Source organism: Bacteroides sp. 1001136B_160425_E2, assembly GCF_015559655.1.
Lineage (GTDB): Bacteria > Bacteroidota > Bacteroidia > Bacteroidales > Bacteroidaceae > Bacteroides > Bacteroides luhongzhouii.
In genome coordinates this window covers 234,005-291,675 of the sequence record NZ_JADMQH010000005.1, presented here as the reverse complement: position 1 = coordinate 291,675, position 57,671 = coordinate 234,005, and the positions used below count along the sequence as shown (strand labels likewise).

The 57,671-nt window shown below is 37.9% G+C and carries 42 protein-coding genes and 1 tRNA gene (2 of these 43 running past the window's edge); 30 read left to right on the top strand and 13 right to left on the bottom strand.

Going from position 1 to position 57,671, the window contains the following annotated elements:
* The 8 genes from I2I04_RS07165 to I2I04_RS07130 form a co-directional block, all read right to left on the bottom strand.
* Window positions 1-1,303, bottom strand: the 5' portion of a protein-coding gene (locus I2I04_RS07165) for a zinc-dependent metalloprotease (protein WP_195654677.1). 1,241 nt of this gene lie to the left of the window's left edge; only the first 1,303 of its 2,544 coding nucleotides appear in the window; it begins with the start codon at window positions 1,301-1,303; its stop codon lies off the left edge, out of view.
* A gap of 14 nt (window positions 1,304-1,317) precedes the next feature.
* On the bottom strand, window positions 1,318-3,903 hold the full coding sequence (locus I2I04_RS07160; protein WP_195654676.1) for a zinc-dependent metalloprotease: 2,586 nt from the start codon (window positions 3,901-3,903) through the stop codon (window positions 1,318-1,320).
* A gap of 33 nt (window positions 3,904-3,936) precedes the next feature.
* Window positions 3,937-5,616 (bottom strand): PKD-like family lipoprotein, encoded by a 1,680-nt coding sequence (locus I2I04_RS07155; protein ID WP_195654675.1) that lies wholly within the window; start codon window positions 5,614-5,616, stop codon window positions 3,937-3,939.
* A 21-nt stretch (window positions 5,617-5,637) separates the two neighbouring features.
* Window positions 5,638-6,498, bottom strand: a complete 861-nt coding sequence (locus tag I2I04_RS07150; protein WP_195472574.1) for a DUF4843 domain-containing protein — start codon at window positions 6,496-6,498, stop codon at window positions 5,638-5,640.
* Between the two features lie 11 nt (window positions 6,499-6,509).
* Window positions 6,510-8,012: a RagB/SusD family nutrient uptake outer membrane protein gene (locus I2I04_RS07145; RefSeq protein WP_195654674.1), complete on the bottom strand. Its 1,503-nt coding sequence runs from the start codon at window positions 8,010-8,012 to the stop codon at window positions 6,510-6,512.
* 11 nt (window positions 8,013-8,023) lie between these two features.
* On the bottom strand, window positions 8,024-11,353 hold the full coding sequence (locus I2I04_RS07140; protein WP_195654673.1) for a SusC/RagA family TonB-linked outer membrane protein: 3,330 nt from the start codon (window positions 11,351-11,353) through the stop codon (window positions 8,024-8,026).
* Between the two features lie 24 nt (window positions 11,354-11,377).
* Complete coding sequence (locus tag I2I04_RS07135) at window positions 11,378-12,565, bottom strand: FecR family protein (RefSeq protein WP_195472577.1); 1,188 nt, start codon at window positions 12,563-12,565, stop codon at window positions 11,378-11,380.
* Window positions 12,566-12,647: 82 nt separating this feature from the next.
* Window positions 12,648-13,229, bottom strand: coding sequence for an RNA polymerase sigma-70 factor (locus I2I04_RS07130; RefSeq protein ID WP_117684968.1), 582 nt, complete (start codon window positions 13,227-13,229; stop codon window positions 12,648-12,650).
* Between the two features lie 284 nt (window positions 13,230-13,513).
* Between I2I04_RS07130 and guaA the strand changes: the two genes are divergently transcribed.
* From guaA to I2I04_RS07020, 22 genes are all read left to right on the top strand, one after another.
* Entirely contained in the window at window positions 13,514-14,821 is a 1,308-nt protein-coding gene (gene guaA, locus I2I04_RS07125) for a glutamine-hydrolyzing GMP synthase (RefSeq protein WP_195472578.1), read from the top strand.
* A 1,034-nt stretch (window positions 14,822-15,855) separates the two neighbouring features.
* Complete coding sequence (locus tag I2I04_RS07120; RefSeq protein ID WP_143260028.1) at window positions 15,856-16,404, top strand: RNA polymerase sigma-70 factor; 549 nt, start codon at window positions 15,856-15,858, stop codon at window positions 16,402-16,404.
* Window positions 16,405-16,419: 15 nt separating this feature from the next.
* A complete protein-coding gene (locus tag I2I04_RS07115; protein ID WP_195472580.1) occupies window positions 16,420-17,574 on the top strand; it encodes a FecR family protein in 1,155 nt (384 codons plus the stop codon).
* 193 nt (window positions 17,575-17,767) lie between these two features.
* Window positions 17,768-21,211 (top strand): SusC/RagA family TonB-linked outer membrane protein, encoded by a 3,444-nt coding sequence (locus I2I04_RS07110; protein ID WP_229126942.1) that lies wholly within the window; start codon window positions 17,768-17,770, stop codon window positions 21,209-21,211.
* Between the two features lie 14 nt (window positions 21,212-21,225).
* Window positions 21,226-22,611 (top strand): RagB/SusD family nutrient uptake outer membrane protein, encoded by a 1,386-nt coding sequence (locus I2I04_RS07105; protein WP_143260025.1) that lies wholly within the window; start codon window positions 21,226-21,228, stop codon window positions 22,609-22,611.
* A gap of 25 nt (window positions 22,612-22,636) precedes the next feature.
* Window positions 22,637-23,506, top strand: a complete 870-nt coding sequence (locus I2I04_RS07100; RefSeq protein ID WP_195654671.1) for a hypothetical protein — start codon at window positions 22,637-22,639, stop codon at window positions 23,504-23,506.
* Window positions 23,507-23,559: 53 nt separating this feature from the next.
* Window positions 23,560-24,480, top strand: a complete 921-nt coding sequence (locus I2I04_RS07095; protein WP_195654670.1) for an ABC transporter ATP-binding protein — start codon at window positions 23,560-23,562, stop codon at window positions 24,478-24,480.
* Window positions 24,481-24,499: 19 nt separating this feature from the next.
* Window positions 24,500-26,797 (top strand): Gldg family protein, encoded by a 2,298-nt coding sequence (locus I2I04_RS07090; RefSeq protein ID WP_195654669.1) that lies wholly within the window; start codon window positions 24,500-24,502, stop codon window positions 26,795-26,797.
* Window positions 26,798-26,821: 24 nt separating this feature from the next.
* Window positions 26,822-28,156, top strand: a complete 1,335-nt coding sequence (locus I2I04_RS07085; protein WP_195654668.1) for a MutS-related protein — start codon at window positions 26,822-26,824, stop codon at window positions 28,154-28,156.
* Window positions 28,149-29,504, top strand: a complete 1,356-nt coding sequence (locus I2I04_RS07080; protein ID WP_195654667.1) for a MutS-related protein — start codon at window positions 28,149-28,151, stop codon at window positions 29,502-29,504. Before I2I04_RS07085 ends, I2I04_RS07080 begins: the two co-directional genes overlap by 8 nt.
* Window positions 29,505-30,038: 534 nt before the next feature.
* The gene (locus I2I04_RS07075) at window positions 30,039-30,674 is read left to right on the top strand and encodes a recombinase family protein (RefSeq protein WP_195654666.1); all 636 of its coding nucleotides are present in this window, start codon (window positions 30,039-30,041) and stop codon (window positions 30,672-30,674) included.
* Window positions 30,675-31,252: 578 nt separating this feature from the next.
* Complete coding sequence (locus I2I04_RS07070; RefSeq protein ID WP_195654665.1) at window positions 31,253-31,657, top strand: lipocalin family protein; 405 nt, start codon at window positions 31,253-31,255, stop codon at window positions 31,655-31,657.
* Between the two features lie 72 nt (window positions 31,658-31,729).
* Window positions 31,730-33,409, top strand: a complete 1,680-nt coding sequence (locus I2I04_RS07065; RefSeq protein WP_195654664.1) for a leucine-rich repeat domain-containing protein — start codon at window positions 31,730-31,732, stop codon at window positions 33,407-33,409.
* A 253-nt stretch (window positions 33,410-33,662) separates the two neighbouring features.
* Window positions 33,663-34,985 (top strand): leucine-rich repeat domain-containing protein, encoded by a 1,323-nt coding sequence (locus I2I04_RS07060; RefSeq protein WP_195654663.1) that lies wholly within the window; start codon window positions 33,663-33,665, stop codon window positions 34,983-34,985.
* A 586-nt stretch (window positions 34,986-35,571) separates the two neighbouring features.
* On the top strand, window positions 35,572-36,984 hold the full coding sequence (locus I2I04_RS07055) for a tyrosine-type recombinase/integrase (protein ID WP_195654662.1): 1,413 nt from the start codon (window positions 35,572-35,574) through the stop codon (window positions 36,982-36,984).
* A gap of 2 nt (window positions 36,985-36,986) precedes the next feature.
* Window positions 36,987-37,904 (top strand): hypothetical protein, encoded by a 918-nt coding sequence (locus I2I04_RS07050; protein WP_195654661.1) that lies wholly within the window; start codon window positions 36,987-36,989, stop codon window positions 37,902-37,904.
* A gap of 77 nt (window positions 37,905-37,981) precedes the next feature.
* On the top strand, window positions 37,982-38,323 hold the full coding sequence (locus I2I04_RS07045) for a hypothetical protein (protein WP_195654660.1): 342 nt from the start codon (window positions 37,982-37,984) through the stop codon (window positions 38,321-38,323).
* On the top strand, window positions 38,320-39,714 hold the full coding sequence (locus tag I2I04_RS07040) for a DUF3987 domain-containing protein (RefSeq protein WP_195654659.1): 1,395 nt from the start codon (window positions 38,320-38,322) through the stop codon (window positions 39,712-39,714). The genes I2I04_RS07045 and I2I04_RS07040 overlap by 4 nt, the downstream gene beginning before the upstream one ends.
* A gap of 119 nt (window positions 39,715-39,833) precedes the next feature.
* Window positions 39,834-40,679 carry a toprim domain-containing protein gene (locus I2I04_RS07035; RefSeq protein WP_195654658.1) on the top strand — a complete coding sequence of 282 codons (846 nt, stop codon included), beginning with the start codon at window positions 39,834-39,836 and terminating at the stop codon, window positions 40,677-40,679.
* A gap of 361 nt (window positions 40,680-41,040) precedes the next feature.
* A complete protein-coding gene (locus I2I04_RS07030; RefSeq protein WP_195654657.1) occupies window positions 41,041-41,703 on the top strand; it encodes a hypothetical protein in 663 nt (220 codons plus the stop codon).
* Window positions 41,704-42,022: 319 nt separating this feature from the next.
* Window positions 42,023-42,580 carry a hypothetical protein gene (locus I2I04_RS07025; RefSeq protein WP_195654656.1) on the top strand — a complete coding sequence of 186 codons (558 nt, stop codon included), beginning with the start codon at window positions 42,023-42,025 and terminating at the stop codon, window positions 42,578-42,580.
* A 173-nt stretch (window positions 42,581-42,753) separates the two neighbouring features.
* A complete protein-coding gene (locus I2I04_RS07020) occupies window positions 42,754-43,380 on the top strand; it encodes a hypothetical protein (protein ID WP_195654655.1) in 627 nt (208 codons plus the stop codon).
* Window positions 43,381-43,964: 584 nt separating this feature from the next.
* Here I2I04_RS07020 and I2I04_RS07015 read toward each other — a convergent pair.
* Window positions 43,965-44,038 (bottom strand) — tRNA-Met (locus tag I2I04_RS07015).
* A 224-nt stretch (window positions 44,039-44,262) separates the two neighbouring features.
* Between I2I04_RS07015 and I2I04_RS07010 the strand changes: the two genes are divergently transcribed.
* The 4 genes from I2I04_RS07010 (at window position 44,263) to I2I04_RS06995 (ending at window position 49,123) form a co-directional block, all read left to right on the top strand.
* Entirely contained in the window at window positions 44,263-44,649 is a 387-nt protein-coding gene (locus I2I04_RS07010; protein ID WP_143260012.1) for an START-like domain-containing protein, read from the top strand.
* Window positions 44,650-44,725: 76 nt separating this feature from the next.
* Complete coding sequence (locus I2I04_RS07005; RefSeq protein ID WP_143260011.1) at window positions 44,726-46,624, top strand: LptF/LptG family permease; 1,899 nt, start codon at window positions 44,726-44,728, stop codon at window positions 46,622-46,624.
* A 5-nt stretch (window positions 46,625-46,629) separates the two neighbouring features.
* Window positions 46,630-47,847 carry a bifunctional 3,4-dihydroxy-2-butanone-4-phosphate synthase/GTP cyclohydrolase II gene (locus tag I2I04_RS07000; RefSeq protein WP_004309056.1) on the top strand — a complete coding sequence of 406 codons (1,218 nt, stop codon included), beginning with the start codon at window positions 46,630-46,632 and terminating at the stop codon, window positions 47,845-47,847.
* An 82-nt stretch (window positions 47,848-47,929) separates the two neighbouring features.
* Window positions 47,930-49,123, top strand: coding sequence for a pyridoxal phosphate-dependent aminotransferase (locus tag I2I04_RS06995; RefSeq protein ID WP_004306402.1), 1,194 nt, complete (start codon window positions 47,930-47,932; stop codon window positions 49,121-49,123).
* A 278-nt stretch (window positions 49,124-49,401) separates the two neighbouring features.
* Here the strand turns inward: I2I04_RS06995 and I2I04_RS06990 are convergent, their stop codons facing one another.
* Window positions 49,402-49,572, bottom strand: coding sequence for a DUF362 domain-containing protein (locus tag I2I04_RS06990; RefSeq protein ID WP_002559159.1), 171 nt, complete (start codon window positions 49,570-49,572; stop codon window positions 49,402-49,404).
* Between the two features lie 180 nt (window positions 49,573-49,752).
* On the opposite strand from I2I04_RS06990, the gene metA reads away from it, so the two are divergent.
* The 4 genes from metA to I2I04_RS06970 are packed head-to-tail and all read left to right on the top strand — an operon-like array spanning window position 49,753 to window position 53,992.
* Window positions 49,753-50,670, top strand: a complete 918-nt coding sequence (gene metA, locus I2I04_RS06985) for a homoserine O-succinyltransferase (RefSeq protein ID WP_143260009.1) — start codon at window positions 49,753-49,755, stop codon at window positions 50,668-50,670.
* Complete coding sequence (locus I2I04_RS06980) at window positions 50,667-52,496, top strand: peptidase U32 family protein (protein ID WP_195654654.1); 1,830 nt, start codon at window positions 50,667-50,669, stop codon at window positions 52,494-52,496. Before metA ends, I2I04_RS06980 begins: the two co-directional genes overlap by 4 nt.
* Window positions 52,493-53,449: a zinc ribbon domain-containing protein gene (locus I2I04_RS06975; RefSeq protein ID WP_195472591.1), complete on the top strand. Its 957-nt coding sequence runs from the start codon at window positions 52,493-52,495 to the stop codon at window positions 53,447-53,449. Before I2I04_RS06980 ends, I2I04_RS06975 begins: the two co-directional genes overlap by 4 nt.
* 33 nt (window positions 53,450-53,482) lie before the next feature.
* Window positions 53,483-53,992, top strand: a complete 510-nt coding sequence (locus I2I04_RS06970) for a GNAT family N-acetyltransferase (RefSeq protein ID WP_195654653.1) — start codon at window positions 53,483-53,485, stop codon at window positions 53,990-53,992.
* Between the two features lie 453 nt (window positions 53,993-54,445).
* On the opposite strand, the gene I2I04_RS06965 is transcribed toward I2I04_RS06970, so the two are convergent.
* From I2I04_RS06965 to I2I04_RS06955, 3 genes are all read right to left on the bottom strand, one after another.
* The gene (locus I2I04_RS06965) at window positions 54,446-56,908 is read right to left on the bottom strand and encodes a TonB-dependent receptor (RefSeq protein WP_185911550.1); all 2,463 of its coding nucleotides are present in this window, start codon (window positions 56,906-56,908) and stop codon (window positions 54,446-54,448) included.
* Between the two features lie 90 nt (window positions 56,909-56,998).
* Window positions 56,999-57,601, bottom strand: a complete 603-nt coding sequence (locus I2I04_RS06960) for a response regulator transcription factor (RefSeq protein WP_195654652.1) — start codon at window positions 57,599-57,601, stop codon at window positions 56,999-57,001.
* Between the two features lie 16 nt (window positions 57,602-57,617).
* A protein-coding gene (locus I2I04_RS06955; protein ID WP_143260004.1) for an NAD(P)/FAD-dependent oxidoreductase crosses the window boundary here: on the bottom strand, window positions 57,618-57,671 show its final stretch. Its footprint extends 1,599 nt past the window's final position; 54 of the gene's 1,653 nt are visible here — the last part of the coding sequence; its start codon lies off the right edge, out of view — the gene reads right to left on this strand; its stop codon occupies window positions 57,618-57,620.

Genomic DNA, 57,671 nt, shown 5'->3' with positions numbered 1-57,671 from the left:
CAAATGCTTTTAGCATACGTGCTGTCAGATTCTCACAGATCACCTCATCGGCAATGTAATAAGTCCGGAAGCGCGGATCAATCTCTGCCATTTGGTATACTCCATTACGACGTACGCTGACGGCAAGGTCGCGTGGTACTCCTATCTTGGTACTTAAGATTTCTCCAGTGCGTAAATCAGTGACATTGTATGCGGTAACTTCCGAGTTGTTGTTATTCAGGAAAGCAATCGTATTTATCATTGGGTTATTAGCACGGAAAGTTGAATCTTTCTCATACGGTTTTATTATGATTGGTTTTCCTATTCCTAAGTCTTCAAATATTATATTCCATTCATCTGCACTTTTTTGGATGGCTTTTACCCAGCTATCTTGAATCAGAGTGTCGATGTAGAAGACAACAGGTTGTTGTGTTGTTATATTACGGCGTGTTACATAGTATCCTTTCTTGAAACGTTTTTCATTACGATAGTCTGTGTATGATATATAACCTGTTCCTACACGTGGGTTGGCTTCGCGGGTATTCATCTTTTCTTTCGACAGTAGGGCTAATGTTGTTTGCACTGACATTGTTAATTCCGGTTGTTCTTTGGAGACGAATCCCATGATGCTGATGCTCAACTTTGCAGTACAGTTTTGAGTGATACTGATACAATTGTCGAATGCATCTGCAGAGTCCACAAAAGATGTTTTATTTTGAGGGGAAGCACTTACAATTGTGAGCATACCTCCATAACTGCGTCCGCTAAGATTGAGTACATCTTTATTGGAACAAGAGAAATAGGAAGTGGCATTAAACACAACAGCCGTTGAATCGCTGGTGTATCCTTCAATTGGAAATGCTTTGTAAATGGCATTACTACGAGATAATGCAAAAGCCGCTTCTTGATTATCGTCCTGTTCGTTGAGGCGAACATTGTATTTCGGATCTCGGAATAATATTAATGAATCGGTTTTATCAATAATCAGATACCTACTTTGAGCAGCTTTTGTGCCCGCCAGCGAAATGTCACTTGCAGTAGTGATGGCAGAGTTTACTAAAAAATCCCGTCCCATTAATTCAACCGGTAGTTCCAGATAAATCTTATCCTCGTACTGATGAACTGTGATTGTCCCTTTATTGACTGTATGTTTCTTCTTATCTTTGAAAAGCTTGTCGTAGACACTCTTTTTTTTCTTTTGAACACTGTCAGTCTGTTGTTCGGTTTTTGCTTTTCCTTTTTTCTTTTTGGAGCGGGCATTGGCTTCATTTGTTGATCCGATAATCAACAAAATTGCCATCAACCATAAAAATAGTTTTTTCATCTTTTGTCCCTCCTTTATTTTAAGTTGATGTCGAGCATCTTTAATAATAATTCATAGTGAGCTTTAGTTTTCCCTGATGCACCGGCTGCCTTCTGCTTCATCAGTTGTTTCGCTTTAGCTATATATGCGTATACATCTGCCTGGGTAACTTTGGCTGTCATAGAAAAACGATTCAACGGTCTCCATTCAAAACCTGCTACAGGGTTGTGTATAACATCCTCTTTGATAGCATGTCCCTGACAACAAGTGTATCCGAACTGGCGGTGATTGATGTCAAGTGGTTTTTCTCCGGTCAATGCTTTCCCGGCTCCTTTGATTGTGAAGCCGGCAGTTTGCATCATCATGTATATATATTGTTTCTGGAGATTCATTTGGGATTCTGTTAATGTACGTCCGGAAATGGTCGGTTTCCATACAAAATTGTATATCATGTTGAAAGCCTCGGCAGCAGTAAATGAATCTTTTTCTAATCCTTCGTATTGTGATACCTGGAAAGGTACAGGCAGTATATATCTCAACATGAAGTTTTGAATAGTTTGTTTAGGGGAACCGGAAACCGGGAATTTAGTTAACAAGTTTTTGTTGTCAAGCCAATCCAGATCGTTATAAATCTCGAATAGGTAATTCAGGGCTTCTTTTTGTTGTGCCTTCGGAATCTGTGCAAAACGTGGCATTGTGTCTCCTTCCTTAACTTCGTTGACAAAATAACCGCCTACATTGCCTGCTACATGGGTAACATACATTGCAAGTTGTTCTACGATACCAATAAATAAATCTTCACGGTATTCGTATGTATCGTCACCTTCAGAAATCCAACTTTCCAGATTATTCATGATATACTTAAGGTTCTTGATGCCATATCGAGTTGCTTTCACAGAGTTGTCACCAATATCTTCCGTTTGTGAACGGGGATCAACAACTCCATATACTTGTTGTTTTCCATATCGGTACACAGGATTTTCTTTAATGGCATCACTGATCCATTTGCCTGTTATAATTGCTTCTTCCTCTGCAGAATTAACATTGAATACCGGAGTATACGTCCATTTAATGAGGTATTTGTCGTATTCACCAAAGCGGGGAGGAGTCAATTTAACGCCACGTTCTTTATCGCCAGGTTGTGCTACATAGTTGAAGCGGGCATAGTCCATGATGGAAGGAGTGGTACCATACTTCTGCGTGAATTCCGGTGAACGTAAAGAATCTACCGGGAAGGTGGAAGAAGCTCCCATGTTATGCATAAATCCTAAACAGTGCCCGATTTCATGTGAAAGTACATAGCGCAACGCATCTCCAACCATTTCATCCGGAATATTGACTGTGCGTACATCTTTATCGGCTTGTGCTGTTTGCACGAACAACCAGTTGCTGATAAGTTTGATGACATTGTGATATAAATATACGGAGGCATTCAGGATTTCTCCGCTTCGTGGGTCTACCCATGATGGTCCCATTGCATTTTCAATGCTTGATGGAGCATAGCGGACACATGAATATTTGATATTGTCGGGATCGAATTCCGGATCATCTGTCGGGAAATCTTTGGCTGCTACAACATCTTTGAATCCAATCTGTTCAAATAATTCATTCCATTGGGTGACTCCTTCCCGCAGATATGGTTTCCATTTTTCCGGGAAAGTATTATCGATGTAGAAGACAATCTGTTTAGTGGGTTTCACTTTCTCTCCACGTAAGTAGGCGGCGGTGTCGGACGGTTGTATATCCCATCGATTGGCATAGTAAACGGGTGCGGTCGTTTTAGCTCCTTCGCCTAGTTGTTCGCGTCCGGTAAAAAATACACCGATCCGGTAATCTGCCATACGTGGACGATAAGGCTTTTCTTTTAACAGCATGATGGAACGTGTCATTTCTGCGGTGAATGGACGGTCTTTTATGAGTGATGTTCCTTGTGAATTGCTGACAGAGAATGTATATGACAGACAGCTTTTAATAGAAACATTATCTTTGAAAGCCTTGATTTGTGAAATGTACGAGCAGTCGGATTGATAATTCTCTGTACGATTGTACATTCCATAAATAGAATTTTTGTCGAAGGGACTCATCTTTTTATTGTCGCCCAGGAAGACGCTGCTCATATCAAAAACGATAGCAGTAGAGTCATTATTGTATGCTTGAATCTTTTGGTTGCTTAAAATTGCTCCCAGTGTACTTTTGCGTAAAGCTTCATCAATTTGTGTGTTACCAGTAATATAGTCAGTGTTTACCTGACGTAACTGTACATGTGTTTTATTGCGTGTGAATACTACGTGAAGAAGATCGGTCGGTTTAGAACCGACTACTGCATTGCCATTATCAGAGATACTGGTGACAGTGGAACCAATAAGCATATCTTTATTGATTAAATTCACAGGAAGTTCAAAATATACTTTTCCATCCAGCAGATGGAGAGTAATCAGTCCTTTGGCTATTTCATGCTTTTTCTTGAATAGTTTGTCATATTCACTTTCTTTTTTAGCAGGAGTTGTTTGTTCTGTTTTTGCCTTCTTTTTTTTCCAGAAGAATGGAAATTTACGCTGTGCGTCAATGGTGGTAGACGAAGCTACCACCATTGCTGCAAGTAAGAGGATTTTCTTTCTCATATCAGTTCTTTAATGTATTTTTATGAAATTAGATTAATATCCGGTTGTTGTTACATCCAGGATTTTACCAAAACCATCATAGATTAGGGCTTTAGAAATATCCAAGGTTCCTGCACCGGCCTGTTTCATCGGAACAATTGAGACTTTTCCGTTAAATTCTGCGGATTGGGTCACAATAATGAGGGCTTTGTTATTCCATGCATTTGGGGCAATAGTTGGTGGATTACCAGTCATTACATTAATTTGATTGGTATATTGCCCTTGTTGATATAACTTGGCTTTTGTAATTTTTTCTCCGTTACTGGGGGTAAACTGTGAGGTGGTGGAGACAGATACTTCATTTCCCATACCGTAAGTAAATGAGTATATAGCTGCATCTGTTACTACATATAATACATTATTTGTATGTCCGAAGAAAATAGATACAGCTTTGTCTAGTAAGGTTTTTCCTGTCGCTGGAATAATATATTTGTTTTTTGCAGCTGCTGGTTGTTCTGGTGAAGTCACAATCCATCCCTCCCAATTATCAGGATCTTCATAATGTCCTTCTTCTGCTTTATATTGGCTTAAAGTGTAAATAGCATAATTTCCACTATTATCGTCTTTAAGTAAGAAAGTGGCCAATGAGCCATCTTGAGAACTTGTTGCGGCAATAGCTGTTTGACTTCCCATGTCATTAGGATCGAAATCCGGATTTGAGATATACGGAGTACATGTGTTATAACTCGTGCCATTTAAGGAATAAAAGGCACCTTTGGGTTTATCTAACCATACTAAATGGTTGTCTCCAATACTATATGAAGAATTTGCTGCATATACATTGTTATTGATTTCAAATCCATTAAAAACAGAATTAGGCATAGAGAATTTGTTACCTGCTACGTTTAAGAATGAATATAGTCCATTATTTGTATAAGCGATGAAAAGTTGTGAAGAACGAATATAAGATTTTACTTGAAAATCGGTGGGGCAATATAAAAATATTTTTTCATCTTCCCATGTCCCGTTTATTGAATAGTCCTTACAGTTGAAACGAATGCTTTTTCCTGTGGAAGAAATAGCCCAAATCTGATTTAAGTGAGAACTACCAAGTATTGCTGTGTTCCCCATCACCTCATAGGTTAATGAAGTCAATAATTCATCATATGCTGCTCCATTAGCAGTTTCTAGTATGTGACGGAATATTCTTTCTTCTTTTGTATATTGATTTGTTATTTGAGAATTGTTAATCAAAGTAAAATCTGTTGTTGTTCCGTTTTCACTATCTGCGATCAACAATCCGTCTAGGAAGCTACTTTGTACATATAATTCCCAAGAATAAATATATTGTAAGTTATCATTTGCTACATCTGTTACAGTCAATTTTAACGTATAGGCTCCATTTGATATAGGACGATTTATAATACCATGAAAGTCTTTTTCTGTACCAATAATTTCATAAACAGGATTATTAGTTGAGGGTTCCTCGGTTACAGCCCATTCATAGCGCAAATTAGAACCATCAAAACCATCTTGGGTAATAGATGGTACAATATCGACAGGAGATTGATAACCTACGTATATTGAATTTTCTTGATTTTTATCGTTTATACTAATTTGTACTTCTGGAATAAGGTTTGTTACAAATGAACTTTTATCCTCATAACAAGAAGTAAACCAGAGAATATTAGGCAGCAGTAATATTATTAATTGAGTTATATTATTTTTCTTCATAATTTTATAGAATTATATAAATTAATATGTTCTGGCTTCTATAATTTGTCCTTTCAAATTACCTTCGTTATGAACTAGGGGGGTATCGGGATGTTCTTTCTGATACTTTTTTAGATAATCCGCTAATTTTGCAGCATAAGCTTCATATGATTTGTCTGTTACGAATAATCTATAATTGGCGAGATATTTATATGTAAAATATGTTGGTCTCTGTGGTTGGTCAGGATGCGCAGTCATATCGTCCCAATCATCCCAGTCTAAAGCTGTTACAATTGTTTTTAAAGCATTAGAACTATAAGCCGTTGTAGAATAAGAGGTTGGAGCTAGGGATGATTTTATTAGTGAATTATATGTCATCCATACATATCGTTCAGTCGCCGGAGGGGCAATGATATTGTTGTTCCAACTTACTGTTGCTGTGATATATTCTTTAGGGCCTAACCCTAGAGTTGATGACTCCTTTAGCTGGATATAAAGTTTATATGATGCTCCATTTTGTATTTCATCAGTATTAAACAGCCTTATTTTTATTGTTCCTTTTAAACTATTTGCGGGAATCACTGCAGCAGTTATTTCATAACTGTTTTCGGGGGCAGTGGTTTCCTCCACATTGATTACATAATTCACAGTACGGTCTTCTGCCGATACATTTCCGACCAAAACTAAAGGCAGTTCATATTCACCATATTCATCAAAGGGATTCTCCAGAAAAGAATAATTCCCTTTAAATATGTCGGTTTCTGCATCGTACTCATTCGTAGAATTGAATCTGACAGCATTATATTGACTGTCAAAATATGGTATTTCTTCCTTGCCGCAACTAATGAGGCATAAAGAGAAACAGCTTATCGCTAAGATTGATTTTATAACTATTTTTTTCATATTAATATTGTTTATTGTACACGACCGGATTGTATTTCGAAGGTAGGATAAGGTAATAAATATTGCGTATCTGTCATCTCTTCACTATAATTAGGAATGGATTTACACCCTGTTCGCTTATAGTAATAGAACATGACACCTTCGGAAATGAATTCTTTGTGATATTCTTTTTGTATTTCTTTTATGATTTGATCTGCATTTAGATTCTCAAGAGGGGTGCTGATACCTCTGTTTTCGCGAATCTTATTTAGCCTTTGTAATGCCATGTCAATATTTGGGGTTGCACTTGTTGCATAGCATTCTGCAGCAATATAGAATATTTCAGGCAAGCGTATTAGAGACAAGCGGTTCTTATTGAATCCGTCTAAACTTGCTTGATGAATTTTCATAGGGACATATCCTCTGGAATCACTTTGGGTTTGATCTAACATTTGTGTGAAACGAACATCTGAATTTATGCCTTCATATATATTTTCAACATCTGTTGGAGATATATACATAGCTGTATAGTCTGTGTTGACGAAGTTGGGTATTATATATGAGGTAATGTTGGACGTAACGTCTGAAACATTTAGGCTAAATAAAGCTTCGGATGCTAGAGAACGGTTAGATTGAGAAATTTCTGGTAACAGGTAGGAGTAAGTGTACATATCGTCCATAACAATTCCATTATCACCGATAGCTGTGATTATCTCTTCAGTAGCATTTAAAGCTTTGTCTATGCTTTCTTTACTGCCTTCCCATAAATATACACGTGCTTCCAGTGCTTTGACTGCATAATAATTGAGTCGTAAAGTTCTATCTTTGAAGAAACCATCTGCATCTATACTTGTGTAATAAGAAGCCGGATGTTTTTTTGTGATCGGGTCGTATTCCTTTAATAATTTTTCTGCGGCTTCCAAATCGTTGATAATCATTTGAAGTGTCTCCTTTCCTGTGCGTTGAGGAGTTGGGATCGACGATAAAGTTGTTACATATGGAATCGTTTTTTTAGAATTTAGTTCTGCGGAACGGTTTTTCCAATCACCATATCCATATAGGCGCAACAGATCAAAATGCATATATGCACGAATGGCAAGAAGTTCTCCTTTGATAACATGATAATAGACTTCGTTCAGACTTGACTCCTGTCCTTCCATATTAGTTAATGCTTCATTGGCATTGGCTATTACAGAATATGCTTTAGCCCAGATATTTTCGATTTCCGAGAATATTTGTGTGTGGTTGTAATTGAATTTTTCATATTCTTGCATTTCTCTACTATTACTTGAATTGGAAGTCACAGGATTAAATTGATGACCTAATATTTCAATTGCATACCAGGATAATTCTTTACCATAAAGGGTATTGTCTGTCATGCTAATATAACAACCTATTAAAGATTGTTGGAATCCGGCTAGAGTGCTATAATGATCTTTTTCTCGAATTTCAGACCCTGAAGTAACATCGAACCAGTCGCTGCAAGAGGATAATGTTACTACGGACGTTAATAGGATTAATATGTATTTTTTCATCTTTATAAAATTTAGAGAGTGGCTGTTAATGAGAACGACATATTTCTTGCGAAAGGATAATTTAAACCTCGTTCTATTTTTATAGAAGAGAACGTTGCAATATCATTTAAATAGAATGATAAACGCAGGCGTTGCATACTTAATTTCCTATAAATGGAACTGGGAAACTCATAATATGCACTGATGGAAGAGAGTGATAATTCACGCCGATCCTGTACAAAGCGAGTGGTAGCACGTGTGGTTGTTTCAGAATTAAATTTCTTGTATGGTGTTACTTGTCCGGGAGTAGTCCAACGACCAATTAGCAATCGGCGATCCACATTGTAAGCAATATTTGCATTTTCCACCCGACTGACGAGGGTTGAATTATACATTTGACAGCCAGCAAGATAACTTATAGTAGCGCTTAATCCGATACCTTTATACTCGGCTGTGAAACCGCCTGTACCACGATACTTAGGATCGGAGTTACCAGCAGCGACCATATCATTGGCTGAATAAGTATAAGTGTAGGTACCATCTTTTTTAATGTATATTTCTTGTCCGGTTTGCGGATCAATACCGGCTGAAGGGACTGCCCATATTGTTTTCATAGATAATCCGTCTTGATACATTAATACAGGTGCAGAGGTATTATTATCTTCTGCTTGTTTCATCATTTTTTCATTGTAAGCCCGCATACTCTCTGACAAACGAATTATTTTATTTCGGTTATAGGCAAATGTTCCATATACATTTACAAAACCTTCTTTTCCTTGCCATATTGTATAATTAGCTTTAGCTTCAACTCCAGAATTACGTACCAATCCTAAATTATCTTTTACTATTGCGAACCCTGTAGAAGTTGGGATTGTTACATCGGTTAACATATTCTTGGTATCTGCTGAGTAATAGTCAACAGAAAGGGATAATCCGGCAACTCTCATATCAATTCCTATATTATGATCCTTTTTCTGTTCCCATTTTAATTTGGAGTTAGGCATGGAAGCTAAATAAGCTCCTGTAAATTTGCCAGCTAAGCCTCCATATACGACGCCTGTGTAATAATTATATGTAGCAATTGCTGCGTTGGTATCAAAGTTTTGATTTCCAGTCAAACCAATCGAGGCCCGAAGTTTTAACTGTTTAATCCATCCAACACCTTTCAAGATGGCTTCATTGTGCAGGTTCCATCCAATACCAAAAGACCAGCTATTGGCCCAACGGTTATCTGAACCGTATAAGGAAGATGCACTTTCCCGCACAGTTGCATCGGCTAAATAACGATTGTCATAATCATACGAAGCGGCTAATAGGAAGCTGGCTTCACGGTTAATTGTGGAATAACCAGTAGGGGTACTGTTTTCTGCATATTGTTTTGCGAATGAAATATCTGCCTTCTGATTATTGGGGAAACCTTCTGCCGTGTGTCGATATGCCGATGATTTTTCTCCGGAGATAAATGCACCGGCATTTCCAAAGATAGTATGTTTACCAAATTGATTATTATAGTTTATATTCAAGTCTCCGGAAATAGAACTGGATTTACCATTTTCCATAATATATTTACCACGCTTAAGTATATCATTAACATTTGCAAAAATGGAATGTGAGGCGGGATAGAAATCATCCATATCATTTCGTTTTTCAGAGACTCCTATACGTGCTGTTGCTTTCCAATTTTTATCAACTTGCCATTCTGCATAAAAATTATTGGTGAATTGTAAATAACTGGAAGTAAAGCTGGTTCCGATAATAGAATTATACATAGGGTTAGCTACTTTGCTTGATGTTGAGCCAATTTGTTCTACCCATTGAACTATATTCCCATTTTCATCAGTTGCTTGCCAATATGGATTCATTCTGGAATATTCGCTAAATTCTCCACAAGGGGACTCATTACTTTTGTTAGATATGATTGATAGGATATTCTTTAGTAATAGTTTGTTATGTCTGTATGATAAATTTATATCACCCGATATATTGCGGCGGTCAGATCCCTTCATAACCCCAGTAATCTGATTATAAGTAAGGTCTAAGATTGCACGTAAATTTTGGGAATCGCCTAATTCTATATTTAGGTTATGTTTATGTCCTATGCCAGTGTGAAGTGGCTTGGATAACCAGTAGGTATCTAATCCTTCTAATGCAAGTTTTCGTCGTCCATTATATAATTGATCTAATTGGATTTGTGTATTGGCGCTACTACTTGTATATACTCCGTCTAAACGTTCTGCTTCCAATTTTTCAAATGCATTACAAAGGTCATAACTGGTTAAATCCGGCATTTCCAAAGAAATACTACCATTATACGTAATACGCTGTTGATTTCCGGTTAAACGTTTTGTTTCAATAACAATTACACCATTGGCTGCTTTAGAACCGTAGAGAGCTTTTGCTGAGGCGTCTTTTAAAATTGTAATGCTTTCAATTCGGTTCATGTCCATGTCCATTATTGTCTCAGCAGTTGTTTCAAAACCATCAAGAATGAATAAAGGTTGATTGGGTTGATTTTGATAGTTGCTGCGCAAAGAACTGCTTTCTGTTGTTGGAAAACTGGAAGTTCCACGCATTGACATATCCGGAACACTATTGGGATTGGAGCCCATATCAAAATTATCTGCAATGTATATTGTAGGATCCAGATTTTTCAAACTCTGGAACACATTCTGATTTCCGACACGCATCAGATCTTTGCTCGAAATAGTAGTTGCTGCTCCAGTAAAACTTTCCGCTTTACGAGTATAAATTCCAGTAACGATAACTTCATCTAATTTAGTATCACTTTTTAGAGTAATATTTTTTCGTACATCATTCCGACCACTATTAATCATTACTTGCTGAGTAGACATTCCGATATATGAAAAGGTGATAGTACATGCAGTATTAGCTGGAATCTCTATATTATATTTACCATTATTATCTGTTATGGCAAAGCGTTGAAGATCACTAATCACAACATTAACACCGGGCAAAGGATATCCTTCTTCATCCGAAACGATACCTGTTGCGATACGTTTGCTTCCTTGTTGTTCCACTTTAGAGATAGTGACAATATCTCTTTCCATGCTGTAAGTGAGACCCGTGCCATTGAGTACGGTACGTAGTACGTTATCCACAGTTTCATCTTTTACATGGATAGTGATGGGTTTCAGTGACTTTGTCTGTTCTGTATTGTAGACAAAGCTTAATCCGGTTTGTTGTCTTAAAGCATCGAAAAAATCTTTGACAGTGACAGATTCCAGATTTAAAGTTACTTTTTTGCCACTTTCTGGAATGGCAAACATCATTGTGGGTAATAGTAATAATACTACTACCAGAGAAAGTATTCGGATTCTTTCTCTACTTTTTGTCTTTCTCATTCTTTCTTCTTGTTTAATTAGTAATTAATTGTCTGTGATTAAAATCTCTCTTCCTTCTATTTTTATTTGTAAATTCGTAGTACGTGCTATTGCTTTTAATATCGGGCTGATTGTGGCATAACGATCCATATTACCAGTAAATCGCAGTTGTTTAAGCTCGGAAGTGCCAAAGGAAATATTAACATTATACCAATGTTCTAGAATTTCGACAATATTTTCTAAAGTACGATTTTCGAAAATAAGTCGTCCTTCATTCCATGCTATGTAGGGAGTGAGGTCTACATTATATATAGATATATTGTTACCTTTCTGTTCAATGTGTGCCAATTGGCCCGGCTCTATGAGTTGTTCCTGTGTACTTCCTTGAGGAATAATACTGATACTCCCTTTCACTAATGCGACTTCTGTTCGTCCAGAGGTGAATGTATTAACATTAAATTCTGTACCATACTGTTTGATTGTTCCTTGGTCAGTGATAACATAGAAAGGACGAGCATCTTTGGCTATTTTAAAATAGGCTTCCCCTTTTAGATAAACCGTGCGTTTAGTCTTACTAAACTTTACAGGATACCGTATTTCTGTATTATAATTGAGGTGTACGGTTGTTCCATCTTCAAAGGTTACTCTGAATTCGTTTCCCTGTTCAGTTGTTAATGTGTTTTTTTCTACTATTTCAGGCTGCTGTTTTTGAGATATATCTATATTTATATTGGGTGTTGATGGATAGATGAGCGCACCATTTTGAGCTATAGCAGTTGTGGAATGATTAACTTTAACTGGTGTTGGATATGTTGGAGTAAGCGATTGTTTGTCATTCCCGGCTAAAATTAATGTAGCTTTAGGAATTCCTGGCTGTATGGCATCTCCTAAGGCTAGATTGTCAGATATTTGTTTTTCGGAAGCAATATAAAAGTACCATCCTCCTGCTATTATTATAGGTAATATTAAAATAGCTGCATATTTCAAGAGAATTGATGTGACTGATACTTGGCAATATTTCTTTTTGAAATGTTTCCATGCCTGATGTGAGTTAATCTGTGTATATGCCTCGTAGCGCTTACGAAATGATGCGCTTGTTCGTAAACGATTGAAAAACTCTTCGTGTTGTGGAGAGGTCTTGATCCAATTGTCAAGTTGTTTTTTCTCGTGCTCTGTAATATCACCGAAGAGATATTTGGCTATTAATTCTTCTGTACCAGATTTTATTTTCATATATCTATTGTCTTATCATTTGTTAATAAGACAACATGAAGATTAAAAAGAGGTACAAACTTTCTAAAAAAGATTATTTTGGTTACGAAAAAAACTTGGAACTATACAAAATGTCACATAAGGGGAGCAAAAAATAGCATGTGCCCATCTGTTCTTTGATAGATTGTATAGCTCTTTTCTTTTGTGTTTTTACTGTTTCAATCGAAATTCCTAGTGCAGTAGCTATTTCTTCATTCTTTTTTCCATCCATATGCAATAAGAATATTTCCCGGCAGCGTGTTGGCAATTTATCGATAGCACGAAATAGTAGCCGGTATACTTCTTCTTCATTGGTATCTTCTTCTTCTGTGATTTCTCGATAAGTGCTTGCCAAGCGTTCAAGATAGAGAGATTCTACATTCTGATGTTTTAAATAATTAAGAGAGGCGTTTCGTATAGAATTATAAAGATAAGTCCGGAAAGAAGGTAATGATAAGAATCTCATTTTCTTTTCCCACATAGTCGCAAAAAGATCCTGTACAATATCTTCGGCAGCTTGTTGGGAAGAGAGAAAGTTGATGGCATACAACACCAATGCTTTATAATATTCATTATAAAGCTGATGATAAGCGGTTGGGCGTTGCTCATTTATACCTTTTATAAAGGAACTTTTCTCTTCGTTCATGGTGAAATATTATGTTTTATGCAGCAAATGTATAAAATATCTAGGATAAAAGAAGCCTTTCAAACTCTATAGTGTTTGTGAATGCTTCTTTTTTCTTTTTGCTTGTCTGTATAACTTCATTTTTTTCTTTGGAATAATGTAACAGCAAAAAAACGTGACTCTGTTCTGAAACTTTAGAGAATCAATGTATTATAGTCTCTCTAAAAATCTTTATATTTGCAGACCGTTTGGAAACGATAGTGAATAATAAACAATACAATAACTTAAAAAACAACCAAAATCAGATGAAGCAGGATATGATTGTTATCCTTGACTTGGGTAGTCATGAGAATACGGTATTGGCTCGCGCCATCCGTGCATTAGGAGTTTATAGTGAGATTTATCCTCACGATATCACAGTGGAAGAACTGAAAGCATTGCCCAATGTAAAGGGTATTATTATCAATGGTGGACCGAATAATGTAATTGATGGCGTTGCCATTGATGTAAATCCGGCTATCTATACTTTGGGGATTCCCGTCATGGCTGCAGGTCACGATAAAGCAACTTGTGAAGTGAAGTTGGCAGAATTTACAGATGATATTGAGGCTATAAAGGCAGCAGTGAAATCATTTGTTTTCGATGCTTGCAAAGCTGAAGCTAACTGGAACATGAAGAATTTTGTTTATGACCAGATTGAGTTGATTAGGCGTCAAGTAGGTGATAAGAAAGTTTTGCTGGCTTTGTCGGGCGGAGTTGACAGTTCTGTGGTAGCAGCTTTACTTCTGAAGGCAATTGGTAACAATCTGGTTTGCGTACATGTTAATCATGGTTTGATGCGTAAGGGAGAGTCTGAAGATGTGGTTGAGGTATTCAGCAACCAGTTGAAAGCAAATCTTATTTATGTAGATGTAACCGATCGTTTCCTGAATAAACTGGCAGGTGTGGAAGATCCGGAACAGAAACGTAAAATTATTGGTGGTGAGTTTATTCGTGTGTTCGAAGAAGAAGCACGTAAGCTGAATGGTATTGACTTCTTGGGTCAAGGTACTATTTATCCGGATATTGTGGAAAGTGGAACGAAAACAGCTAAAATGGTGAAGTCTCACCATAACGTAGGTGGTCTGCCTGAAGACCTTAAGTTCGAGCTTGTGGAGCCATTGCGCCAATTATTTAAAGATGAAGTTCGTGCTTGTGGCTTGGAGTTGGGATTGCCTTATGAGATGGTTTACCGTCAACCTTTCCCTGGTCCAGGTTTGGGCGTACGTTGTTTAGGTGCTATTACGCGTGACCGTTTGGAGGCTGTACGTGAGTCCGATGCTATTTTGCGTGAAGAGTTTCAGATTGCCGGATTGGATAAAAAGGTATGGCAATACTTTACAGTAGTACCCGATTTTAAATCTGTTGGTGTACGTGATAATGCCCGTTCTTTTGATTGGCCGGTGATTATTCGCGCTGTCAACACGGTAGATGCTATGACGGCTACTATCGAACCGATAGAATGGCCTATCCTGATGAAGATAACAGACCGTATCCTGAAAGAAGTGAAGAATGTAAATCGCGTTTGCTATGATATGTCACCGAAACCTAACGCGACTATAGAATGGGAATAAAGAGATTTTTTTAATGATATTTCGATAGCCTCAATTTATAGTAAGTTGAGGCTATTTTTATTGTTTAACATTGGCTTCTGACAGAAATGTAATTGAGCTTTTGTTGAACTATGTTATATTGGATTTGATTTCGGAACAACTTGGAAATTGTTTTATGTTATTTGAAGCTTATGCGCACCATTTAGTATCTTGTTTGGGCAGTTGAACGAATGGGAAAAACTGTAGATGAATATGTTTTGGAAAATCCTAAGTTTCAGCAATGGTTAGATGTAACGAAGCTTCCCACTTTTAAAAATATAGAATAGTTTACTCGTAAATTTTATGCACCACTGGGATATATGTTAAAAAAATCAAGAAACTTTTCCCATACCTTTTTGGGTAAAAAAGAAAACAGAGCCCATAACATCAATGTTTACGATATTATAATCGAGATGAAGGAACGTCAAGAGTGACTTTCTGAATATCTTCGTAGAATGGATTTTGGACAGATTGACTTTGTCGTCATCTTTAGTATCTTTTCAATTATATAATATTTGGAAAAATGAACCGAAAATAAAAAGAGATAATAATCAGGGCGGTAATTTTTATCCTTCTGCGATCAAAAAAAGTAGTTGCACTTTTCTAAGTCATGTAAATAATGCGTTAAATAGGAATATGTTGCTTCACATGGATGCTTATCGTCTGACGGGTTTGAAAGGCGATACATTTCACAAAATCTTGAATTCCTCTTTTTTTATCCAAGATTATGAAATATATAATAGATTCAAACAGCTTTATAACTCCTCACCGTACCTTTTGTCCAACAAATGTAGGGATAAGTTGTTGGAATTTAATCCTAAAAACAATATTTATATACAGATATTTATGAATAACCAGTCAAATCTCTCGAAGTCCATGCAGTCTATCCTATCTAGTGTTGTTGATAATATGAAGCATCTCAAAAGATTATTCAAAATTTGATGTGATTACCTTACACATAAATAGAAATAATTTCTTTATTTTGCAATAATTAAAGGTGCATTCATAATAGCAGAATGGATATAGAAAAAGAGAAAACATTCAAAATGTTATTTGAGAAACATTATCAGCAATTATATCAGCATGCTCTCAGTTTTATGAAAGATGAAGAGACTGCGAAAGATATAGTAAATGACGTATTTCTATTTTTTTGGGAAAACTTCGATCGTTTTTCCAACTCAACATTATACCTTTCTCTTCTTTATACGCTCGTACGTAACCACTGCATTGATCATCTTCGCCATTATGATGTGGAAGATAAATACATACAATATTTAAAGTTTGCATTTACAGAAGAAGATATTGATTACTATACACAATACCAGGAATTATTGGATGAAGCCTTCAAACGCCTTAATGCACTCCCCAAACAAGCCCGAGAAGTGGTTTATGCATGTTTAGTCGAAGGAAAAAACTATAAAGAAGTAGCGGAACAGATGGGAATCAGTCCGAATACGGTGAAGAATCATATCGTCCAATCTTTGAGTAAAATGCGAAAAGAAACAGAAAACTCGAAAAAAAAATCATTTTATATAGTCTTTTTTTATCCCTTCCTCGTCTTATAGATAAAAGACACTGTTATGGAAGAAAAAAGATATTTGGATGAAGATCTGGAATATGCTCTTCATTTATTAAATCAACCAGAATTATTATGCGTAAAAGAAGCGGTTCAATGGTTAGATAATCCAGATCATAAAGAACTTTATTATTCTCTTTTGGCCATGCGGGAATCTATCTTATCGAACGATAAAAATAAGATAGACGTAAAAGCTGAATGGAAACAATTTAATACCCGCCATAAAGTAATGCCTGCTAAAACGTCCCGCCATTCATTTTGGTGGGGAGCTGCGGCTGCCACTATTGCATTATTGATTGCTTTCTCTTTCTTATATATATACGATCAAGATTTAACAACAGAAAAAGTAGTTGTATATACTGCTATTCCAGAAAAGACTGACGTTGTTTTGCAGACAGCGAGTGGTCGTTCCCTGAATCTGTCCTCTCAAGCAGCTATGAAAGAATTGGAAAAAGCACAGACTATTGATATCAAAAAAGATGCAATTAGCTACTTGCCTGCTCCTTCAAATGATAAAACGGCTGAGATACACACATTAAGTACCCCGCAGGGAAAGAACTTCAAAGTGGTTTTAAGCGATGGTACCGAAGTATGGATGAATGCAGAGAGCCGTTTACGTTATCCAGATCAATTCTTTGGAAATGAGCGTATTGTAGAATTGGAAGGAGAAGCTTATTTCCATGTTACTAACAATAAAAAGCAACCATTTATTGTAAAGACTAAAACTGCAACGACGCGTGTCTTAGGTACTAAGTTCAACTTTAGAGCCTACGATTATGAGAACACCCATGTTACATTAATTAATGGTAGTGTTGTAGTAACTGAGTCCAACAGCCAACAGCAAGTTTTACTTCACCCGGGTGAAGATATACAAATAGACAAAGAACATAAGATAACAGTAAATTCTGTCGACATTCGCAGTTTTATAGCCTGGTGTGACGGATATTTCTATTTCAAAGATGTTGAACTGAGTGAAATCATGCGTTCTATAGGACGCTGGTATAATCTAACCGTCGAATTCAACGATAAAGATAAGACCCATTTACGTTTTAACTTTTGGGCGCGCCAAGACAACGGAGTTGAAGATGTATTACAATTGCTAAACCAAATAGGAAAGGTGAAGGCAGAGTTAAAAGATAATGTCATCATTGTAAAATAAACAAAGACCTCTACAACTATTAACTACATTTAAATACAAAACTATGCAAAAAGAACGAAAAATCTCTCCTTCAGGAAAGAAAGGAGTGCGACCTCTTAAACTACTTTTTTCTCTTTTTTTGCTATTTCTCCTTTTAGGGACATTGACTGTATCCGCACAGAATCGGGTTTCTCTAATGCTAAGAAATGAGCCTATGGGCAAAGCATTGGATAAGGTAGCAGATGCAGCCGGAATGAAGATTAATTTTAGCACAGAAGATGTAAAAGGTTATCAAGTCAGTCTAAATATTCAAAACGGACGGATAGAAGATGTCTTGAAAGAAGTTATCGGCGATAAACCTTTCAAATACAGTATAAACAGGGAGTTTATAACAATTATTCGTACAAGTGAGCCTATTGTTCCAGAGATAAGGACTGTGACAGGAAGAGTGACGGATTCGGAAGCCGTTCCTTTGTCCGGTGTCCATATAATTATCACCGATATGCAGGGAAAACAAGTTGAGATGCTTCCAACCGACATCAATGGAGAATATACCGTAAAACTCTCTGCCGGAAAATCCTACTTTGTGAAAACTCGCTACATAGGAATGAAAGAAAAAACGGTAAAAATAAAGCCAGATGTGGCCGAAATCCCTGTTATTGTCTTGGAAGAAGACAGCAAGGCTATAGGAGAAGTCGTAGTTACCGGTTATGGTAATGTCATTAAAGGGAATTATACGGGAGCTGCCACAACAATAAAGGTAGATGATATTTTAATGCCCAGTGTTTCATCTATTGACCAAATGTTACAAGGGGTAGTTCCGGGAATGCTAGTGATGAACAAAACAGGCATGAGCGGCGCTTCTCCTAAAATCAGGGTAAGAGGTACTTCCACACTACTGGGTAGCCAGGACCCTGTTTGGGTAGTAGACGGAGTAGTACAAATAGACCCGATGCCTTTCGACCCGGAAGATAACACTAAATTTTCAGTTGATGCTGATGACATACGCCAGCTGGCCGGAAATGCCATATCATGGCTGAACCCCAATGATATAGAAACGATTACCGTACTGAAAGACGCATCCGCAACAGCCATATACGGTTCGAAAGCCGCCAACGGAGTCATTGTTGTAACCACCAAAAAAGCCTCACAAGGAAGAATCTCTGTAAATTATAATAGTGACTTTTCCATAGGCATGCGTCCTAGATATGGTATGTACGACCAAATGAATTCAGCGGAATCCATGCAACTATCGAAAGATATATATGATGAAAGACGGTCATACACAACTCCGATCCTGCCTATCGGCTACGCAGGATTGGTACAGAAGATGCTTAACAAAGAAATCACATTTGAAGAGATGAATCGGGAATACCAGACAATGGCCGCACGGAACACGGATTGGTTCAAATTATTATTCCGCAATTCATTTAACCAATCGCATAATATCAGCATCAGTGGAGGAAACGAAAAAATAATGAATCGTACCTCTTTCGGCTATACAGGTGAAAAAGGAGAAGCAAAAGGAAATGATATGAACTTATTTACGGCTACTTCGAACACAACCATAAACTTCAGTTCTAAATTGATAGTCAATATGCTATTGAAAGCAAGCGTACGTGATGTAAACGGATTTGCCTACAATGTGAACCCGTTCGATTACGCATACAATACTTCACGCGCCATACCTGCTTATAATAACGACGGTACTTTATTTTACCATGAAAAGATCGGAGAATACAACCCGGAAAATGGTAAGAATATGTATAATTACAACATCTTGAATGAGATGAACCATACAGGAAGTGAAGGCAACACCCGCACATTTGGCTCAACGATTGATCTCAAATGGCGTATTCTGCCTTATTTGGAATATCAAGGTATCGTTTCCTACGCCAGTTCATCTTCGGACTCAAAGAAATATGCAAGCGAACGTTCTTTTTATATTACGCAACTTCGCGGATACGAATATGGTACCGCTTTAACAAACAGCCCGGAGATGAATGCTTCACGATTACCTTTCGGTGGTATTCTGGAAACGGATTTGGCTAATACGTCTACTGTGATGGTCCGCAATAGTCTTGTGTACGACCAATTGTTTAAGAACACACATAGATTTACCTTTCAGCTGGGTATTGAAACCAATTCGGTAAAGACAAAAGGCGATTCGAACAAACGCTACGGATATCTCCCTGACCGTGGTGAAACTTTTGCCACCCCACCGCTTGTCTATATATTTCAGGGTAATGAAACAATCAATAATGAGATTGCAAACGGAGCGGCCAGCGTTATTAACCGACGAAACAATTCGTTAAGCGAATATATGTCAGCCGTTTATACATACAATGATTTATATGTGTTTAATTTTAATGGCCGTGTAGACGCATCCAATCGTTTCGGACAGGATAAGAACAAGCGTTTTGAGCCCACATGGTCAGCCGGACTAAAATGGAGAATAGCCAACGAACGTTTTGCTAAAAAAACATGGTGGCTCAACAATTTGGATCTTTATGCCTCTTGGGGCTATCAAGGAAATGCCGTAACAGCGGTTTCTCCTTATCTGATTGCTTATGACGGTGGTTTGGACAATCGGTATAATGAATATATTCTGAAAATTAAATCATTACCTTATCCTGACTTGGGATGGGAAAAAACAAGAACCTATAACTTTGGTCTGGATGGTTCGCTTCTGAACGGACGCTTAAACTTTACAGTGAACTATTTTCAGAAAGTAAGCGACGTACTTTCTTCCCGCAACATTCCTTACGAGAATGGATTTGCCAACGGCATAGTATCAGGTTCCACCATGAAGAATTACGGCTATGATTTCGTGATAGACGTAATTCCTGTCCGTACAAAAAATGTTACCTGGCAGTTATCTTTGAATACGGCCGTTTCACGCAACAAGATAGACAAGAACGACCGTGTGAACACGCTGAACGATTTTCTATCGGGCGCAGCTATTGTAAACGGCAGACCTTATTCTACATTTTACTCGTATAAACTGACCGGTCTGAATCCGGAAAACGGTTTACCTATGTTCGATAAAATGGATTTAAAAGATGGAAAAAGCCCTATGGACTTCTTAGTCGAATCTGGAAAGTTCACACCTGATTTTTCCGGTGGATTGAACACCATGATTAAATATAAGAACATTTCACTATATGCATTGTTTGCCATTCAATGGGGCGGCCACGCACGCTTGCCTAAACTCTATTCCGGAGCCACCGACACGCAGTCGGGATTACCCCGTCCGGAACAAAATGTCTCAAAAAAATTGATTAACTGCTGGAAAAAGCCGGGAGACGAAGCATTTACCAACATTCCTTCCCTGCCAGGAGCCGGCAATGAGACCATTGAACTGCCAATCACAGCTACTTCACAAAAAATATCGACAAACTTATATCACATGTATAATATGTCGGACGCAAGAGTGGCAAACACAAACTTTATCCGTTGCCGTTCTATCTCTCTAGCTTATGAATTCATTCAGCAAGATTGGTTGAAACGTTTATTTATCAGACGTATGCAAGTGAAAGCGAGCATGACGAACCCATTTATGTGGGTATCAGATAAAAAGTGGGACGGATTGGATCCGGAAACCGGTAATTGGCCGGTTCGTAAAGTTATGTCTTTATCCTTACAAGTTTCTTTCTAAAAAACACAAGAACAATGATTGATATAAAAAAAATAATAATAGGTTTAATCGGAATGTTGACGCTGGGCGCTTGTTCCGATTTTCTGGAAGAACAATCACAAGACGAAGTGATTGTGCAAACAGTTGCAGACTACAGCCAGTTCTTATTAGGCTCTGCTTACGGAATGGGGTATTACGACCTGCTATACTTGCTTGATGATGATGTGGAGTTGGAAGAAAAGCAATATTACGGTGGCGACAACCTCAATGCCATCAATTATTACGGATATTTCACCTGGCAGCCGGACATGTGGGAAAGGTGGTTTAAATTAACCGATATATACATCGACATTTACAGCCAACTGAAAGGTGTGAATGCCACCTTGGACGGCATTGATGATGCTACCGGATCTGACATAGAGAGAGATTATGTGAAAGGTGAGGCTTACGGGTTGCGTGGGTTCTATTATTTCCTGTTAGTCAACCTGTATGGAGAGCCCTATCATTCCAACCGACAGGCGTTAGGCGTACCTTTGAAGTTAACGGCAGGACTGACTGAAAATGGAATTGAACGAAACACGGTGGAAGAAGTATATAAACAGATTGTAAATGACTTGAAAGTTTCTGCAGAATTGTTTGAGAGACATCCGAAACGCGGAAAGAATTTCCGGTTCAATTTGACTTCCGCTTATATCATGCTGTCACGCGTTTACTTATATATGGAACAGTGGGAAGATGCAGCCAAAGCAGCAAGCAGGGCTATTGAAACAGCGGAAGGCTTGACCAACTATACAACAATGACCAGTCTCACCATAGCCACCTACAAACATTCGGAAGTGGAATGGCGCTATGGCAGAGGGCAATTAAAAACAGGATATCGTCCTTCACAAACATTGCTTGACCTTTATGATGACAATGATTGCCGGAAAAAATTCTGGTTTAGTATTGGCGGTTTTACAGGAACTACTACGTCTAAAAAAAATCCCGATTATTCCGAAGGGGTTTCCGGACCGACAAACACCTTGCGCATTTCCGAAGCCTACCTGAACCGTGCAGAAGCATACGCACAAATGGAAGGTAAAACAGACAAAGCATTGGCGGACTTGAACACATTACGCCGATACCGTATTGTGGGATATGAAGACATCACGGATATATCCAACTTGTTGGATGAAATCAGAGTTGAACGCAGGCTGGAACTCTGTTTTGACGAACAGCGCTGGTTTGACTTGCGCCGCTACGGAATGCCAAGCATTACCCATAGATATAAAGCCAAAAAGGAAGATGTCTGGTTGACTTTCACACTGAAAGAAAAAGATCCGCTCTACACGATACCTCTTTCTACAATCGTAATGAACAATAACAACAGCTTGAAGCAGAATGCATCGGCTTATGAGCCAGCACGCAAAGGCAATGAATAAAAATAAACCTAAATAAACAGATATAATGAACAGAAAAAATATATACTTCACCTTATTACTGAGCATATCTCTATTGTCATGCTCTAAAGAAGATGATTTAGGAAAGATAGAGCCGCTTGAACCTGACTATGTTTTGCCGCAAGGCAAGTCTCCGGCCGACAACCGCATCGTTGATTTCTACAACCAATACGGAACTTATGTCCTGTACGAATTTACAGAAACCGATTTCAACTGGAGCCAGATGGAAGGTTCATCAAGCAATTATACATTTACGAAAGCCGACCCACAGTATGCAGGCGAAATGCTGGATTTGTTGGAGGATACTTGGGTTTCGCTTTATCCGGCAGATTTTCATAAAAAATATATGCCTTACAAAATATTCCTGACTAAAGAACTTTTTGAGGGCTCTTCTGCCAAACCTGTAGACGTATGGGTGTCGCAGGGGCAAATAGCAATCAGCCACTGTTCCGCCGCTTTGAAAGAGATGTCTGCGGAAGACAAGATGACTTTCAAACGCAGCATACAACAAGCTTTATGGAATAAATGGGCGGATAAGTTAGAGATACCTAATGGTTTCTTTACATTGAGCGACTATTCAAAAAATGGAAATAGCGACCCCAATTCTCCTGATTATCCAAGAACCCGGGGATTTGTGGCTAATAACGGCAAAGAATGGGCTATCCTTTCAGGTCATGAATGGTGGGTAGCTAAGTCATTGGATAAAATGAATGATCTGAAAGCTTATCTCGGCAGTATGGCAGGGCGGACATCAGAAGAATGGATATCCGATTTGGAATATCCTTTAGTAAAACAGAAATATGATATATTGAGGAATTATATTTCGGAAACTTATAGTTTCGATATCCAAAAGGTGGGCGACACCGTTTGCAAGTAACAGGTTAATAAAAAATCAGCCTGACTAGAATATATAAAATAGACAAATATAAAATGGAAGAAGTTATTGTTAAAGTCGAAAATTTATCTCATCGCTATAGCGTGCAATGGGCAATCAGAGACATCAATTTTGAGATCCTTAAAAATGGTGTTTATGGTTTGCTCGGCTCTAACGGAGCCGGCAAGTCAACTACAATGAACATCATGTGCGGTGTCTTGAAACCTACTCAAGGTAATGTTTTTATCAAAGGAATCAACACTCGTGAAAACCCGGTGGAAGCCAAACGGCATATTGGCTTCTTACCACAACAACCGCCTTTGCACATTGATTTAACTGTAGAAGAATATCTTGAATACAGTGCCAGCCTTCGCCAAATTCCTGCTAAACAGGTTCGCGCGGCCGTAGTAGAGGTAATGGGGAAATGCGGAATCTCTCATTTCCAAAAACGACTGATTCGCAATTTATCCGGAGGATACCAGCAAAGAGTGGGCATTGCACAAGCTATTATCCATAAACCGGACTTTGTAGTATTGGACGAGCCCACCAACGGATTGGATCCGAATCAAATTCTGGAAATTCGCCATTTGATAAAAGAAATAGCAGAAGAACGTACCGTTGTGCTTTCCACACATATTCTTTCGGAAGTGCAGGCCACCTGCAAACACATCCGTATGATCGAGCAAGGCAAACTGGTGTTTGTCGGAACTGTGGACGAATTTGATAATTACATTACGCCAAGTTCCGTATGCGTATCGTTATTGGCAAGACCTTCAACAGAAGAGCTTTCTGCCATACCGGGACTTGTCAAAGTGGAAGAGTTGGGTGGAACAAAATTCCGCCTTCATTTTACCAATGCCCAAGAAATGCTGGAAAAGGTAGTAGAAATCAGTTCCACACGAGGTTGGCGCTTGAACGAAATCTATTTAGAAAAAAGTTCACTAAATGACATATTCGCTAAATTATCCAAGAAATAAATCATTATCCAAAAAATTCATGAGAACGATATATAAAATAGCAAAAACAGAGCTGCAAACTCTGTTCTATTCACCTGTGGCCTGGCTTGTCATAGTCATATTCATATTTCAGACAGGCATGACTTTTACAAATATGATAGATGGGTTGGTACGCAATCAATCGTTGGGATACGAAGTGACTGCTGTTACAGCAAATACATTCGCTAATCCATGGGGTGGCGTATTTCCAGCTATTCAAGGGTACTTATTCCTTTATATTCCTTTGTTAACAATGGGGTTGATGAGCCGTGAATTTGGCAGCGGTTCCATCAAATTGCTATACTCATCGCCTGTTACAAACATACAAATCATTTTAGGAAAGTTCTTGTCTATGATGATTTATGGACTGGTATTGATTGCATTAGTGCTCATATTTGTGATTTTCGGCGCATTTTCGATAAAAGATTTTGATTTTCCACAAGTTTTTGCTGGTTTGTTGGGTATCTACCTTCTAATTTGCGCCTATGCCGCAGTAGGTCTTTTTATGTCGAGTCTGACTTCATATCAGGTAGTGGCAGCCATGCTGACGTTGGCCATGCTGGGTGCACTGAACTATGTAAAAGACATGTGGCAGGATATTGAATTTGTACGCGACATAACTTATTGGTTATCTATTTCAGGACGCGCAACCGAATTTGTGCGTGGGTTGATATGCAGTGAAGATCTTCTCTACTTCATCATCGTAATAACCATGTTCTTGACTTTAGCCATCATACGCCTACAGGCATGCCGCCAGAAAAGTCCATGGTTACTGACTTTGGGCAAATATACAGGAGTCATCTTGCTAGCTTGTTTTTTAGGATATTTATCTTCACGTCCTATGTTAATGGGTTATTACGATTCCACTGCCACCAAAATAAATACTTTGACTCCCAACAGTCAGGATGTCATCAGCCGTCTGGATGGCGGGTTGACCATAAAAAGTTATCTCAACGCACTAGATGAGCGGGATATATGGACGGCGGCTCCTTCGCGGGTTAAAACCGACCAGGAACGTTTCAGGCAGTATGTCCGTTTCAAACCGGATATAAAATTAGAATACATATACTATTATGACACCATCCAAAGCGTATCGCAAAACAACCGTTTCCCCAACATGAATACGGAGCAACGCGCCAAAGAGATCATGCGCATTCACAACATGGATTCTACCCTATTCTTGACACCGGCACAAATCCGTAAACAAATTGATTTGTCCGGTGAAGGCAATCTTTTTGTTCGCGTACTTGAACGAGAGAACGGGCAAAAAACATTCTTGCGTGTATTTGATGATATGCAACACCTTCCGGGAGAATCTGAAATCACTGCAGCGTTTAAGCGTATCGCAATGCAACTGCCTAGCGTAGGCTTCCTTACCGGACATGGCGAAAGAGACATAAACCTTGTGGGGGACAGAGCTTACAGTACTTTTGCCTTAGATAAGAAATTCCGTTATGCATTGATAAATCAAGGTTTTGACGTAACGAATGTGAGCTTGGACAATGAAATACCTAATGATATAAACATCATGGTCATTGCCGAAATGAAAGAGCCTCTTACGGAAGCGGAAGAACAACGTTTGGATCATTATATAGCTCGTGGTGGAAATCTATTAATTACATGTGAACCAAGCCGTTCGATGGCTACAAGCGTGTTATTGGATAAACTCGGCGTTAAATTATCTCAAGGAATTCTGGTGAATCCGACAGAGAATTTCCTGGCTGACCTGATAGTAGCCAATCCAACCCAAGAAGCGACAGACCTGAACTTCTATTTTTCCGAAATGAAAAAGAGTGGAAGAAGCCTTGTCATGCCCGGTGTTGCCGGACTGGAATATACCGAAGACAAAGGATATACAGTTGTTCCTTTGTTTGTAACCGACTCGTTGGCATGGAACGAGGTGGAAACAACCAACTTCGTAGATGAACAACCTGTGCTGTCTGCAAATAAGGGAGAAGTACGGAAATCACATGCAACGGCATTGGCCCTTTCACGTAAAGTAAAAGACAAAGAACAAAAAATAATGATATTGGGCGATGCCGATTGCTTCAGTAATGGAGAATTAAGCATGACCCGTAAAGGAATTTCCTCATCCAACTATTCTGTCCTCATGGGAGGATTCTATTGGATGTCGGACAATGAAGTGCCCATTGATGTCCGTCGCCCGGCTGTCCCTGATAATGAAATTTATCTGAACGAACACCAGATCGGAACATGGAAGCTACTTCTGACATGGGTTTTACCGGGAATACTTCTGATTATTTCCATCATTATTTGGCTGAGAAGACGAGGAAGGTAAAATAACATTTGAATTTAATTACTTATGGTTTTTCAGATAGATACGCAGACATTGAATGATTTGGCCGTTTTCGGGACAGGACGGACAAAAACAATATATGAGATATTCAATCGGGTGAAGACTCGGGGAGGTGCGAAATTATTGGAGGAAATGTTCCTATATCCACTTGCTGAAGTGAAAACAATACAGAAACGAGTGAATATGATTCGTTACTACGGAGAGCATAAGACAGTTTTTCCGTTCCGCAGCAGCATATTTGATGCTGTTGAGTTTTATCTTGACAACACGGACAGCAGAAGCCAATTGATGATGCAAGACAATACACTGGAACGCAAAGTGAAAAGCTTCATTACCACAGATGCTGAATATTCATGGATACATGGCGGAATCATGGGATGCCTGGAACTATTCAATACATTGGACGACTTTTTGAGGGCTCCTGAAGACGAAACGTATACAAATATAGCAGAGATACATACAACATTGCGTCAATTGTTACAAAACGAAAAATGGAGTTGGTATCCGGATGAGAAAGGAAAGAAGAAGATTAGTTATGAAAAGGCTGTGAGTTATGACAAAATTTTGCGATTTGAAGAAGGTGGACGCATCCGTAAGATGTTATATTATGTCTATTTAATAGATGTCTATACCACAGTGGCACAGATTGCAGGCGAGCGAAAGTTCACTTATCCGCAAGTTTACCCTTCCGAACGTAATATTCTGAGTTTGAAGGGTGTGTTCCATCCTTTTCTGTCCCATCCGGTAGGCAACACTCTTTATGTAGATAAGGACAGTAGCATAATATTTCTGACCGGTGCTAATATGGCCGGAAAATCAACATTCATGAAGTCCGTTTCTATTGCGGTATATCTTGCTCATGTCGGTTTTCCCGTTCCTGCGGAATCAATGGAGTTCTCTGTATATGACGGCATGTTTACGACAATCAACCTGCCGGATAATCTGAACATGGGATACAGTCATTTCTATTCAGAGGTGCTGCGTCTGAAAAAGGTAGCGCAACAAATGGAGCAAGGAGCAAGACTGTTTATTGTTTTTGACGAGTTATTTCGAGGAACAAACGTAAAAGACGCTTATGACGCAACATTAGCTGTGACAGAAGCTTTTGCTGAAGTATCGGATTGCACTTTCATCATTTCCACCCATATCATTGAGGTAGGAACCACATTGAAAGAGCGCTGCAACAACATTCGCTTTGTTTACCTGCCCACTTCAATGGACGGTAATAAACCTGTATACACTTACCATCTCACAGAAGGTATTACAAACGATCGTCATGGAATGATAATTATTAATAACGAGAAAATCATTGATATTATAAACGGCAAAGAAGATGAATAAGAATTTTGAAATAGACAAGCAAACCTTGAATGACTTAAACATTCTGGGGAAATATAAAAACAATTCGATTTATAGCCTTTTTTGCGATACGACTACTCATGGCGGCGAATTGTTGCTGGAACAAATGTTTAATCATCCGTTAACGAATGCAGAAGAAATAAATAAACGAAGTGCAGTCTTCAAATGCTTTAGCGACCATACGTCAACGTTTCCGGAAAATCATGAGAATTTTGAGATTGTAGAGCAATACCTTACTGGCTCCAATGGTGGAGGACATTGGGTAAATTCATTCTTTCGCCTTTGTAAATTAGAAGCTATGAAGTTGCTCAGTAACGATCCGCGCCTACATATCTGGCAGGAACAAGTGAGCATCACACTTGCTTTTTTGAAAAAAGCGTCGACATATCTGGAAACATTACCCGAAGTGCTGAAAGGAACTTCTTTAGAGGAACGTGTAACGTATGGGATAACCCTGCTGCGGAACGGTCAAATGCGCCGGTTGCTATCGGTAGATGCCAGTGAGAATATGAATTTGAAAGATTTATTTATCCTCGACAAAGCATTGTCATACTCTCTGAACGATTCTTTGTTAAAGTTATTGGAGCTGTTTTATGAATTGGATGTGGCTATCGTGGTGGGTAGAGTAGCTAAAGAACGGAAATTCTGTTTTGCAACAGCTTACGCTGATCATGAAGTATCTGTGAGCATTTGCGGATTATTCCATCCTCACATACCGGGAGCAATATCCAACGACTTGGAAATAACGAGAAACAAAAACATATTTTTCCTGACGGGAGCGAATATGGCCGGAAAATCGACCTTAATGAAATCTTTCGGAATAGCGGTTTATATGGCTCACATGGGATTTCCCATAGCGGCAAAAAACATGCAATTCACAGTGCAGGACGGGATGTACACCTCTATCAATGTACCGGACAATATAAATATGGGATACAGTCATTTTTATGCAGAAGTATTAAGGGTAAAGAAAGTGGCAATAGAAGTGAGCCTTTCCAAACGGTTAGTTGTTATTTTCGACGAATTGTTCAAAGGAACGAATGTGAAAGACGCCTATGATGCCACTTTGGCCGTGACCGCCGCATTGGCAAAAAGACGCACTTGTTCGTTTATGATATCAACACATATCATAGAAGTCGGACAGGATTTGGCAAAATCATGTAATAATGTATCATTCTCCTACTTACCTACTATAATGAAGGAGAAAGTCCCGACTTATACATACCGCTTGGAAACAGGTATTACTAATGACAAGCATGGAATGATTATTATTGAAAATGAACACATTGTAGATATCATCCGCAGAAGAAAACAACCCCAGAAAAAATGAGAGATTCATCATGCAAATTATTATTGTATCACTTCGGGTATGTTGCAGTTTTCAGATTATACATGCATTTATATCGGACCTACGTTAAATAACATCTTAACGGACAATTAATATTACATTTTTTATATAATACAACAAGAGGCTATCTGTATTTTTTATTCTTCTGTTAAAAGATCCCTTTCCGTTTGACTTTCACCTGATTATTGTTTTTTTTTATACATAACTGGGCGGAAAGTTTATTAGGGCATTTCCACAACTTGATTTTTAAACGACTATTAAGAACAGAAGGAATTCAGGATAAATACGTAAATCCATATACCGATTTCGGATTTAAATTGCTTTTGGGTACAGCTATGAATAAGGATTGTGTTCCGTTAATCTTGCTTGTTCTTTATAGTTGGCTTATGGGATGATGAGGAAGCGGATAAACGTCACTAACTATTTATTGTGTTCAAAACAGGAATGTGTTCAAATAAACCTGCAAAGGTGATTTGAACACATTTTTTCGTATTATCAATTTAATCAAAGAATAAAATGAAAACAGCCGTAATATACGCTCGTGTTTCGTCAAGTAATGACAGACAGGACACGAGCAGACAAATAGAGGATTTAAAGAAATATGCTATCTCACAGGATATAGAAATAGTAAACACATTCCAGGAGCATATTTCAGGTGCAAAGAAAATAGAGGAAAGACAGATTTTAGGAGAATGTTTGGAATACTGTAAACGTGAATCTGTGGATATCCTACTTTTGTCTGAATTGTCAAGACTAGGAAGAAGTACATTACAGGTTCTTCGTTCTTTGGATATATTGCATGAATCGAAAGTATCGGTTTACATACAGAACTTGGGCTTATATACTTTGCAACCAAATGGGGAAGTTAATCCAATAGCGTCTATCATGGTGACAGTACTTGCAGAAATGGCAAATATCGAAAGAAGCAATATCCAATACCGTTTGAATAGTGGTAGGGCAAATTATATTGCCAAAGGTGGTAAACTTGGCAGAAAGACAGGTTCAACCAAAACGGATGATAAGAAGAAAGAGGAATATAAAGAAGTCATATCTTTACTAAAGAAAGGCTATTCAATTAGAAATATAGCTAAGCTACAAAGTATTGGTATTTCCACCGTTCAACGGATCAAAAATCAATTTATAAAGCCATAATCATAAAATATCGGTGGGGTGGAAAAATTCAGAGATTTAGTTTTTATATGGGTAGTCTTGAATTTTTCCACTACCATAGATTTATAAAGCAGAAATAACCCTCAACTTTTAATAAACAATAGTTCTTGCTATTACAAACGCTTTTCGTAACTTTGTGGCAATTTCAGATACCTAATGTGTTGGGACTGAAAGGACATATTAGTTAACGAAGAGCGTTTAAGATATTATCTTGTACTGGAATCTGGACAATTTCATAACACAAAGATAATAGGCAAGAACGCTCACGTCAATGTTATATACCTATCTTATATTGGATAGTCTATATATCGTTTGGCGTGGGCTATTGTTTGTTATTTGTGTTAGGGCAGTCCAGAGCCACAGTACGATAATATTCAATAGTTCCCACGCTTTTCTCATTGTGTAATATATCCAAAGGGAACAGGGTAGATAAAACGATATATAACTACGAATCAGACATTAAGAAACAATTTTTGCTACTATCTTTTAAGTAGCCAACTCAATTTTTGAGCAGCTTATACTACAAATTAAATTATTAACGAAAAGATTATTTACAGAATATGAAGACATTTAGATTTTTTGCGACTTTATTGGTTATTGCTTTATGTGCAGGTTTTACTTCTTGTAGCGATGACGATGATGAAAATCCGTTAGTAGGTACTTGGGTAAGTATAGAGAATAGAAACTCTGTGGAATATAAGGACGTAATGACTATTAATTCAGACGGTACAGGTTCAAGTGCAATCTATACTAATGGGCAATTAGATAAAGACGGAGTAGAAAATTTTAGATATACCTATGACGAAAATAGTAAGGTCTTTACTTGGATATGGGAAGAAGATAGCGACGGAGAGAGTGATGTTTATTCAATGCACGTTAGAGAACTGACAGGCTCTAAATTAGTTTTAGTTGATGATATGGATGAAGAAGGTGAAGGAGAGGTAATAACATACACAAAACAATAATTGGGATTAACAGTATAGTGCTAGTCTTATTAGGCTAGCATTTGTATTTGATTTTTAGGCAATAAAGAATTTATGAAAGAAAGAATATTGTGCTCTTTAAAAAATATCTCCTTTGTCATTATCATTGCATTATTAGGAACTGCGTGTGGGGATGATAAGGAAGAAAGTATTAATGTTGGTAATGAAGGTGGTAATGGAACAGTTATTGGAACTGTTGCTAAGGTTGATGTAAAAAAGGCAGGTTCATTGTCAAGTCTGATTGGTGATGATGTTAGGTTTAATATTACGGATTTAACTGTTACGGGAGATATTAATGGGGATGATATTGCATTAATCCGTGAAATGGCAGGTGCAGATGTTAATGGGGACGAAACGAAGGGACATTTATCTAAACTTAATCTCAAAGACGCTAATATAGTTGCAGGTGGAAATCCATATTATATTAATACAGGAATCTTTTACTCAAAAAGGGATGTTGTAGGTTCGTATATGTTTAGTAACTGTGATAAATTAACCAGTGTCATACTACCTAATAGTGTGATAGAAATTGGGAGTTATATCTTTAATGAGATAGTAAATACTGAATCTCATTCAATAGCGGAAGAGAATGCGACTTTAACCTCTATCGCTATAGGAAATAAAACAGCTATTATTGGAAATTACGCTTTTTATGCTTGTACAGGGTTAACAGAAATTAATATGCCCAATAGTGTTAACGAAATTGGTGATTATGTATTTTGGCAATGTAATAATCTTGTGAGAATTGACCTTGCTTCCGTTTCAAAAATGGAAATAAGTGCTTTTTGGGGATGTGATAAACTCGTTGAATTTGTCGTTTCAGAGGATAATTCTAATTATTCTTCTTTGGGTGGAGTGCTTTTCAATAAAGATAAGTCCATATTGATAATATATCCAAAGGCTAGACCAAACCAAAGTTATATAATTCCTAATAGTGTAATAACTGTTGAAGACAATGCTTTTGATAATGCTTATTTAACATCAATTACCATAGGAGACAAAGTTTCGCAAATGAAATTTTCAAATGTTGGAACACATTTAAAAGAATATATTGTTACAAACAATAACGCCAATTATTTGTCTTTAGATGGAGTATTATTCAATAAAAATAAAACAGAATTAATAGCATATCCAATTGATAAGATTAGTTCAAACTACATTGTTCCTAGTAGTGTAACCAAAATTAGTGATTCTGTTAAATTTAGCTTGAATCTATCTACTTTGAATTTGAATAATGTTACTGAAATTCAAGAGCCTACTATATTTGGTACTTATGTGAAAGAATTTATTGTTTCTGCTACTAATCCACGCTATTCTACAAAGGATAATGTTTTATTTAATAAAGAGCAAACATCTCTGATTGCCTATCCAATGGCAGCAATAAAAGAATATAAACCGAATGGGCAAGGAAGCAGCTATATAATTCCAAATGGGGTAACAAATATATCTGCTTATGCCTTTTATCCTGTTGCGAATTTCCTTTTGCCCCCTTTTCCAGATTGGGAGTTTTACCCATTAGAAACTCTGACAATACCTGTTGGTGTAGAACGGATTGGTGCATGTGCCATTTATGGAGCAAAGAACATTCATTGTAAAAGTGAAACTCCGCCTTATCTGGATTATGCACAACATTATCCGTTAACAAATATGTATAATGTATATGTTCCTTTGAGTGCAATAAATACTTATAAACAAGCAGTAGGGTGGAGAGAAGCAAATATAATTGGAGAATAAATATCTAAAGTCGAAAAGAACAGCATTTGAAGAAATTCATTTGCTGTTTTAAATATAAACAGCAAACTTTTCTATTAACCTATAATATTTCTTTGTTATCAATTTTATATAAATGATAAAATAGGGCTAGTAATGCCAATAAACATAATAGAAGAATGGTATATTTTAGAATTGAATGTATATTTGCGAGTATGTTTTAATGCTACAATATAATAAAAAATTGGTAATATTGTTTTTAGATAAATAGAAAGATATGAGGTATAGAGCTATTTCCGAATTAGTGGAAATCGGTGCTGCTTATGATGCAGCTATCGAAAACTTTCCGGACAATTTAGAACCAGATTCAGTTGAAGGTAGGAGAGAGGTAATCTCTTCTGCCTTAAACTATTTAAAAAATAATGGGATAGTCCCATCACAACAAAGTCTAGGTCTAATTCAAAACGAATTGATTAGATACGATAGAGATGGCTATGAAGGTATATTCGGCTTTGCCACAAATGAAAAAGAAACCAGAGACTTGATAGAGCAGAATTGGGATATAGATGGTTTTATTGTTTATGTAAATTTGGAATGGAGTATACCTACAAATAAACTAACTAAATATATAAAATCAGATATATTTCCGATAATTCATAATTTAAAAATAGAGGGAATACTTTGTTTTGAAGATTTTGATATTATTAGAAAAATGGAGAACTTGGTTTTTATCAATCTAAGGAATACCATAATCTTTGATGCGAAGTCTAAACAATTTGGTTCGATTCCAGAGGCTGCATTTAAAAGCATGAATATAGTTTCTGTTGTACTGCCTGAATCTATTAGAATTATTGGAAGAGCGGCATTTGAATGTTGTAAAAAACTACAATCAATCAGCTTTCCTAAAACTGTAGATTCGATAGAAAGTTTTGCTTTTCATTGTACGGGCTTGGCTACTGTAACGATACCTGATACAGTGAGAACGATAGGGCATAGTGTTTTTGCAGATTCTCCAAATTTGACTACTGCTGTTGTTGGTGATGGATTAGAGGATTTAGGTAAATTTACATTTAGTAAATGTAAAAACTTAAAATTTGTACAATTAGGACAAAATCTACAGGTTATTGATTATGGAGATTTTGAATATTGTTCCAATATTTCTTTTATTGTACTGCCTAGTAGACTGTCGGAAATTGGGGATAATGCTTTTTATGGTTGTACAGGATTGTCATTTTTAGTATTTCCCAAAAGTTTAAGGTATATAGGAAACTATAGTTTTGATAGTTGCTCTGGATTGGTAAAGCTTTATATCGGTGATAATATAACTTACATTGGGCATAGTGCTTTTGGGCATTGTGCTAATCTCGAAGAAATAACTTTATCTGAAAATGTGGCTTCAATTCAACATAATGCATTTAAAGAAAGTTTAAATTTGCATACAATATATTGTAAAAGCAAGAATCCTCCTTCAGTTTTAGAAAAACATTGGCATGGAAGTAATAAACGAAGTATGAATCTATATGTGCCAAAAGGATTTAGTAATAGATATAAGATACAGGAAGGATGGCGTTTTTTTAATATATATGAGGAGGATATATGACTATAATTTATTTGAAATATGGAGCTTAGATGTCAAAATTTGCAATTGTAGAGAGTTGGATTAAAGATGATTTTGTTTGACTTTCATCAACTTTGTTAGTTAGAAAGTAGAATAGAAGGCAGCATTTGAAGAAATTCATTTGCAGTTTTTTTATAGAATAGCAATGTCGTGCAATTGTATTATTAATCTTTTCAATTAAAATTTGAAAGTAAAATAGTATCTTTGTAGAGATAAAATTTGTTGAACCATGTTACATTGAATTTGACGCTGGCGCAAACCATAGCGCAAACCGGAGCTAAAAAAGAAAAAGGCACCCAAGAGTGGAAGCCTCTCAAATGCCTTATTCTTATCAAGTAGCGGGACCCGGGATTGAACCGGGGACCTCATGATTATGAATCACATAGAAATGTTTTTTCTTGATTTTTTTTGTTTTTAATAAATCTTGTTTGTGAATGTAACTATTTGAATATCAGTATTTGTGTTTTATTTTGTTTTTTGTATTTTTGTAATGTCTTTCAATCGTGATTTCACTATGATTTCACGAATTGATTTCACGTAGCGTATAAACGAAATAAAAAACATCGGTATGAGGAAACAAGGAATAGGTTATTTAAAGCAAGAGCGGTTGCTGAATATAACAGTAACTTTAACATTAGACACGAGACGAAAAGGGGATAAATTTAATGTATGTGTGCGTGTCAATCAAAATAGAAAAACTATCTATATTCGTACGGGATTGATCGTGACTTTACAGTGTTGGGACAAATTAATAGCCTCTACAGGTCGTGGAGTGACAAACGAAAGTAAGAGTGTTTGGAAGGTAAAGGAAGGGCAATTAATTGAGTTTGATAGAACAATTAAAGAGATAAATAAGCTACGTGAACAAAATGCTTTTTCTTTGGATGCTTTACAAAAAAATATGAAGGGTAAATCAGGGGGAGAATCTTTGTTAGCTCTATGGGAGGAAGTTGCTTCGTCGAAGAAATTAGGTACAGCAGAAAGTTATAGAATAGCAGCCAAGTGTTTTGAAAAGTTGGTTGGTGATATTGCTTTTAAGGATGTTAATGAGGAAATTATAGATTTATGGGAAAAGGAAATGGAGAAGTTTTATTCTCGCACTACCATTGGTATTTATATGCGTGCTTGTCGTGTTGTTATAAATGAAGCAATTAGAAGAAATTTAGTCGATGTAAAAAAATATCCTTTTGGTAAAGGTAAGATAGAAATAAAGAAAGGTGCTACAAGAAAGGAAGAATACTTATCTGTGTCTGACATAATGCGATTATATAATTTTTTGGAGCAAGATGTTCCTATGCATTGGAAGACGGGTTATAAACTTGCAGTACTTCGCAGTGTTGCCACATTTTTGGCTGCCTATTTGGGAAATGGTATGAATTTGGCAGATTTAGCTCGCTTAGAATATAATGATTATTATTTTTCTACTGGTAAATCATGCTTCCGTTTTTTACGAACTAAAACTAAAGATAAATCAGATAATCAAAGCGAGGTGATAGTTCCTATTATACCGGAATTACAAGCTATTGTAGAAAAATATGGTAGTGAAGAGAAACTTGGTGGCAGGGTGTTTGATTATATTTTAGAAGATATAGTAGATGAAGGACTGATACGAAAGCGAATTGCTCAAGAGAATAGTAATATCAAAGATAGATTAGAGGTTGTTTGTAAGTTGCTTGAAATGCCTCAACGACCGAGTATGACGTGGGCAAGACATTCTTTTGCAACGAATTTAACTCATGCGGGGGTACCGGAAAGATATATATCACAAGCAATGGGACATAGTACAAGTAAAAATGTGACAGCGCTTTATATTAGTGAGTTTCCTCATGAGAAGATGATGCAGTTTAATTCGTTTTTATTGGAAGAAAAAAGAGAAGATATAGAAATGCTGCCGAAAAATAATATCCGTGATGAACTTAAAAAAATGTCAAAGAATGAGTTATTATCAATGTTTGTAGAATTAATGAATGGGGAGGTGTAGTTATGCTTGAAGATAAGAAATACGAGAAACTGCGATTGAAATTTTTAGCAGATAATAAAAAATTTGAAGAATTGGAGGATTGTGATATAGATTTGTTGGAAGAAATACGTGAAATTGCAATCAATGAATATAATGAACGATTATCTAAGGAAATAGATTATGATGATCTCTATCCTAGTGAAGAAGAGGAAGAAAGACAATATATATCCGAATTAAAGTATTTTTATTATAATTTTTGTTTAGAGGCTAAACAAAATCCAGATAAGGTTTCGATGTTTATAAGTCATTATAAATATGACATAAACGTAAATATGAGCATACAAAAAACTAGAGCGATATGTATGAATGAAAGCTCCGATGAAGAGAGAATAAAAACTTTTTCAGATAAAATAAAGTCAATCGAGAATAAGATTATTTCTATGGTAGATTTTGGAGATGATTGGGCTGATTTTGGCAAACCAGGAATAAACGATGTGAATATTTTGGCTAAATGGGTTGATGATAATGACGACTTTTATTTATTTATTCAGCTGCTATTAGTTATTGATAAGTTGAAATATTATAAAAAAGAATTGAGCGATAAGATTCAGAAAGAAGAAAATGAAAATAAGAATAAGCTAGTGTTCTTGTTTAATTCGTATCCGAAAAAAGAACTAATATTGAATGCGTTAGAAGATTTGCAAATAACAGTAGGTAATAAAAGTATTTTAACAGGTAGAAGACTAAGTTTACTTAGAGGTTTTGTTGAAGGTTGCATTGATAGAGGTATATTACCTCCTCTTCCTTTACGGACTCTTTATGAGCAAATTGCAGATTATATCGGTCTAAAACTGAATAAACCATTGCAATCTACTAATATTGGAAATGCAATGAAAAAAAAGACGATCAATTATTTAAAAGAGAAATTAGAAGAAAAATAAAGGGATTTATAGGGCGTGCCCGATGGTGTCCGGTGGTTATTCCGTTCTTGCAGCCATAATTTAAAAACAAAAGAATTATGGTAAAAGAATTATTAATGAAAAAAAATCCTATTCAAGCAATAGGTACAGAAACAGGAATCATGGTTCAAATCTCAAGGGAGGGACTGTACGCACTTGTAAATGATGCGGTAAACAATGCAGTAGAAAAGTTGGTTATTCAGAAGCCTCAACCCTCTAAAACAAAGTTGAAGGGATTTCGTAATGCAAGTAAGGCTGTAGGCGTAGGTGTTAACACCCTAATGAAACTCCGAGATGAGGAAAGAATCAGATTCTATAGTATTAAGGGTAATTTCTTCTTTTACAAAGAAGAGTTATTGGAAGATTTAGAAAAGCTAGGGAAAGGAGGTACAGCGGTATGAAGCAAAAGAAAAATCCCCCTGCGTCTCCGCAAACAGGCGCAGGGGAAATTCTCCAGACAGAAAAGCCTATTAATATTGAAACAAAGATAGTTAATTCTAGCGAAACATGCAATAACATAGATACATTGAATACAACTTCTTTGCAAGAAAACAAAGCGTCACATTTGGCAGAAGACAAAAACAAGTCAAGCAATGATAAAGAACTAGAATTTCCTATTTATGGATTACCATCATTGATTCAAAAAATGACGATACAGGGAGCAGAGGTGTATCAAGTACCACAAGAGCTTTTCGCTGTTAGCTTAATCTCTGCAATGTGCGCTGCAATTAAGAAGAAGGCGAAGTTAATAGATAAATATATAAATTACCCCCAATTATGGATCATTATAATTGCAAAAAGTGGCGTAGGAAAGTCAACTCCTTTATCGATTGCTTTTAAGCCATTAGAAAAAAAAGAGCATGATGAATATTCGCTTTATCGAAAAGAGTTGGAAAAGTGGCAAGAAACGGAGAAAAAAAGCTCCACAAACTCTACTCGACCTACCTTTGAATGTTATCTAAACAATGACGCTACTCCCGAGGCTTTATTAAGCACTATTGGGGAAAGTAATGGAATTACTATTTGTAGAGATGAGTTGGTCGGTTGGTTTAATGACTTTGGGCGGTATGTAAAAAGTGGAGAAGTGGAAAACTATCTATCAATATATAATAATACCAGTATAAGAGTAAACCGTAAAGGAGAAAACATTACGATTATTAATGATCCGTTTTTATCAGTAATCGGCACAACCCAACCTAATACACTGAAAAGGTTCCTGAAAAATGAAACAATGATAGATAATGGATTCATTCAACGCTTTCTATTTGTATTTCCACCTGATTTTCCAAAACCATATTACAGGGATCAAACGATGGATAAGACACTGTTGGAAGGTTATGATTCTTTTATAAACGATTTGTGTATCATGCCGGAGACTAAAACCTCTTTTTCAGATGAGGCTAAAGAGGTATTTATAAAATATTCCGATGAGCTAACGGATAAGATAAACCAAACAGAAAACAACTTTTTACGTGCCGTATATTCAAAAATGGAAATAGCACTTGCTCGCTTATCCCTAGTTGTTTATATTGCAAAAGTGAGGACAGGAGAAACGTACGCCAATACTATTGAGGTTTCGACTGTTGAGTATTGCATTCAGATTTGTCGTTATTTTACCGCAATGGCAGAAAGGGTTAATACACATTTATTAAATGAAACAGAAGTCTCACGACTATCAAATGCTGATATTCTCAAAGAGCTATCCAAGAGATATGAGAAGCTGAATCAATCCAAACTAGCAGAAGCTATAGGTATTACTCAACAAGCTGTAAACAAGCTTTTGAATAAATAACATTGTGGTTGTAGGGTTGTAGATTGTATTGTCGTTAAACTATTATAAATAAGGAATTTGGCGGATAATCAACCTACAACCTAACAACCTCTTATATTTAAAAACTAACTAATAGGAATATGAAAGCTAAAGATGTCGGTATTGAAAGCTATATTAATAAAAAACCCATGAAAAGAAAAAATAGTTATGGACTATACATATCTCCGTTTAGGGATGAACACAACCCTAGTTTTAAAATTGACTATGATAAAAATTTATGGTACGACTACGGAATCGGTGAAGGTGGTTCAGTTATAGACTTAGTAATGAAGCTAGAACAATGCAATTTTTATACGGCATGTAAGATCTTAGAAAATGGTGATTTTTCTTTTCACCGGGAAAGTCTAAATTCTTCTCCGATTCAGTCTTATTCTGAAACGAGGATAAAGAGCATAACCATACCATATTCTTCGGGATCCCTCATACAATATTGTATTAGCAGGGGAATAAGTAACAATATTGTGGGTACATACTTAAAACAAATATACTATGTAAATAATAATAGAGAATATTATAGTTTAGGAATGCAGAATGTGTTAGAAGGGTGGGAAATAGTTGGACTCAACCATTTTAAAATGGTTATCGGTAACAAAGCATATTCGATCATCAAAGGGGAGCGCAGCAATGAACTTTGTATCTTTGAGGGTATTTTTGATTTTCTAAGTTTACTGATGATAGGACATAGAATAGTTCCCAAAACTGATTGTGTAATACTACATAGCGTTACTACTTTAAAACAGACAAAAGACATTTTAAACCAATATGATGTTATTCATAGCTTTTTAGATAACGATGAAGCGGGTAGAAAATGCCATATAGAACTATTGATGATAGCAGGACAGAGTAAAGTTATTACTTATGATTTTTATCAGGAGTACAAAGATATTAATGATTATTTGTTAGGTAAGAAAAAAGATCATGATTAGCCGAGAGCGAAGGCGGGTGTATCTATTCTATATATTAATAATATATTATATACTAGTTATATAATAATATATAGGACATTTACTCTTTTATCAAAAACTTTTCATATTTTTGCATCGTATACAACAGTCGTGTTGAATTACTATTTATGGAAATATAGCGTTTTGCTATTGGACTTGCTTTAAGAAAACTACCACTTTTCAAACCAGTACAAGGACAATAGGCACACAAAACGCCTACGCTTAAGCGTGGGTGGTGCTTATTTGTATTGGTGGGTATGTGGTAGTACCTCTTAAAGCAAATAATGTACAACTCACGCTCTTTTTATGTTTAGTCGTGAGGTTGGATAAGATTATTCACTTTATGTTTAACTATAAAAAGAAAAGTTATGAAGAGGTATCTTTAGATTTCTCTTTTACAGAGTCGGGAAGTATGACTAGGGCGGGAGGTACGGCTTATACAGATTTCTACAACAAGTACATTAAGACTAAACAATTAACTCCTAAAAATTTTGATTTGACATTTACGAACAAAGAAACAGGAGCGACTGCTACAATCAAAGGAAATTGGAATAAAAAACATTCCTTCAAACTATTAACCGGAGAATATGAAGTAACAGGCACTTCTCATCCTTCTACAGTTTATTATATGTCTTGCATAGATTCCCTATATCTTGCTTTTAAGGAAAACATCACTATAACAAATAACACAGAAAACATAACATTAAACGCACAATATGATTCTTTTATGTTGATGTTTGACAAAAGTGATAAGACACAAGTAGAATATTGTTCAGGTGGTGGCGGTACAGCTTTATTAGAAAGTACCAATTTGAAAACTGCAGATGGTCTGTATTATGCTTTCTTTTGTGAGTTGCGAGCAAATGTGAAATTTCTTCGTATAACCCGAAATAAACAAACCTCTACTATAGATTTAGATAAAACCCCTTTTGAAAAAGGAAAATATTACTACTTCAACGATATTGATAATTCCTTTAATATTCCACCTATGGAAGAAGGCAATTAATTAAAGAAAGGAGGAATTTTATGCAATCATTACCATTTATCATTTGTTTATGTATTTGGGGAGTGTTAACAATATTTGCAGGACTAACTAAGAAATAATAGCTACAAGCGTGGAAATAATTTGTTATCTTAACAAAAAACATACTAGAGTATTTTCTCTGATATACCCAAAAGTTATAATAAAATTTAGAAAATCAACGCAGTGCAACTTTGGTGAATGCTACCAAAAGGATATAATATACCATTCATGCAGAAAAAGTTTCTAAATAGATGTTACATCTTTATATAAAATAAAACTCAATCAACAAATTCACATAGAAATGAAAAGAATAGTTTTACTGATCACTTTAATAGTAAGTACTTTAGGAACAACTTATGCACAAAAGTGTAATTTGCAGGGTGTTGTGCGTTATAAATATAATGATCACTTAGGCTATAAAATAGATGTCGGTGCCGAGGTTAGAATTATTGAAGTACATGAGGCAAAAGTGGTAATTAGAACACTGTGGCAAAAGTATGATAAATTAGCGAGTAATATGATGAACTATCTTTCTTTAAAAAAGGAGGCTGACGGTCTTGATGATGATGCCATAAGAAGGCTTACGGGCTTTACTAAGGAGAATGAAATAGAATTAAAAGAACTTTCTTCTAAATGTCTTAAACAATACGTAGACAATGAGAGTATTGCACCATACATGAGTCTAATTGATGGTTCCGGTAAATATTCGATAGAATTGCCATATGGTAGTTATTTTGTTTTTGTAAAATCAGCCAATAGAACAAGACCTTCAATTGCCGAACTAGCAGGAAGATTAATTCTTGAGAGAGTGACAATAGACAAACCGAACCAAGTGCTTAGTTTTGATTTTGATTACTAAGAATTCAGATTCAACATACGTTGATAAGGTCGGTGTGTATATTTATATAAGTCGAATGTTTTATATTTATTGAACATTATAATAGAATAAGGTTTTAGGGGGTTGATAATCAGCACCCTATTCCTTTTCTGTGTAAACTCTAATGAGCTGTATTAATCAATAAAATTATAGTTATGAAAACAAAAGCGTATTATTTAATGCTAGTATTATTAATAACAAGTTGCAAATCTACAACCGAGGATATGATCCAAAATGAGTTTGAGAACTACATACAAGCAAATTTTGATGCCCCGAAAGATGTTAAAGAGATTGTAAGTATCAAAAGAGATTTTTACGTTAATTCAGATTCTATTATAGCAAAATTGGAAGATGGATTATTGGTAGGAAAATCATTTGATGATAAAATAGATTCTATTATAAAAAATAAAAAGCAAGTAGATTCATCTCGTTGGGAAACACCAGAGTTTAATGATTTCTTTGTGTCTAATCTGACTTTAGCAATGAATGCTGATGGCTATAAAAGTGAAATAGAAAAATTTATATCAAGAACACAGGAAAAAGAAAAAGTAGATTTAGATATATATATAATTAAATATAGGATTAAAATAGGTGATTCGTTAAAATTGAAAGAAATATATGCTGTTGTTGATAACAATAAAGATAATATTTCCTTTTATGAAGAAACTAACAAACCTGTAGAGTTTGAAGAGTACACACACATATTGAGCATAGGAAGGAAATATTTAAAAGACGTAACTAAACACGCAAATGAGTGGTTGCGTTTTTATGGGTATGAATAACTTAATAGTATCACAGTAAACTTCTAAATAAAAAAAAGTATGAGACAAGAATGGAAGAATAAAAGAATAAAAGATAATTGCCATCTTATTCAGTCGAATTAAAGAAACGGACTCTTCCTGGTTATAGCCGAATAGGAAGAGTCGGCTGATATAATTATAACTAAAAGCTTTGAAACAAAGCTAGTAGTAGAGGGTGTATCTTAGTTTAGATAAAAAAATCAAAAAATTAAAATTTGCAATTTACCTGCTATATTTAGAACGCCCTGATCTACCCCCTCCCCTTTATATTACTACCCCCTTCTCTTATTTTAGACCATTTTATATATGAGGGATACGATGTGTCATCAAAATAGAGAAAGTCGCTAAAATGCCAATATATTATAGCTCAAATAAGATTTAAAGAACTATCCTATTCATGTAATAGGACAGCCTTTGGCTTTTTATTAGGTAGGTATGAATAGGATGTTATTCAGTGTATAGGGAATTTGTGATTTCGCTATGATTTCACGAGGTTGGTAAAATAAAAAAAGACAACCAAGAGTGGAAGCCTCCTAATTGCCTAATTTACAAGCCTTTCGGCTTAGTAGCGGGACCCGGGATTGAACCGGGGACCTCATGATTATGAATCATGCGCTCTAACCAGCTGAGCTATCCCGCCATCATTTCTCGATTGCGGGTGCAAAGATAGATGATTTTTTATAATCTCCAAAACAATTCATAACTTTTTTGTGTTTTTTCTTTAAGAAGGGTCCTGATTTTCCCTATAAACAGGGAGTTTGAGGCTCGATAATGAAAGAATAATTAAATAAAGTGTCTGATTTATGCGGTGTATTTAGAAAAAAGTATTTATCTTGGCACACGTAAAAACAATTCGAAATTGCTATGAAAAAGGAAAAGATTCATTTGGAGTATTTGTTGAATGCAACGTCTAAAAATATTCTTTGGGGAGCTATTAGTACACCGACCGGGTTGGAGGACTGGTTTGCCGACAAAGTTGTTTCTGACGATAAAATAGTAGAGTTCCATTGGGGGAAGACAGAACTGAGGAAAGCAGAGATTATTGCCATTCGCTCTTTCTCTTTTATCCGCTTCCGTTGGCAGGATGATGAAAACGAACGTGATTATTTTGAAATCAAGATGACTTATAATGAGCTGACTAGTGACTATGTGTTGGAAATTACCGATTTCGCAGAGCCGGATGAAGTGGATGATATGAAAGAATTGTGGGAGTCACAAGTAGCTAAATTAAGAAGAACTTGTGGTTTTTAGTTAACTTTCAACTAAAAATTTTCGATGCTCCTTTTTTTGTGCTAATTTTGCATCCTAATTGCACGAACCTATTAAGATGCTACGCATAAAGAAATTAGATATATTCATCGTAAAGAGCTTTTTGATGCTCTTTATTGGTACATTCTTCATCTGTCTGTTCATATTCATGATGCAGTTCCTGTGGAGATATGTAGACGAATTGGTCGGGAAGGGATTGGAGATGAGCGTAATGGCTCAATTCTTCTTTTATTCCGCATTAACACTAGTGCCAGTATCGTTGCCATTGGCGGTGTTACTGGCTTCTTTGATTACTTTCGGTAACTTTGGCGAGCGTTATGAATTGCTTGCGATGAAAGCTGCAGGTATTTCCCTCCTTAAAATCATGCGTCCGCTTGCTTTCTTCGTTTGTGGGCTTGTCGGTGTCTCATTCTATTTCCAAAATGTAGTAGGTCCTATCGCCCAGGCTAAGCTGGGAACCCTGATCCTTTCGATGAAACAAAAATCTCCGGAGTTGGATATTCCGGAAGGGGTTTTCTATTCTGAAATCAAAGACTATAATTTAAAGGTAGCTAAAAAGAACCGGAAGACCGGTATGTTATATGATGTGCTGATTTATAGTATGAAAGATGGCTTTGAGAAAGCACGTATTATATATGCTGATTCCGGGCGTTTGGAAATGACCGCGGATAAACAGCATCTTTGGTTACATTTGTATAGCGGAGATTTATTTGAGAATCTGAAAGCCCAAAGTATGAAATCGGAGAATGTACCTTATCGACGCGAGGAATTCCGGGAAAAACATACCATTATTGAGTTTAATTCCGATTTCAATATGGTTGACGGTGAGATCATGGGTAAGCAGTCCAGTGCTAAGGATATGGCACAGTTGCAGAGTTCCATAGATTCAATGACGGTAGTGGGCGACAGTATCGGGCGACAGTATTACAGGGAAGTGGCAGAAGGAAACTTCCGTCCTTCTTATGGATTGACAAAGGAAGATACGATCAAAATAGAAAAGGCGGATATTCATGAATATAATGTAGACAGTCTTTACGAAGTAGCCTCTTTAACGCAGAAACAGAAGGTGATTTCTTCTGCTGTCAGTCGTGCGGAGAACGTGGCTAACGATCTTGGGTTCAAGAAATTCACGATGGAGAACAATGATTATAGTATTCGAAAACATAAGACGGAATGGCATAAGAAGATAACGATTTCACTTTCTTGTCTGCTGTTCTTCTTTATCGGAGCTCCGTTGGGGGGTATTATCCGTAAAGGAGGTTTGGGAATGCCGGTAATCGTATCAGTGTTGGTGTTTATCATTTACTATATCATTGATAATACAGGATATAAAATGGCCCGCGATGGTAAGTGGATTGTTTGGATGGGAATGTGGACGAGTAGCGCGGTTCTTGCCCCATTAGGAATCTTCCTTACTTATAAATCGAATAAAGACTCTGTGGTGCTTAATGCAGACGCCTATATCAACTGGTTTAAAAAGATTGTGGGAATTCGTAGTGTACGCCATTTATTTAAGAAAGAAGTGATTATTCATGATCCTGATTACGCACGTCTGACTGGTGATTTGGAACAACTATCGGCAGAGTGTAAAGCGTATGCCGCCAGGAAACGATTGGAAAAAGCACCGAATTACTTTAAGTTGTGGATGGCGAGTGAGGATGATAACGAGGTGATGGCAATCAATGAAAAGTTGGAAGCGTTGGTTGAAGAAATGTCCAATACGAAATCTGCCACTTTGATCGGTGCATTAAACAATTATCCGGTTATTTCCGTTTCTGCTCATGTGCGCCCGTTCCATATATATTGGTTGAATCTGGTAGCCGGAGTCATTTTCCCTATCGGTTTATTTTTCTATTTCCGTATCTGGGCGTTCCGTGTTCGTCTGGCTAAGGATATGGAACGGATTATAAAGAACAATGAACAAATTCAATTCATCATACAGAAAATCAATAAATAAGTGTTATGAAAGAGACTATTAAAATGGATAGAATAGAAGACGCGATTGCCGACTTCAAAGAAGGCAAGTTTGTCATAGTAGTGGATGATGAAGACCGCGAAAACGAAGGCGACTTGATTATTGCAGCTGAAAAGATAACTCCCGAAAAAGTAAATTTCATGTTGAAACATGCACGTGGCGTACTTTGTGCACCTGTCACAGTGTCTCGTTGCAAGGAGTTGGATTTACCGCATCAGGTAAGTGACAATACTTCCGTGTTGGGAACTCCTTTTACGGTTACCATTGACAAACTGGAAGGTTGTACAACAGGTGTTTCCGCTTCCGACCGTGCCGCTACTATTCAAGCGTTGGCCGATCCGACTTCTACACCGGCTACTTTCGGTCGTCCCGGACATATCAATCCGTTGTATGCGCAAGAAAAAGGAGTACTTCGTCGTGCCGGACATACAGAAGCTACGATTGATATGGCTCGTCTGGCAGGACTTTACCCGGCGGGTGCCTTGATGGAAATCATGAGTGAAGACGGAACAATGGCACGTTTGCCCGAACTCCGTCAGATGGCAGACGAACACGGACTGAAACTGATTTCTATCCATGATCTGATCGTTTATCGCCTGAAACAGGAATCCATTGTAGAAAAAGGAGTGGAAGTAAACATGCCTACCGAACACGGGAAGTTCCGTCTGATTCCTTTCCGCCAGAAATCAAACGGATTGGAGCACATGGCTATATTTAAAGGAACATGGAGTGAAGACGAACCTATCTTGGTACGTGTCCATTCCTCTTGTGCTACTGGAGATATCCTTGGCTCACAACGTTGTGACTGTGGCGAGCAGCTGCATAAAGCGATGGAAATGATCGAAAAAGAAGGAAAAGGCGTGGTGGTTTACCTCAATCAGGAAGGACGCGGCATCGGTCTGATGGAAAAGATGAAAGCATATAAGTTGCAGGAAGACGGTATGGATACTGTTGACGCGAATATTTGTTTGGGACACCTTGCCGACGAACGTGATTATGGAGTAGGCGCACAAATCCTTCGTGAGCTGGGAGTACACAAAATGAGACTTTTGACAAATAATCCGGTGAAACGTGTTGGTTTGGAAGCATACGGATTGGAGATAGTAGAAAATGTACCTGTTGAAACAGTTCCTAACCCGTATAATGAACGATACTTGAGAACAAAGAAAGAAAGAATGGGGCATACTTTACATTTTAATAAGTAAATTACCAATTTGTTTTCATATATCAAATATTATCGCTTATTTTGCAACGAATTTCACTCAACAACAATAAAATAGATACAGAATGAATCAATTATCAGATCGTTTGAACAGCTTGTCGCCGTCGGCGACGCTTGCCATGTCGCAAAAGAGCAACGAGCTCAAGGCACAGGGTGTTGATGTTATTAACTTAAGTGTAGGAGAACCGGATTTTAATACTCCTGACCACATCAAAGAAGCTGCGAAAAAAGCCATAGATGATAACTTTTCTCGTTACTCTCCAGTACCGGGTTATCCGGCTTTGCGCAATGCTATTGTTGAGAAACTGAAAAAAGAAAACGGTCTGGAATATACAGCCGCTCAGATTTCGTGTGCAAATGGTGCCAAACAATCTGTTTGTAATACAATCCTTGTATTGGTAAATCCGGGTGACGAAGTTATCGTGCCGGCTCCTTACTGGGTGAGCTACCCGGAAATGGTGAAAATGGCAGAAGGTACTCCCGTAATTGTTTCGGCAGGTATCGAACAAGATTTCAAGATTACTCCGGAACAGTTGGAAGCAGCCATTACTCCGAAGACGAAAGCATTGATTCTTTGTTCTCCGTCTAATCCGACAGGTTCTGTATATACAAAAGAAGAACTGGCCGGATTGTCTGCAGTATTGGCTAAACATCCGCAGGTGATAGTAATCGCTGACGAGATTTACGAACATATCAATTATATCGGTGCGCATCAGAGTATCGCTCAATTCCCAGAAATGAAGGAACGTACAGTGATTGTAAACGGTGTATCCAAGGCTTACGCTATGACAGGATGGAGAATCGGTTTCATTGCCGGTCCGGAATGGATTGTAAAAGCTTGCAACAAGTTGCAAGGTCAGTACACTTCAGGTCCTTGCTCTGTTTCTCAAAAAGCTGCTGAAGTGGCATATACAGGAACACAAGAACCGGTAAAAGAAATGCAGAAAGCATTCCAACGCCGTCGTGACCTGATTGTGAAGTTGGCTAAGGAAGTTCCGGGATTTGAGGTAAACGTTCCGCAAGGTGCTTTCTATCTGTTCCCGAAATGCGATGCTTTCTTTGGAAAGAGCAACGGTGAACGTAAGATTGCAGATTCAGATGATTTGGCAATGTACTTGCTTGAAGAAGCTCACGTGGCTTGCGTAGGTGGTGCCTCTTTTGGTGCTCCTGAATGTATCCGTATGAGTTATGCTACAAGCGATGAAAATATCGTAGAGGCTATCCGTCGTATCAAAGAAGCATTGGCTAAGTTGAAATAAGAGTTCACCGTGGATTACACGGATGAACACAGATTAAAAGAATATTTATTGTTTGAGAATTATTTAATTTGTGATTCCCTTGCTACAACATAATGTAGTGAGGGAATTTTTTTTGTTTTCGAGAGAGGGGGTGGACACACATCATTCCATTTTTTTAGTTGAATATAAATAGTCTGTGTTCATCCGTGTCATCTGTGGTGGAGAAAATAAGAAAATGTAGAAGAATAAAAAAGGCTGCCTTCCGTAGAAAACAGCCTATACTCTTTTTGTAACTTGTATTATTCAGCCGGGTGAATTGCTTCAGACGGACAAACATCTGCACAAGTACCACAGTCAGTACATACATCTGGGTTGATAGAATAGATATCACCTTCAGAGATAGCTTCTACCGGACACTCGTCAATGCAAGTTCCGCAAGCAATACAATCGTCACTAATTACGTATGCCATTTTTCTAAGATTTAAATTATTAGTACTAATTTCTTCGGCAAAAATAAGGCTTTTATTGATTGGTTGTTATGCTTCTATGTTTAAATTGACTTAATTTGTACGTCTTCTAAATAAGCTACCTCCCTATAATCTGCTATATTTTTCGTATTTTTGCACTCAAATTACTAATATATAGCGATTATGCCTTTAAATTTACCCGATAAACTACCTGCGATAGAGCTTTTGAAGGAAGAAAATATTTTTGTGATCGACGCTTCCCGCGCTACGCAACAGGATATTCGTCCGCTACGGATTGTGATTCTGAACCTGATGCCGTTGAAGATTACAACGGAAACAGACTTGGTGCGCTTACTCTCCAATACACCTCTTCAGGTGGAGATTTCATTTATGAAGATCAAGAGCCACACGTCAAAGAATACGCCGATAGAACACATGAAAACGTTCTATACAGATTTCGAACAGATGCGTCACGAGAAGTATGACGGCATGATTATCACCGGAGCTCCTGTAGAGCAGATGGACTTCGAGGAGGTGACCTATTGGGATGAGATTACGGAAATCTTTGATTGGGCACGTACGCATGTCACTTCTACCTTATATATATGCTGGGCTGCGCAAGCCGGGTTGTACCATCATTATGGAGTCCCTAAATATCCGTTGAAAGAGAAGATGTTCGGCATCTTTGAACATCAGGTATTGGAACCTTTCCACTCCATCTTCCGTGGTTTTGATGATTGTTTCTATGTGCCGCATAGCCGTCATACGGAAGTACGCAGGGAAGACATTCTGAAAGTTCCGGAACTGACGTTGCTTTCCGAATCGAAAGATGCCGGTGTCTATATGGCAATGGCACGGGGTGGTCGTGAATTCTTTGTCACGGGACACTCTGAATATTCTCCGCTGACACTGGACACGGAATACCGTCGCGATCTCGATAAAGGCTTGCCGATAGAGATGCCCCGCAATTATTATATAGACAATGATCCTGAAAAAGGCCCGTTGGTACGTTGGCGTGCTCATGCCAATTTGTTGTTCTCCAATTGGCTGAACTACTTCGTTTATCAGGAAACACCTTACAACATCAACGATATTAAATGATAAAGCAGCGTAAAATAGAACTTCTCGCTCCGGCGAAAAACCTGGAATGTGGCATTGAAGCTATCAACCATGGTGCAGATGCAGTATATATCGGTGCTCCGAAGTTCGGTGCCCGTGCGGCGGCTGTGAACTCATTGGAAGATATTGAATCATTGGTGCGGCATGCCCATTTGTATAATGCACGTATTTATGTCACGGTCAATACGATTCTGAAAGAAGAAGAGTTGAAAGAGACGGAGGAGATGATTCATGCGCTTTATCGGATTGGCGTAGACGCGCTGATTGTGCAGGACATGGGAATCACGAAGTTGAATCTTCCTCCGATACCGCTTCATGCCAGTACACAGATGGACAACCGTACACCGGAAAAAGTGAAGTTCCTTTGGGAGGCAGGTTTCCGACAAGTAGTCTTGGCGCGGGAATTATCATTGCGTGAAATAAAGAAGATACATGAAAGTTGCCCGGAGGTACCTTTGGAGGTATTTGTGCATGGGGCACTTTGTGTCAGCTATAGCGGGCAGTGCTACGTCAGCCAAGCCTGTTTCGGTCGCAGCGCCAACCGGGGAGAATGTGCGCAATTCTGCCGTTTGCCTTTTAGTCTGGTAGACGCGGACGGGAAAGTGATTGTCAAAGACAAGCACCTGCTTTCCCTGAAAGATATGAATCAAAGTGACGAACTGGAGCAATTGCTGGATGCCGGAGCTTCATCGTTCAAGATAGAGGGACGACTGAAAGACGTTTCTTACGTGAAGAATGTAACGGCTGCATATCGTCAGAAGTTGGATGCCATCTTTGCCCATCGTCCGGAATATGTACGGGCTTCTTCGGGTACGTGCAGTTTCGAGTTTAAGCCGCAATTGGATAAGAGTTTCAGTCGTGGATTCACACATTATTTCCTGCATGGACGTGACAAAGAGATTTTCTCTTTTGATACTCCCAAGTCGTTGGGCGAAGAGATGGGAACCATGAAAGAGGCTCGGGGCAACTATCTGACGGTTGCTGGACTTAAATCCTTTAATAATGGAGACGGTGTTTGTTATATCGACGAACAGGGACGTTTGCAGGGATTCCGCATCAATCGGGTGGACAGTAACAAACTGTATCCACAGGAAATGCCTCGCATCAAGCCTCGTACCACATTGTATCGTAATTTCGACCAGGAATTTGAACGAGTGCTTTCCCGTAAATCTGCCGAAAGGAAAATCGCAGTGCGAATGTTGCTTGCCGATAATAATTTCGGTTTCTCTTTGACATTGACTGACGAAGATGATAATAGCGTCACAATCACCCTTCCACGTGAGAAAGAGCTGGCCCGAACTCCACAGACGGACAACCTGAAAACGCAACTGTCTAAATTGGGAAATACGCCTTTCGAAGCAAAAGAAATAAAAATCTCTTTTACCGACAACTGGTTTCTGCCGGCTTCGGTATTAGCCGATTTCCGCCGGCAGGCAATCGACCGGTTAATAACTGCCCGTCGAATTAATTACCGTCAGGAATTGTCGGTATGGAAGTCAACCAATCATGCTTTTCCACAAACGATGCTAACCTATTTGGGGAATGTCATGAATACTCGTGCGGCTTCTTTCTATCAGGAACATGGGGTGCAACAGATAGCGGCGGCTTACGAAAAAGAAGCGGTGGAAGATGCGGTACTGATGTTCTGCAAACATTGTTTGCGTTATAGTATGGGATGGTGTCCTATCCATCAACGGGTGCGTTCACCTTATAAAGAACCCTATTATCTGGTGTCAAATGACGGCAAACGTTTTCGTCTGGAATTTGATTGTAAGAATTGTCAAATGAAAGTAAAAGTGGCTCAATGAAAACAGTGATGAACCTACTACTATGTTTATTTTTGTTTTCGTCTTGTTATTATAAAGCACCGGCTTTGGATTCGGAAGAACTGTCGAAGAAGACGAAAGACTCGTTGGCTTACTTGTACGAGCGGCATTATACATGGAATACCAATCTGGAAGTAGTCGATGATTCCATCTCTTTGGAATGTCTTCCGATAAAAGATACTTTTATTCAGTTGAATAAAGGAGATAGGGTAGTGGTGGCAGAGTTTGCGGTTCACCCGGCCGATAGTGTAGACAGTATTTGGGTGAAGCTGGCTCATACACAGGATGAACAAGGCTGGATACGCGAAAAAGAACTCAAAAATTCATTTGTGCCGACTGATAGTATTTCGCAGGCCATTCATCTTTTCAGTGATACGCATGCTTCTTATTTCATTATTATCTTCGCTTTATTCGTCGGTGTATATCTGTTTCGTGCTTTTCGTCGAAAGCAGTTGCAGATGGTCTATTTTAATGATATAGATAGTGTTTATCCATTATTTCTCTGTTTGTTGATGGCTTTCAGTGCAACGATTTACGAATCGATGCAGGTCTTTGTGCCGGAAACGTGGGAGCATTTTTATTTCAATCCTACTTTGTCGCCGTTCAAAGTTCCTTTTATTCTCTCTGTCTTTTTGTTGAGTATCTGGTTGTTTTTGATAGTCGCTTTGGCGGTGCTGGATGATTTGTTCCGACAGTTGACTCCCGCTGCAGCTATCTTTTATCTGCTGGGGTTGATGTCCTGCTGTATTTTCTGCTATTTCTTCTTTATCCTGATGACACATATTTATATCGGTTATCTGTTCCTTGCCTTTTTTATGCTGGTTTTTGCGAAGAAAGTCCATCGGAACATTGGGTATAAGTATCGTTGTGGGCGTTGTGGGGAAAAATTGAAGCAAAAAGGTGTATGCCCCCATTGTGGAGCAATCAATGAGTGATTTTATCTGTTTTATTCTTGAATAACTTTTCAAATGATGGAAATCAGGTCTACCGAAATAAAAGATCTCCCTTTAGTGATGGAGATTTATGACTATGCCCGTGCTTTCATGCGTGCAACCGGAAATACTACCCAATGGATTGACGGCTATCCTTCTGAAGGATTGATTCGTCGGGAAATTGAGGATGGACATAGTTTTGTCTGCATAGATGAACAGGGAGAAATCTTGGGGACTTTTTGTTTTATCTTGGGAGAAGATCCTACTTATCAACAAATTTATGAAGGAGCATGGCTTAATAATGAACCTTATGGAGTGGTTCACCGGTTGGCAACGAACGGAAAACGGAAAGGGGTATCGGAAACTTGCCTGAACTGGTGCTTCGAACGTTGGCCCAATGTTCGGGTAGATACTCATCGGGACAATAAAGTCATGCAGCATATATTGACGAAGTATGGCTTTCAACGTTGTGGCATCATTTATGTAAAGAACGGGACAGAGCGTATCGCTTATCAGATGATGCGTGTGCCCAATAGGAAACTGTAGGTAAAGTAATGCCAGGACACCGGTATAGTTCTGTTAAGATGCCGGTATAGTTGTGTGAAGGTACCGCTATCTTTACCTTCCCACGGCCGTGGTGACTTCTTCCCACAGCCGTGACGAGATCTCTCCACGGCCGTGAAGAGAAGTTACCACAGCCATGGAAAGGTAAAGATAGCGTAGGTTTAAGAGAACAATGCTTATTGGATTAATTAAGTATAACGGCTTTATAATACATACTTCATAGAGGCATACGTTCTTCTATCACGTATTTTATGCCATCAATCTATAAGAGACAGGCTGACAATAAAAGTCCGAATCTTTTATTGTCAGCCTGTTTTTGGGTTATTGTCAGCACTTATTGTCAGGTGTCAATGAGTTGATAATCATTGTTCTATATGGATAAAATCTTTAGCTGACAATAAAATGACTAAATAATATCTCTATGAGTGAAAATGATTAGAAGCGGCAGCGGAGATCTACCCCAAACTGCATTGGGCGTCCTTTCTGCATAAAGCCTTTGTTCATTGTTTCAAAGTAGAAGGCGGCATAGTCTTTATTCAGGAAGTTGCGTGCCCAAAAACTAATCATTGCGTCGCCGATTTCCAGATTCGTTCTCCAGTTGAGTGTGCCATAGAAAGATTGACTGACATCGTTTTGTTCACTCCAGTAGATACGTCCTGCAGCGTTATAATTAGCTTGGAATACAACCCGGTCGAAGATAGAGCGCGGACTGCAGGTGATGGCATATTCTCCACCGATGTTCAGAGTGTGTTTGGGGACGAAGGGTACGTATTTGCCATTATAATCCGTAGTTATAGGAGTGCCATCTTTTTTCTCTTCTGTGATTACATAATCCGTAAAAGTGGCATACGTATATCCGTAACTAACATTCAGATTAAATGCTTTTGTCACACTGGCACGAAGAGCTGCTTCTGCACCATAACTGCGGCTTTTTCCTGCATTGATAGTGATACGTCCCAAACCACTTTCTGCAAATTGGGAGAGTTGTTGGTCGCGGGTATCCATGTAGAATGCTGCGACGTCGGCCCAAAGTCTGCCTTCCCATAAAGTAAGGTGGCTACCTACTTCGTAGTTCCACGAATATTCGGGTTTGTAAGTAGTGGACGCTTTTACATCAATCTCTTTTGCAGGCACCATTTGGTCCATCATTTTAATAATGGTTGCTCCCCAGGTGGGATCTTGTCCTATTGTCGGACTTTCTTTGATGGCATTCATCATCGAATTTTTCAATTCTGTTTGTGATAAGTCAGAGAACATTTGGATGTTATATCCTCCCGAACGATATCCCCGGGTAACGGTGGCATAAACGTTATTTTGATTCTTCCATTCATATTGAATAGCAAATTTGGGTAGAAGCTGTACATAATCAGTAGAGAGCTTGCCTACAAAAGAGGCCGGGGCTTTCATATTCTGATCGGACAGGTTGATTTGCATGGGACCCTTTGCCATGTGAAAATCAAAACCAAAGTCGATAGGAGTGCTAAGAGAATTATACTTCATACTGATTTTCTCGTAATCGAGCCGGAGGCCGGCTGTAACGGACAGCCCTTCTATGAACAAGTTGCTGAAAGTAGACTGATGATAAAGTGCGCCGCTAAGAGTCGGAGTATCGAAAGTTCCTCCTACGCTTAATGACGGGTTGTGTACAGTCATTCCCATGGTGGGAGCTCCGGGTTTGGCAGATACTTCCTTAAAAGCGGCATTGGCGTTGTTTTCAATGACCGACTTCACACCTTCTTCTTTAAACAAAACAGGACCTGTCGTATGCAGCCATTGATAGAATCCGAAAGCGCCCGTAGCCCATTGCCATCTTTTTCCGGGTTTGGCTTTCAACACAATCTCTTCGGAAATGGTGTTTGCACGCTGCTTTTGCTCAATATTGAAAATATCTCTTTCTGTGAAATCCTGATCGAGAAACATACGGTCGTTCAAGTTCTGATAACCTGTCACGGCACTTAATATAAAGTTGTTAGCTTGATATTCGATGTTAACACCGGAGTTGAGCAATCCACGGCGGTAACTGCTGCGGTCGTTATATGAAATCTTACCGATATAATCTGCCCGGTCTTCTGTAATTTCTTTACCATTTTCTTTCGCTTTAGCTATTGCACTGGGGGTAATCCCGGTATAATAATAGGGATAACCGCCTTGATCGCTATATTCATAGCTAAGAGCCATATCTATTTTCAGGTTCGAAGTAGGCAGGTAAATACCACGGAAACGTCCGCCACCGGCATTGCTCTTGTCTACTTTTTCGTTATTTCTTGCCGAATTTTCAAAGAAGCCACCTGTGTGTTCGTAGAAACCTCCGGTAGAAAAAGCGAAGCGGTCGGATGTCCGATGATAGTGGGTGAGTGAAACATTATAATTATTGTAAGTTGCTGCTCCCATGCGGATATCAGTACCTTGATAAGTGAAAGGCGATTTTGTGTGTACTTTGATAAGTCCTCCCATCGTATTACGTCCGTAGAGAGTACCTTGTGGTCCACGGAGAATGTCAATACGTTCGATATCAGCATAGTTGAAGTCGAAAGCGGATTTGTCGATGTAAGGGATGTTGTCTACATAAAGTCCTACGGACGGAGTGTTGATACGTGAGCCGATTCCGCGGATATAAATGGAAGTGGTCAGTTTGGAACCATAATCGGGGATAAACAGATTGGGGACAATGCCTGTCAGGTTTTTTACAGAGTTCACCTGATAGGCTCGCATATTATCTTGTGATAAAACAGTGGCGGCTACCGGCAATTCACGCAATTTACGATTCTCTTTCGGGGTAGCAATCACTACCACTTCTTCGATGTCTACTATTTTTAGTGAGTCTTTGGGGAAATCTTCAGCCCATGCTGTTCCTGTCGTCAGGAGTGTAAGGGCAATCATAATATTCTTTGTCTTCATCTGCTGTTAATTTATCTGGTGCAAAGTAACGGCAAATATAGACAATGGTCAATCCTCATTTATTAGGATTTGTTCACCATAGAGGACGCGTCAGATCCGGTCAGCCTCGATATACCCGTTCATTACCGCATAAATAGTCAGTCCGGAGACGGATTTGATGCCTAATTTCTCTGTGATATTTTTCCGGTGAGTGATAACGGTGGTCAGGCTGATATTCAGTTTATCTGCAATTTCTTTGTTGATTAATCCTTTGGTTATCAGTACGAGCACTTCTATTTCACGGGAAGATAAAATCTCCTGATGAGGTTGTGTCGGAGGCATGGACAGCATGTCTTTCACCGGATAGCCGTTGTGGTGGGCGTGTTGGTGGAGTTTCAATATATTTTTCACCAGCTCTTCCTCGGATTCATGGATGTTGAGTACAGGCACGCCGGACAGTTGGAATTGCGGACTGTCACTTGCTAATACAATCGTTTTTCGTTTCCGGGGGAGAAAGAAGGCATTGTGCTCCACGTAAATCTGCGCAGAAATGAAATAATGGGCATACATATCCGGCGTATCATCCATCAGTTCACTGAATTGATGGAAGGTGCGTATGGTTGCCATAGGAATCATTTCTTCCAGGATTCCTTTCAGACCGAGACTGGTTAGTGTGTTTGCTTCTACAATGGCTATTTCGGGTTGATGATTCATTTTCATGTAGTTTTAGTTAGCGATTAAAATAATTGGCTACGGCTTCCGCACACCGTTCTCCATCCACTCC

Excerpts from the sequence above, each read along its gene's own strand:
- I2I04_RS06975 (WP_195472591.1), top strand. The coding sequence starts at position 52,493 with ATGAAAACAGTGATGAACCTACTACTATGTTTATTTTTGTTTTCGTCT.
- I2I04_RS07085 (WP_195654668.1), top strand. The coding sequence starts at position 26,822 with ATGGTTTTTCAGATAGATACGCAGACATTGAATGATTTGGCCGTTTTC.
- I2I04_RS07070 (WP_195654665.1), top strand. The coding sequence starts at position 31,253 with ATGAAGACATTTAGATTTTTTGCGACTTTATTGGTTATTGCTTTATGT.
- I2I04_RS06970 (WP_195654653.1), top strand. The coding sequence starts at position 53,483 with ATGATGGAAATCAGGTCTACCGAAATAAAAGATCTCCCTTTAGTGATG.
- I2I04_RS07140 (WP_195654673.1), bottom strand. The coding sequence starts at position 11,353 with ATGAGAAAGACAAAAAGTAGAGAAAGAATCCGAATACTTTCTCTGGTA.
- I2I04_RS07160 (WP_195654676.1), bottom strand. The coding sequence starts at position 3,903 with ATGAGAAAGAAAATCCTCTTACTTGCAGCAATGGTGGTAGCTTCGTCT.
- I2I04_RS07055 (WP_195654662.1), top strand. The coding sequence starts at position 35,572 with ATGAGGAAACAAGGAATAGGTTATTTAAAGCAAGAGCGGTTGCTGAAT.
- guaA (WP_195472578.1), top strand. The coding sequence starts at position 13,514 with ATGAAGCAGGATATGATTGTTATCCTTGACTTGGGTAGTCATGAGAAT.
- I2I04_RS06995 (WP_004306402.1), top strand. The coding sequence starts at position 47,930 with ATGAATCAATTATCAGATCGTTTGAACAGCTTGTCGCCGTCGGCGACG.
- I2I04_RS07120 (WP_143260028.1), top strand. The coding sequence starts at position 15,856 with ATGGATATAGAAAAAGAGAAAACATTCAAAATGTTATTTGAGAAACAT.
- I2I04_RS07150 (WP_195472574.1), bottom strand. The coding sequence starts at position 6,498 with ATGAAAAAAATAGTTATAAAATCAATCTTAGCGATAAGCTGTTTCTCT.
- I2I04_RS07080 (WP_195654667.1), top strand. The coding sequence starts at position 28,149 with ATGAATAAGAATTTTGAAATAGACAAGCAAACCTTGAATGACTTAAAC.
- I2I04_RS07130 (WP_117684968.1), bottom strand. The coding sequence starts at position 13,229 with ATGAACGAAGAGAAAAGTTCCTTTATAAAAGGTATAAATGAGCAACGC.
- I2I04_RS07090 (WP_195654669.1), top strand. The coding sequence starts at position 24,500 with ATGAGAACGATATATAAAATAGCAAAAACAGAGCTGCAAACTCTGTTC.
- I2I04_RS06990 (WP_002559159.1), bottom strand. The coding sequence starts at position 49,572 with ATGGCATACGTAATTAGTGACGATTGTATTGCTTGCGGAACTTGCATT.
- I2I04_RS07000 (WP_004309056.1), top strand. The coding sequence starts at position 46,630 with ATGAAAGAGACTATTAAAATGGATAGAATAGAAGACGCGATTGCCGAC.
- I2I04_RS07095 (WP_195654670.1), top strand. The coding sequence starts at position 23,560 with ATGGAAGAAGTTATTGTTAAAGTCGAAAATTTATCTCATCGCTATAGC.
- I2I04_RS07005 (WP_143260011.1), top strand. The coding sequence starts at position 44,726 with ATGCTACGCATAAAGAAATTAGATATATTCATCGTAAAGAGCTTTTTG.
- I2I04_RS07030 (WP_195654657.1), top strand. The coding sequence starts at position 41,041 with ATGTTTAACTATAAAAAGAAAAGTTATGAAGAGGTATCTTTAGATTTC.
- I2I04_RS07065 (WP_195654664.1), top strand. The coding sequence starts at position 31,730 with ATGAAAGAAAGAATATTGTGCTCTTTAAAAAATATCTCCTTTGTCATT.
- I2I04_RS07105 (WP_143260025.1), top strand. The coding sequence starts at position 21,226 with ATGATTGATATAAAAAAAATAATAATAGGTTTAATCGGAATGTTGACG.
- I2I04_RS06965 (WP_185911550.1), bottom strand. The coding sequence starts at position 56,908 with ATGAAGACAAAGAATATTATGATTGCCCTTACACTCCTGACGACAGGA.
- I2I04_RS07155 (WP_195654675.1), bottom strand. The coding sequence starts at position 5,616 with ATGAAGAAAAATAATATAACTCAATTAATAATATTACTGCTGCCTAAT.
- I2I04_RS06960 (WP_195654652.1), bottom strand. The coding sequence starts at position 57,601 with ATGAATCATCAACCCGAAATAGCCATTGTAGAAGCAAACACACTAACC.
- I2I04_RS07025 (WP_195654656.1), top strand. The coding sequence starts at position 42,023 with ATGAAAAGAATAGTTTTACTGATCACTTTAATAGTAAGTACTTTAGGA.
- I2I04_RS07050 (WP_195654661.1), top strand. The coding sequence starts at position 36,987 with ATGCTTGAAGATAAGAAATACGAGAAACTGCGATTGAAATTTTTAGCA.
- I2I04_RS06980 (WP_195654654.1), top strand. The coding sequence starts at position 50,667 with ATGATAAAGCAGCGTAAAATAGAACTTCTCGCTCCGGCGAAAAACCTG.
- I2I04_RS07035 (WP_195654658.1), top strand. The coding sequence starts at position 39,834 with ATGAAAGCTAAAGATGTCGGTATTGAAAGCTATATTAATAAAAAACCC.
- I2I04_RS07075 (WP_195654666.1), top strand. The coding sequence starts at position 30,039 with ATGAAAACAGCCGTAATATACGCTCGTGTTTCGTCAAGTAATGACAGA.
- I2I04_RS07040 (WP_195654659.1), top strand. The coding sequence starts at position 38,320 with ATGAAGCAAAAGAAAAATCCCCCTGCGTCTCCGCAAACAGGCGCAGGG.
- I2I04_RS07045 (WP_195654660.1), top strand. The coding sequence starts at position 37,982 with ATGGTAAAAGAATTATTAATGAAAAAAAATCCTATTCAAGCAATAGGT.
- I2I04_RS07010 (WP_143260012.1), top strand. The coding sequence starts at position 44,263 with ATGAAAAAGGAAAAGATTCATTTGGAGTATTTGTTGAATGCAACGTCT.
- I2I04_RS07145 (WP_195654674.1), bottom strand. The coding sequence starts at position 8,012 with ATGAAAAAATACATATTAATCCTATTAACGTCCGTAGTAACATTATCC.
- I2I04_RS07115 (WP_195472580.1), top strand. The coding sequence starts at position 16,420 with ATGGAAGAAAAAAGATATTTGGATGAAGATCTGGAATATGCTCTTCAT.
- I2I04_RS07110 (WP_229126942.1), top strand. The coding sequence starts at position 17,768 with ATGGGCAAAGCATTGGATAAGGTAGCAGATGCAGCCGGAATGAAGATT.
- I2I04_RS07060 (WP_195654663.1), top strand. The coding sequence starts at position 33,663 with ATGAGGTATAGAGCTATTTCCGAATTAGTGGAAATCGGTGCTGCTTAT.
- I2I04_RS07135 (WP_195472577.1), bottom strand. The coding sequence starts at position 12,565 with ATGAAAATAAAATCTGGTACAGAAGAATTAATAGCCAAATATCTCTTC.
- I2I04_RS07020 (WP_195654655.1), top strand. The coding sequence starts at position 42,754 with ATGAAAACAAAAGCGTATTATTTAATGCTAGTATTATTAATAACAAGT.
- I2I04_RS07100 (WP_195654671.1), top strand. The coding sequence starts at position 22,637 with ATGAACAGAAAAAATATATACTTCACCTTATTACTGAGCATATCTCTA.
- metA (WP_143260009.1), top strand. The coding sequence starts at position 49,753 with ATGCCTTTAAATTTACCCGATAAACTACCTGCGATAGAGCTTTTGAAG.